Source organism: Bowmanella denitrificans (genome assembly GCF_039522935.1).
GTDB classification, from domain to species: domain Bacteria; phylum Pseudomonadota; class Gammaproteobacteria; order Enterobacterales; family Alteromonadaceae; genus Bowmanella; species Bowmanella denitrificans.
The window spans coordinates 61,575-110,096 of the sequence record NZ_BAAAEI010000003.1; the positions used below are offsets into that span (position 1 = coordinate 61,575).

The 48,522-nt window shown below is 51.7% G+C and carries 50 protein-coding genes; 23 read left to right on the top strand and 27 right to left on the bottom strand.

Going from position 1 to position 48,522, the window contains the following annotated elements; translation table 11 throughout:
- Nucleotides 1-720: FKBP-type peptidyl-prolyl cis-trans isomerase (fkpA, locus tag ABD028_RS02550; protein ID WP_343841369.1), on the bottom strand; the 720-nt coding region annotated here is incomplete at its 3' end.
- Nucleotides 721-975: 255 nt separating this feature from the next.
- Here fkpA and ABD028_RS02555 point away from each other — a divergent pair.
- Genes ABD028_RS02555 through ABD028_RS02565 form a run of 3 tightly spaced genes read left to right on the top strand, consistent with a single transcriptional unit; the run spans nt 976 to nt 3,154 of the window.
- The gene (locus ABD028_RS02555; RefSeq protein ID WP_102798581.1) at nt 976-1,944 is read left to right on the top strand and encodes a WD40 repeat domain-containing protein; all 969 of its coding nucleotides are present in this window, start codon (nt 976-978) and stop codon (nt 1,942-1,944) included.
- Between the two features lie 18 nt (nt 1,945-1,962).
- Nucleotides 1,963-2,178 carry a SlyX family protein gene (locus ABD028_RS02560; RefSeq protein WP_102798582.1) on the top strand — a complete coding sequence of 72 codons (216 nt, stop codon included), beginning with the start codon at nt 1,963-1,965 and terminating at the stop codon, nt 2,176-2,178.
- A 58-nt stretch (nt 2,179-2,236) separates the two neighbouring features.
- Nucleotides 2,237-3,154: a formate/nitrite transporter family protein gene (locus ABD028_RS02565; protein ID WP_102798583.1), complete on the top strand. Its 918-nt coding sequence runs from the start codon at nt 2,237-2,239 to the stop codon at nt 3,152-3,154.
- Between the two features lie 2 nt (nt 3,155-3,156).
- On the opposite strand, the gene ABD028_RS02570 is transcribed toward ABD028_RS02565, so the two are convergent.
- Nucleotides 3,157-3,360, bottom strand: coding sequence for a YheV family putative zinc ribbon protein (locus ABD028_RS02570; RefSeq protein ID WP_343841377.1), 204 nt, complete (start codon nt 3,358-3,360; stop codon nt 3,157-3,159).
- Nucleotides 3,361-3,449: 89 nt separating this feature from the next.
- Between ABD028_RS02570 and ABD028_RS02575 the strand changes: the two genes are divergently transcribed.
- The 5 genes from ABD028_RS02575 to ABD028_RS02595 all read left to right on the top strand — a co-directional run bounded on the left by ABD028_RS02575 (nt 3,450) and on the right by ABD028_RS02595 (nt 7,327).
- Nucleotides 3,450-5,360 carry an ATP-binding cassette domain-containing protein gene (locus tag ABD028_RS02575; RefSeq protein WP_343841380.1) on the top strand — a complete coding sequence of 637 codons (1,911 nt, stop codon included), beginning with the start codon at nt 3,450-3,452 and terminating at the stop codon, nt 5,358-5,360.
- Nucleotides 5,347-5,820 (top strand): TIGR02444 family protein, encoded by a 474-nt coding sequence (locus ABD028_RS02580; protein ID WP_102798586.1) that lies wholly within the window; start codon nt 5,347-5,349, stop codon nt 5,818-5,820. The genes ABD028_RS02575 and ABD028_RS02580 overlap by 14 nt, the downstream gene beginning before the upstream one ends.
- Before the next feature lie 74 nt (nt 5,821-5,894).
- Nucleotides 5,895-6,023: a hypothetical protein gene (locus ABD028_RS02585; protein ID WP_343841382.1), complete on the top strand. Its 129-nt coding sequence runs from the start codon at nt 5,895-5,897 to the stop codon at nt 6,021-6,023.
- A 66-nt stretch (nt 6,024-6,089) separates the two neighbouring features.
- Nucleotides 6,090-7,094, top strand: a complete 1,005-nt coding sequence (locus ABD028_RS02590) for a hydrolase (RefSeq protein WP_343841384.1) — start codon at nt 6,090-6,092, stop codon at nt 7,092-7,094.
- Nucleotides 7,091-7,327 (top strand): YheU family protein, encoded by a 237-nt coding sequence (locus ABD028_RS02595; protein WP_343841387.1) that lies wholly within the window; start codon nt 7,091-7,093, stop codon nt 7,325-7,327. The genes ABD028_RS02590 and ABD028_RS02595 overlap by 4 nt, the downstream gene beginning before the upstream one ends.
- Here ABD028_RS02595 and ABD028_RS02600 read toward each other — a convergent pair.
- The 3 genes from ABD028_RS02600 to nudE are packed head-to-tail and all read right to left on the bottom strand — an operon-like array spanning nt 7,324 to nt 9,286.
- Nucleotides 7,324-7,890, bottom strand: coding sequence for a YceI family protein (locus ABD028_RS02600; protein WP_343841389.1), 567 nt, complete (start codon nt 7,888-7,890; stop codon nt 7,324-7,326). The genes ABD028_RS02595 and ABD028_RS02600 overlap by 4 nt on opposite strands.
- Nucleotides 7,887-8,723 carry a 3'(2'),5'-bisphosphate nucleotidase CysQ gene (gene cysQ / locus ABD028_RS02605; protein WP_343841391.1) on the bottom strand — a complete coding sequence of 279 codons (837 nt, stop codon included), beginning with the start codon at nt 8,721-8,723 and terminating at the stop codon, nt 7,887-7,889. Before cysQ ends, ABD028_RS02600 begins: the two co-directional genes overlap by 4 nt.
- On the bottom strand, nt 8,723-9,286 hold the full coding sequence (gene nudE / locus ABD028_RS02610; RefSeq protein WP_102798591.1) for an ADP compounds hydrolase NudE: 564 nt from the start codon (nt 9,284-9,286) through the stop codon (nt 8,723-8,725). Before nudE ends, cysQ begins: the two co-directional genes overlap by 1 nt.
- Nucleotides 9,287-9,390: 104 nt before the next feature.
- On the opposite strand from nudE, the gene yrfG reads away from it, so the two are divergent.
- The 3 genes from yrfG (at nt 9,391) to ABD028_RS02625 (ending at nt 12,272) form a co-directional block, all read left to right on the top strand.
- The gene (gene yrfG, locus ABD028_RS02615; protein WP_343841496.1) at nt 9,391-10,080 is read left to right on the top strand and encodes a GMP/IMP nucleotidase; all 690 of its coding nucleotides are present in this window, start codon (nt 9,391-9,393) and stop codon (nt 10,078-10,080) included.
- A 201-nt stretch (nt 10,081-10,281) separates the two neighbouring features.
- Nucleotides 10,282-11,892, top strand: coding sequence for a S41 family peptidase (locus tag ABD028_RS02620; protein ID WP_343841394.1), 1,611 nt, complete (start codon nt 10,282-10,284; stop codon nt 11,890-11,892).
- Complete coding sequence (locus ABD028_RS02625) at nt 11,889-12,272, top strand: hypothetical protein (RefSeq protein ID WP_343841396.1); 384 nt, start codon at nt 11,889-11,891, stop codon at nt 12,270-12,272. Before ABD028_RS02620 ends, ABD028_RS02625 begins: the two co-directional genes overlap by 4 nt.
- A 67-nt stretch (nt 12,273-12,339) precedes the next feature.
- Here the strand turns inward: ABD028_RS02625 and ABD028_RS02630 are convergent, their stop codons facing one another.
- From ABD028_RS02630 to gspC, 12 genes are read right to left on the bottom strand one after another with little or no spacing between them, the layout of a single operon-like run.
- Entirely contained in the window at nt 12,340-13,083 is a 744-nt protein-coding gene (locus tag ABD028_RS02630; protein WP_343841398.1) for a type II secretion system protein N, read from the bottom strand.
- A gap of 2 nt (nt 13,084-13,085) precedes the next feature.
- Nucleotides 13,086-13,565, bottom strand: coding sequence for a type II secretion system protein GspM (gene gspM, locus ABD028_RS02635; protein WP_343841400.1), 480 nt, complete (start codon nt 13,563-13,565; stop codon nt 13,086-13,088).
- 1 nt (nt 13,566) lies between these two features.
- Entirely contained in the window at nt 13,567-14,763 is a 1,197-nt protein-coding gene (gspL, locus tag ABD028_RS02640; RefSeq protein ID WP_102798596.1) for a type II secretion system protein GspL, read from the bottom strand.
- Nucleotides 14,760-15,734 carry a type II secretion system minor pseudopilin GspK gene (gene gspK, locus ABD028_RS02645; RefSeq protein ID WP_102798597.1) on the bottom strand — a complete coding sequence of 325 codons (975 nt, stop codon included), beginning with the start codon at nt 15,732-15,734 and terminating at the stop codon, nt 14,760-14,762. Before gspK ends, gspL begins: the two co-directional genes overlap by 4 nt.
- Entirely contained in the window at nt 15,721-16,353 is a 633-nt protein-coding gene (gene gspJ, locus ABD028_RS02650) for a type II secretion system minor pseudopilin GspJ (RefSeq protein ID WP_343841405.1), read from the bottom strand. Before gspJ ends, gspK begins: the two co-directional genes overlap by 14 nt.
- Nucleotides 16,353-16,757 carry a type II secretion system minor pseudopilin GspI gene (gene gspI, locus ABD028_RS02655; RefSeq protein WP_245921840.1) on the bottom strand — a complete coding sequence of 135 codons (405 nt, stop codon included), beginning with the start codon at nt 16,755-16,757 and terminating at the stop codon, nt 16,353-16,355. The genes gspJ and gspI overlap by 1 nt, the downstream gene beginning before the upstream one ends.
- Complete coding sequence (gspH, locus tag ABD028_RS02660; RefSeq protein ID WP_343841410.1) at nt 16,754-17,374, bottom strand: type II secretion system minor pseudopilin GspH; 621 nt, start codon at nt 17,372-17,374, stop codon at nt 16,754-16,756. Before gspH ends, gspI begins: the two co-directional genes overlap by 4 nt.
- Nucleotides 17,375-17,411: 37 nt before the next feature.
- On the bottom strand, nt 17,412-17,852 hold the full coding sequence (gene gspG, locus ABD028_RS02665) for a type II secretion system major pseudopilin GspG (RefSeq protein WP_343841413.1): 441 nt from the start codon (nt 17,850-17,852) through the stop codon (nt 17,412-17,414).
- Nucleotides 17,852-19,072, bottom strand: coding sequence for a type II secretion system inner membrane protein GspF (gene gspF / locus ABD028_RS02670; protein WP_102797730.1), 1,221 nt, complete (start codon nt 19,070-19,072; stop codon nt 17,852-17,854). Before gspF ends, gspG begins: the two co-directional genes overlap by 1 nt.
- Nucleotides 19,073-19,115: 43 nt before the next feature.
- Nucleotides 19,116-20,648 (bottom strand): type II secretion system ATPase GspE, encoded by a 1,533-nt coding sequence (gene gspE / locus ABD028_RS02675; RefSeq protein WP_425427707.1) that lies wholly within the window; start codon nt 20,646-20,648, stop codon nt 19,116-19,118.
- Nucleotides 20,649-20,653: 5 nt separating this feature from the next.
- Nucleotides 20,654-22,723 (bottom strand): type II secretion system secretin GspD, encoded by a 2,070-nt coding sequence (gene gspD / locus ABD028_RS02680; RefSeq protein WP_102797728.1) that lies wholly within the window; start codon nt 22,721-22,723, stop codon nt 20,654-20,656.
- An 11-nt stretch (nt 22,724-22,734) separates the two neighbouring features.
- Nucleotides 22,735-23,649, bottom strand: coding sequence for a type II secretion system protein GspC (gene gspC / locus ABD028_RS02685; protein ID WP_425542050.1), 915 nt, complete (start codon nt 23,647-23,649; stop codon nt 22,735-22,737).
- Between the two features lie 170 nt (nt 23,650-23,819).
- Between gspC and hslR the strand changes: the two genes are divergently transcribed.
- Together hslR and hslO are read left to right on the top strand one after the other, a co-directional pair.
- A complete protein-coding gene (hslR, locus tag ABD028_RS02690; protein WP_102797727.1) occupies nt 23,820-24,227 on the top strand; it encodes a ribosome-associated heat shock protein Hsp15 in 408 nt (135 codons plus the stop codon).
- Nucleotides 24,228-24,277: 50 nt separating this feature from the next.
- Nucleotides 24,278-25,153: an Hsp33 family molecular chaperone HslO gene (gene hslO / locus ABD028_RS02695; RefSeq protein ID WP_343841429.1), complete on the top strand. Its 876-nt coding sequence runs from the start codon at nt 24,278-24,280 to the stop codon at nt 25,151-25,153.
- A gap of 276 nt (nt 25,154-25,429) precedes the next feature.
- Here hslO and ABD028_RS02700 read toward each other — a convergent pair whose 3' ends face one another.
- A complete protein-coding gene (locus ABD028_RS02700; RefSeq protein WP_102797725.1) occupies nt 25,430-26,656 on the bottom strand; it encodes a threonine/serine exporter family protein in 1,227 nt (408 codons plus the stop codon).
- Nucleotides 26,657-26,949: 293 nt separating this feature from the next.
- Between ABD028_RS02700 and ABD028_RS02705 the strand changes: the two genes are divergently transcribed.
- The 3 genes from ABD028_RS02705 to ABD028_RS02715 all read left to right on the top strand — a co-directional run bounded on the left by ABD028_RS02705 (nt 26,950) and on the right by ABD028_RS02715 (nt 30,627).
- Nucleotides 26,950-27,660, top strand: a complete 711-nt coding sequence (locus ABD028_RS02705) for a helix-turn-helix domain-containing protein (RefSeq protein ID WP_343841433.1) — start codon at nt 26,950-26,952, stop codon at nt 27,658-27,660.
- A 296-nt stretch (nt 27,661-27,956) separates the two neighbouring features.
- Nucleotides 27,957-29,129 carry a WD40 repeat domain-containing protein gene (locus ABD028_RS02710; protein ID WP_343841438.1) on the top strand — a complete coding sequence of 391 codons (1,173 nt, stop codon included), beginning with the start codon at nt 27,957-27,959 and terminating at the stop codon, nt 29,127-29,129.
- A 10-nt stretch (nt 29,130-29,139) separates the two neighbouring features.
- Complete coding sequence (locus ABD028_RS02715; protein ID WP_343841443.1) at nt 29,140-30,627, top strand: sensor domain-containing diguanylate cyclase; 1,488 nt, start codon at nt 29,140-29,142, stop codon at nt 30,625-30,627.
- 18 nt (nt 30,628-30,645) lie between these two features.
- Here ABD028_RS02715 and ABD028_RS02720 read toward each other — a convergent pair whose 3' ends face one another.
- Entirely contained in the window at nt 30,646-31,203 is a 558-nt protein-coding gene (locus ABD028_RS02720; protein ID WP_343841446.1) for a lipid-binding SYLF domain-containing protein, read from the bottom strand.
- A 122-nt stretch (nt 31,204-31,325) separates the two neighbouring features.
- Here ABD028_RS02720 and ABD028_RS02725 point away from each other — a divergent pair, with 122 nt between their 5' ends.
- The 3 genes from ABD028_RS02725 to ABD028_RS02735 all read left to right on the top strand — a co-directional run bounded on the left by ABD028_RS02725 (nt 31,326) and on the right by ABD028_RS02735 (nt 32,902).
- Nucleotides 31,326-32,180, top strand: coding sequence for an SPFH domain-containing protein (locus tag ABD028_RS02725; RefSeq protein WP_425542048.1), 855 nt, complete (start codon nt 31,326-31,328; stop codon nt 32,178-32,180).
- Nucleotides 32,181-32,461: 281 nt separating this feature from the next.
- Nucleotides 32,462-32,617: a type II toxin-antitoxin system antitoxin gene (locus ABD028_RS02730; protein WP_483861852.1), complete on the top strand. Its 156-nt coding sequence runs from the start codon at nt 32,462-32,464 to the stop codon at nt 32,615-32,617.
- 93 nt (nt 32,618-32,710) lie between these two features.
- A complete protein-coding gene (locus ABD028_RS02735; protein ID WP_146027201.1) occupies nt 32,711-32,902 on the top strand; it encodes a hypothetical protein in 192 nt (63 codons plus the stop codon).
- Nucleotides 32,903-33,059: 157 nt separating this feature from the next.
- Here ABD028_RS02735 and rraB read toward each other — a convergent pair whose 3' ends face one another.
- On the bottom strand, nt 33,060-33,407 hold the full coding sequence (gene rraB, locus ABD028_RS02740) for a ribonuclease E inhibitor RraB (RefSeq protein WP_343841452.1): 348 nt from the start codon (nt 33,405-33,407) through the stop codon (nt 33,060-33,062).
- A 58-nt stretch (nt 33,408-33,465) separates the two neighbouring features.
- Nucleotides 33,466-34,191 carry a 1-acylglycerol-3-phosphate O-acyltransferase gene (locus ABD028_RS02745; RefSeq protein ID WP_343841454.1) on the bottom strand — a complete coding sequence of 242 codons (726 nt, stop codon included), beginning with the start codon at nt 34,189-34,191 and terminating at the stop codon, nt 33,466-33,468.
- Nucleotides 34,192-34,421: 230 nt separating this feature from the next.
- Between ABD028_RS02745 and ABD028_RS02750 the strand changes: the two genes are divergently transcribed.
- The gene (locus ABD028_RS02750; protein WP_102797717.1) at nt 34,422-35,567 is read left to right on the top strand and encodes an HD domain-containing phosphohydrolase; all 1,146 of its coding nucleotides are present in this window, start codon (nt 34,422-34,424) and stop codon (nt 35,565-35,567) included.
- A gap of 184 nt (nt 35,568-35,751) precedes the next feature.
- Here the strand turns inward: ABD028_RS02750 and ABD028_RS02755 are convergent, their stop codons facing one another.
- The 3 genes from ABD028_RS02755 to ABD028_RS02765 all read right to left on the bottom strand — a co-directional run bounded on the left by ABD028_RS02755 (nt 35,752) and on the right by ABD028_RS02765 (nt 39,608).
- A complete protein-coding gene (locus ABD028_RS02755) occupies nt 35,752-37,212 on the bottom strand; it encodes an amidohydrolase family protein (protein ID WP_343841459.1) in 1,461 nt (486 codons plus the stop codon).
- A 22-nt stretch (nt 37,213-37,234) separates the two neighbouring features.
- Nucleotides 37,235-38,608 (bottom strand): SPFH domain-containing protein, encoded by a 1,374-nt coding sequence (locus ABD028_RS02760; protein ID WP_102797713.1) that lies wholly within the window; start codon nt 38,606-38,608, stop codon nt 37,235-37,237.
- 100 nt (nt 38,609-38,708) lie between these two features.
- Nucleotides 38,709-39,608, bottom strand: coding sequence for a LysR family transcriptional regulator (locus tag ABD028_RS02765; RefSeq protein ID WP_343841463.1), 900 nt, complete (start codon nt 39,606-39,608; stop codon nt 38,709-38,711).
- A gap of 93 nt (nt 39,609-39,701) precedes the next feature.
- On the opposite strand from ABD028_RS02765, the gene ABD028_RS02770 reads away from it, so the two are divergent.
- Nucleotides 39,702-40,709, top strand: coding sequence for a YeiH family protein (locus ABD028_RS02770; RefSeq protein ID WP_343841465.1), 1,008 nt, complete (start codon nt 39,702-39,704; stop codon nt 40,707-40,709).
- Here ABD028_RS02770 and parC read toward each other — a convergent pair.
- Nucleotides 40,682-43,009, bottom strand: coding sequence for a DNA topoisomerase IV subunit A (gene parC / locus ABD028_RS02775; RefSeq protein WP_343841468.1), 2,328 nt, complete (start codon nt 43,007-43,009; stop codon nt 40,682-40,684). The two genes, ABD028_RS02770 and parC, sit on opposite strands and share 28 nt — an antisense overlap.
- 162 nt (nt 43,010-43,171) lie before the next feature.
- Here parC and ABD028_RS02780 point away from each other — a divergent pair, with 162 nt between their 5' ends.
- Entirely contained in the window at nt 43,172-46,324 is a 3,153-nt protein-coding gene (locus tag ABD028_RS02780; protein WP_343841471.1) for a hybrid sensor histidine kinase/response regulator, read from the top strand.
- 5 nt (nt 46,325-46,329) lie between these two features.
- Here the strand turns inward: ABD028_RS02780 and ABD028_RS02785 are convergent, their stop codons facing one another.
- Nucleotides 46,330-47,007: a DUF2982 domain-containing protein gene (locus ABD028_RS02785; protein ID WP_343841474.1), complete on the bottom strand. Its 678-nt coding sequence runs from the start codon at nt 47,005-47,007 to the stop codon at nt 46,330-46,332.
- Nucleotides 47,007-47,135: a hypothetical protein gene (locus tag ABD028_RS02790; protein ID WP_281259800.1), complete on the bottom strand. Its 129-nt coding sequence runs from the start codon at nt 47,133-47,135 to the stop codon at nt 47,007-47,009. The genes ABD028_RS02785 and ABD028_RS02790 overlap by 1 nt, the downstream gene beginning before the upstream one ends.
- Before the next feature lie 131 nt (nt 47,136-47,266).
- Between ABD028_RS02790 and folE the strand changes: the two genes are divergently transcribed.
- Nucleotides 47,267-47,821, top strand: coding sequence for a GTP cyclohydrolase I FolE (gene folE / locus ABD028_RS02795; RefSeq protein WP_343841480.1), 555 nt, complete (start codon nt 47,267-47,269; stop codon nt 47,819-47,821).
- Nucleotides 47,822-48,522: the final 701 nt, after the last annotated feature.

Consider the following 48,522-nt stretch of genomic DNA (forward strand, 5'->3'; position numbering starts at 1 on the left):
AATGCCTAACAACTCAACTTCAAATACCAGAGTTGAGTTGGGGGTAATCGAGCCTGTTGAACGTTTGCCGTAGGCAAGTTCAGAGGGGATAAAGAACTTGAACTTGGAACCGACGTTCATCAGTTGCACGCCTTCAGTCCAGCCGGCAATAACCCGGTTCAGTGGGAATACGGCTGGCTCGCCACGCTTATAAGACGAGTCAAACTCAGTTCCGTCCAACAGGGTGCCCTGATAATGTACCTGCACGGTATCTTCAGCTTTAGGTTTGGCACCTTCGCCCTGCGTGATCACTTCATATTGCAGACCGGATTCTGTTACGACCACGCCTTCGCGTTTAGCATTTTCAGCCAGGAAAGCCTTACCTGCTTCAATATTGGCAGCAGCAGCTTCTTCCTGTTTGGCCTGCTGCTTCTCATTGACCTGTGCGTCCAGTGCCGTCAGTACTGCCTGGATGTCTTCCTGTGTCAGTTTAGACTCAGCGGTCAGGGCATCTTTGAAGCCTTTAATCACTAGCTCGCGATCCAGCTTAATATTGACATCGTCCTGCATGTCCAGTTTTTGGTCAATAAACTGCCCCACCGACACCCCAAGACCATATGCCTGCTTTTGTTCCTGGCTTTCCAGCGCAACGTTTGGTTCATTGGGTTTGGCAGCTTCCTGTTGGCAGGCTGTCAGGGTCAGGGCGGATAGCACCAGGGTAGCTAAAGCGGTCTTTTTCATTAAAGTCTCCAGTGAGTATGTGTTATCTAATTTTGTTTGGCATGCATTGAACTGCACTAATCAGCACGCAGTAAAATGACGCCGCAGCGAATTCCGAACTTTGAGGGGCGACAAGCGAGAAAGTTTCCTGTTTGCCGCAAAGAAGGTAGTTCCGCAGTCAGGATATCCCGGTTTCCCCCCACTGTGCTGGACAGTTAACGGGACATTGGGCTTATACTAAACCCATAAAAGTAAAAGCGAAACCTAAAGGACGTTATGCGCCAAAGCCTGTTGTTCGGATTGTTTGTCTTGCTGTTGACTGGTTGTTCGATTCCAGGCAGCACGCCAGTGGCGTCTTATGAACATGCTCCGGGCGGCGCCATGGCAGCGGCTATTGCGGTTAATGCCAACATGGTAGTGGTGTCTTCGGTGGAAAACGGTATCAGCGTCTGGGATGTTGAAAAGCAGAACTTACGCTATCAATGGCGTCATCAGGGCGAGGGTAACAATCTGGTGGCTACCACAAGGATTGCGTTTGATGGCAGCTATGTGGTGACGTCCGACCGCGAAGCCTTTGCACTTTGGAGTCTCCAGAGCGGTGAGCCTGTGGGGTTCTGGCGAATTGACGAATCCAGCATTCGCGATATTGCGGTATCGGATCAGGGGCGGGCTATTTTGGTTGGCCGCGGTAATGGCAAAGTGATGTTGTTTGAGCCGCAAACTGGCCGACGTCTGGAATTTCTTGGTCATCAGGAAAAGATCAACAGCGTCGATCTGTCACCCAATGGTTTTTACGCTTTGACCGGTGGCAGTGACTTTATGGCCTACCTGTGGGATACCCGCAGTGGCCAGGTGCTCTATAGTTTTACCCACACCAGTCGTGTTACCAAAGTCGCTCTGGATTATCAGGGGCGCTATGCTTTTACGGCGGATAGCAAGAATAATGCAAGAATCTGGGATCTTCGCAGTGGGGACCAGATCAGCAAATTACATTATTTACAAAGGCAGAAAATATTTTCTGCCGCCCGGTTTTCTGCCGACGGCAAGTATCTGCTAACCGGCTCCCCTTCCCGCGGCCTCAGCCTGTGGGATGTTAAAAGTGGTGATGAAGTAAGCAGTTGGATGGTCACACCCAAGCAAGGTAGCCGGCCACAAAGCGCCGTAGTGTATGATGTGGCTTTTATGCCGGACAACAAGGTCATGTCGCATAGCAGCAGCGGCCTGACTGAAGTCTGGTCTTATTAAGCCGGCAAGGGGCAAAGTATGCATAATGAGTTAGTGCAGGATATTGAATTGTTGCAAACCAAGGTGGCCTTTCAGGAAGACACCATTGAAAAACTCAGCCAGGCGCTGGTGGATCAACAAAAACAACTGCATGCATTACAGTTTCAAATGAAGCATGTGATTGACCGGCTGAAGCAACAGCCAGTGTCGAATATTGCCAGTGAATCTGAAGAGACACCACCGCCGCACTACTGAGTTTTTACACAAGCGGCGCAGACCAGATTCAAAAACAACAAGGGGTGGGAAGATTGCGATGCAGGAAAACAAACAACTGGTATCTAGTCGTGGTGAACCACTGGGGCGGGAGCAGGATACCGGCCGTGGCAAAGAGCGCCGGCAGGAAAATAGTGAGTTTGTGTCTGTTATAGTTAAACGCACTGACGAAACCTTTCGCCACCCAGACGATATTCTTGAAAAAGCCATTGGCGAAGGTCTGGAACAGATTTCCCGTCCCACCGTATCCTTGCTGCTTTCAGCGGTGGCGGCTGGCATGATTTTATGTTTTACCGTACTGGCCGTTGCCGTAATGGCTACTCTGGTGGCCGGTGGAGAACATGAATTTCGCCGGGTGATTCTGGCGGCCAGTTATCCTTTAGGTTTTGTACTTTGTATTCTCAGTCGTACGCAATTGTTCACCGAACATACCGCCACGGCCGTCTACCCTGTGCTGGACGGCAAGGCCAGGCTGAATAAACTGTTTCGTCTTTGGGGCATTGTGATTCTTGGCAATATGCTCGGAGGGCTGCTGTCCAGTGGCCTGTTAATTGCTGCGGAGCCGGTTATCCATGCCAGCGAAGGGTATCTGGTGCTGGCCAGGCATCTGCTTGACTATCCGGTGCAAACCTTGTTTGTCAGTGCGGTTTTAGCGGGTTGGCTGATGGCGCTGGGCGCCTGGATAGTGTTGTCTACCTATTCCACCTTAAGCCAGATTGTCAGCATCTATATCGTGACTTTCCTGATTGGGCTGGGAGGTTTTCACCATTCCATTGCCGGGTCTATTGAGCTGTTTGTCGGCTATTTTTCTTCTGACAGTATCGCTTTCTGGCAGCTACCTCCGGTTATTCTCACCGCCCTGGCGGGGAATCTGGTGGGAGGCAGTGTATTTGTTGCTATGCTGAATTACGGTCATATCCGCCATTCTCAGCGGGCTGAGAACAAGCCCAAAAAGTAGCCTCAGGGCTTAAACACACCGATAACCGATTCGCTGCTGCGGGTGGCCGCTTTGACCTGATCCTGCGGCTGGCTTTGTTTGTGTCCGCAACTCACGCATTCCACATGCTCAATATTGTTTTGCATGTACAGCATCAGGGTATCCATGGCCTGACATTTGGGGCAGGTCGCACCGGCGATAAAACGTTTTCGGATTTTTTCTGACATCTGATTACTCTGATCTGTGTGATGGATACCAACACCGCTACTGAACTTGGTATAATATCGCGGTTTTTTACTCAGTTGTAGCCGAGCCCATGATCCAGTTTACCCATCTCAGCCTGATGCGTGGCAGCAAGGAATTGCTGACTGACGCCAATGCCACCATTTATCCAGGCCATAAGGTGGGACTGGTTGGTGCCAACGGCTGTGGTAAATCCAGCCTGTTTGCCATGCTTAAAGGTCAGTTGCAACCTGATCAGGGCGATTGTGAACTGCCCCGCCATTGGCAGATTGCTGCGGTGGCTCAGGAAACCCCCGCATCCGACCGTACCGCCCTGGACTATGTGATTGATGGCGATCACCGATTACGCCGTATTCAAGCTGAGCTGACCGATGCCGAACAGGCTCATGATGGCGAGCGAATCGCAGCATTGCACCTGCAGTTGGAACAGGCCGGTGGCTATCAGGTGGAATCGAGAGCGGCGATTATTCTGGCTGGTCTGGGTTTTTCCCAGCAACAAATTGGCCTGCCGGTACGCACCTTCTCTGGTGGCTGGCGTATGCGTCTGAATCTGGCCCAGGCACTGCTGTGTCATTCAGACTTATTGCTATTGGACGAACCCACTAACCACCTGGATTTGGATGCCGTTATCTGGCTTGAGCGTTTCCTGCAGCGCTACCCCGGCACCTTGATATTGATTTCTCACGACAAGGCCTTCTTAGACGCCGTGGTGGAGGAAATCATCCATGTCGAGCAGCAACAGCTGAATTGCTACCGGGGCAATTACAGCGCCTTCGAGGGGCAGCGTGCGGAAAAACTTCGTCAGCAGGACTTACAATATCAAAAGCAACAGCTTCAGCGCGCGCATTTACAGTCCTTTATCGACAGATTTAAAGCCAAGGCCAGTAAGGCCAAGCAGGCGCAAAGCCGGGTAAAGCAACTGGAGAAAATGGAACAGCTGGCACCGGCCCACTACCAAAGCGGCTTTTCCTTTGAGTTCCTGCCCCCGCCCAAACTTCCAAATCCATTGGTGAGTATGGATCAGGTGCAAGTGGGTTATGGCGACAAGGTGATTTTGCAGAAGCTGCAACTAAATCTGGTACCGGGCAGCAGAATAGGTTTATTGGGGCGCAATGGTGCCGGGAAGTCCACACTGATCAAGTTGCTGGCAGGTGAAAATCCCCCTTTACACGGGGAATACCTCACGTCTGCGGGGCTGCAAATTGGTTACTTTGCCCAGCATCAGTTGGAATACCTGGATGCAAAGGCATCTGCACTGCTGCATTTACAACGCCTGGACAAACTGGCGACCGAGCAATCTCTGCGTGATTTCCTGGGCGGTTTCGGCTTTCGTGGCGATGAAGCGTTAAGCCCGGTCGCTCCCATGTCTGGTGGTGAAAAAGCCCGCCTGGTTTTGGCGTTACTGGTGTACCAGAAACCCAACCTGCTGCTGCTGGACGAACCCACTAACCATTTGGATCTGGATATGCGTCATGCCCTGAATATGGCAATTCAGGGCTTTGAGGGGGCGATGGTCTTGGTGTCCCACGACAGATTCCTGCTGAATTCGGTATGTGACGAATTTTATCTGGTGGACAGTGGTCAGGTGCAACCCTTTGCCGGTGATCTGGATGACTATAAAAACTGGTTGAGCAACACCGAGACGCCAGGCAGCGAAACGGCCAAAGCCCAGGACAATAAACCCGACCGTAAAGCCGTCAAGCGTTTGGAAGCCGAATTCCGCCAGCGTACCCAACCCTTGCGTAAAGCCATAGAAGCACAGGAAAAACGCATGGATAAGCTCAACGCCAGTCTGGCGGATATTGAGCGTCAAATGTTGGATACCAGTCTGTATGAAGAACAACATAAAGCCCGCTTAAAGGAACTGTTGGAACAGCAGGTAAATAACAAGCAAGAGCTGGAAGAACTGGAAATGCAGTGGTTGGATAATCAGGAGCAACTGGAGAATCTGCAGCTGGAATTTACCGGTAATGTGGCAGGCTGAGGCGTTCTGGCAGTTCAGTCTGGCCTGGTACGAAAAGGTAAAGCCCAGTTGTCTGCTACTGCAGGATAAGCATGGTTTTAATATCAACCTGTTGTTGCTTTGCCTTTATCTGCAACAACAGAACGCAGGATTAAGTGACCAGCAGTTGGAGTCGCTATTACACAGCCTGAGTGACACCGAAATACGCCTGCAGCCACTAAGAGCAGTGCGCCGCTCAGTGAAAGCCCTGGATATGCAGGCGTATCGGTATCTTCTTGATGCAGAGTTACGGCTGGAAAAACGTCAGCAACAAGACCTGATTGCCTGTTTAAATCAGCTAGGTCCACTGCAAGCGCCCGCCGATAACCTCATGCATTACGCCCGACTTATCAAACTGGACGACAGACCGGACGTGATGCCATTAATCGCGACGCTTTATCAGAGCGTGGCAGAGTTCGGATTGCCATATTTCGGGAAATAGTTTGACCGGGGTCAAAAACCCATCATGCATAAACTCTTACTCTGAGCTCAATACAAAAGGGCCTGGAGACTATTATGCTAGAGCTTATTTTAAATGACCCTGTTGCCTGGGGCTCCCTGTTAGGGCTGGGCGTGGTGCTGGCCATCTGCTTTTATTATGTCTACCTGTTTATCCGCAACAGCTTAGACGGTAAGCCACACTAACTCATCGGCCTTGTACTTGGCGCCATCCTGTTGTCAAATCTGCCAGTCTGATAACAGGAGTGGGTAGTGAGCAGCGCAGAGTACGGGCAGATCGTGGAAAGTGGCTTTCGGCCACCTTGGTGGGCTAAAAATCGCCATGTACAAACCATCTGGCCAAGATGGTTACAGAAGCGTCGTCGTATCGCACTGAATTGGGAAGCGCTTGAGCTGCCCGATGGTGACTTTGTCGAACTGGCCTGGACACCCGAACAAAAACATCAGCACGGCTTAGTGGTATGCTTTCATGGCCTGGAGGGGTCGGCTCGCTCCCACTATGCCAATGACATGCTGGCGGTTTTGCATGAACAAGGCTGGCGTGCGGTGATGATGCATTTTCGTGGCTGCGGTAACCAGCCCAATCGTACCTTACGTGCTTATCATTCCGGCGATACAGAAGATGCGCGTTTTTTGCTGGACACTCTGCAGCAGCGTTTTCCTTTGCTACCCAAAGTTGGTATGGGTTTTTCGTTAGGTGCGAATATGCTGCTTAAACTACTAGGAGAAAGAGTCAGCCAGTCCTGGTTCAGGGCCGCCATTGCTATCTCTCCGCCGTTTCGTTTGGCAGATTGTGCACACAGCATTAATCAGGGTTTTTCAAGACTGTACCAGCGTTACCTGCTGGGCAGCATGTGTAAACGCCTGCTGGATAAAATGCAGCGTCTGGACTTTTCCCAACTGGGTTTGGACGCTGGCAAGGTGAATAGTTTTAAGAGTTTCCGCGACTTCGACCAACATGTGACCGCTCCCCTGCATGGTTTTGCTTGCGCCGATGATTATTATCAGCAATGCAGTGCTGTCTCTTACATGGACAAAATCAATACTCCCACACTGGTTTTGCATGCTCTTGATGATCCCTTTATGAGCCCGCAAGTCGTGCCTAAGACAAATGAAATATCTCCTTACGTCAGGCTGGAGCTAAGTCGTCAGGGGGGGCATGTGGGGTTTATGCAGGGCACGCCCTGGCGCCCACTAATCTGGACGCACAACAGAGTGGTAGAGTTTATCCGTCCACATTTTCAAGGTAACAAATGATTATCCCTATCGATCAACTGGAAGCCGCCACCTTGCACAATATTATCGAAGCTTTTGTACTTCGTGAAGGCACCGACTATGGCGAACAGGAAGCCAGTCTGGAAGATAAAATCCAGCAGGTACATCAACAGCTTAAACGCGGTGATGTGCTGCTGGTTTATTCAGAATTACATGAGTCAGTGAATATCCTGCCTAAAGATCAGTTTGGCGAAGCGATTCAGCAGCAGCTCTAATTTGCAGCATTAAATACCACATTAAAAGTGACAGGCACGGTCTGATCAATACTGGCAAGCCCCGCTAATTCCTGCAGTTTCTTTATGCCATCGGTCAGGCCAAACTGGACAGAGTTGACCAATACAGGCTGAACGGTAGTGGCCAGTAATTGCTCGTTGGCCAGACGGGTAACCTGAAGCTGCATGGTCAGAATCTGTGTCTTACTGTTTAGCTCCAGTTGACCTTTGACTTCCAATGACATGCTTTCGCCCACATCCAGGCCCATTACCTCATTAGGTAACTGTGCTGTCAGGTTGGCGGTAGGGAAGAGTTTAAACAAATGTTCACGCATGCGCTCATTACGAATGGCAATATTGGTTTCAACCGAGTTCAGCTCAATTTTCACCGCCAGACTGCCGTCTTCCGCCAGTGTGCCGTTAAAATCAGTGAAATGATGAGTTTCTGTTACCAGATTATTTTTGGTCGATAGAAAAGACAGGCTGGATACTTGTTGATCCATCTGCCAATCGGCCAATGCGGCTTGAGAACACAGCAGTAACGCTGCCAAACTAACACGTTTCATGATCTTCCTTTTATTTGATGTTTGACTACATCCTGCCAGTTGACACCGGGGTCGCCCAACACGACAAAGTCGGGGTTCGTCAGACTGTTACGTCTGTTGTAAGTCAGGGGTTCAAAATTGGCCGCCAGCACTTTGCCACCTGCTTCGGTGACAATACATTGGGAGGCGCCGGTGTCCCACTCGCCGGTGTCGCCCACACGTAAAAACACATCGGCCTTACCTTCGGCAATAAAGCAGGCTTTTAACGAACAGCTACCCAAAGGCAAAGGCTGATAGACCCGGCTGCTGTTTAAGCTGGACATCACCTTCTCCCTGGATTGGCGGCGGCTGATGGCAATCACCACCACCCCGTTAGCTGGATCATCCAGCTTGCGCACACTGATACGCTTATCTTCCTTAGGGGTTTCTTTGAATGCCCCCTGATTTTTACTGGCGTAATAAAGTGAATCACCGGCTGGCCAGTAGATTACCCCTACTACCGGTTCATTGTCTTCCACCAGGGCAATATTTACCGCAAAGTCACCGCTACGGGCGACGAATTCCTGTGTGCCGTCGATGGGGTCTATCAGCCAATAACGTTTCCAATGCTGGCGCTGGGCAAGATTACCGTTATTTTGCTCTTCCGACATAATGGGAATGTCCGGAGTCTGTTCCTTAAGCATGGCCTGGATAATGTCATTGGCCTGGTAATCTGCACTGGTGACCGGGGACTCGTCAGCCTTACTGAAGCTCTGATAATCGCCGCTGTCATACACTTTTAGTATTACCCGCCCTGCTTCGCGAGCGGCTTGTTTGGCTATGGCCAAATATCTGCTTAATTCCCCGTTCGACATTATCGGTTCCTTAACCACCTCTCTGTCAGTAACAAGGCGGCAATACTGCGCGCCTCGGTAAAATCCTCGCGATCCAACAGGCCGTCCAAATCCTGAACCGACCATGGCACCACTTCCAATGGCTCGGGCTCATCTCCTTCCAGGCGATGGGGGTAAAGATCTTCTGCAATCAGTACTTCCATACTGGCATTGAAGAACGCCGGCGCCATGCTGACCCTGTGCAGACGATGCAGAGTTTTTGCCCCGTAACCCACTTCTTCCATCAATTCCCTGTTACCTGCCTGCAGGCTGTCTTCACCTGGGTCTATCAAACCTTTGGGAAAGCCCAACTGGTAGGAATGGGTACCAGCAGCATATTCGCGCACCAGTAGCAGCGTGTTGGCATCTAAAAAGGGCACCAGCATCACGGCGCCACGGCCGGAGCCTTTCATGCGCTCAAACTCGCGCCGCGCACCGTTTGAAAACTCCAGATCCAGTTTTTCTATATGAAAGAGGCGACTGCGGGCCACCACTTGTGCATCATGGATAAGAGGAAGGGCTTTGTCTGACGTGACTTTACTCATCTACCTGTCGCGTTAGAATATCTCGCCCTAACTATAACTCAATAAGTGGCGGATAAAACAGCGTATTGCTGTGTGAATGCCAATTAATTGCCTTTATGGAGCGACTGCCGATGCTGTCCTGGAATCAAATTGACACTGTACTGCTGGATATGGACGGCACCCTGCTGGACCTGCACTTTGACAATCATTTTTGGTTGGAACTGATCCCGGCCAAACTGGCGGAGCGGGACGGTATCAGTCTGGAGCAGGCCAAAGCCCGCATGCAGAAGGACTATGATGCGGTAACCGGCACTATTGCCTGGTATTGCCTGGACTACTGGGCCGAGCGTTTGCAAATGGATATTGTCAGCGCCAAACGTGAGGTGCAGCATCTTATAAGTTTACGAGAGGACAGCCTGCCATTTCTGGATGCTCTGCATGCCAGTGGTCGCCAGGTAGTGTTGGTAACCAATGCCCATCCTGGCAGCTTGTCGCTAAAGGTGGAACGGACCCAACTGGACCAGCACATTGACTTGCTGATCTCCACCCATGAATTCGGTGTCACTAAGGAATCCCAGTCCCTATGGCAACAACTTCAGGCCCGATTAGGCTTTGACCCGGCCCGCACGCTGTTTGTGGATGACAGTTTGGTGATTCTGGAAGCAGCCCGTCAGTTTGGCATCGCGCATCTGTTGGCGGTCAGCAACCCTGACTCGAAAAAACCCGCCAGACAGATTGATGACTTTCCGGCCGTGCAGGATTTTCGTTATTTACTTGAGGATATTCGCCGCTACCCCGTTCAACCAGACCGCTAAGTAAAGCGCGCCTTTGTGCATATTTTGTCATCCTGCTGTCTTGCCCTCTGACCGACTATCGCTTTAACTGCCGCTTCCGGCGCTGGGTACTCATCCCATTTGTAGGTGTCCGACGTCAGGAACAGGACGCAGGTGCTGACTTGCTATGGAATGAAGTCAGTATCTGAACATTATAAAAAAGCCTAGAACGGCAGGAAATTTATGCAAATCACAACACAAAAAGTGAAACTCGGCCTTGCGCTTGGTATGGCTTTGACTCTGATTGCCTGTGGAGGCGGTGGCGGGTCTTCTGGAACGACAAAACCCGTTAATAATGGCACATCGCCCACCGCGCAATGGCAGGCCGGCGTGTATGCCAGCTCTGCCAGTCTGAAAGATAAATGTGCAACTCCCCGAACGGGTGTCGACCCTGTCACCAATAACGCCTATCCGGATAAAAAAGGCAGCGAGACCTTGGAAAAGCTGTGGCTACGCTCCTGGAGCCACGAAAGTTATCTTTGGTACGATGAACTGGATGATGTTAATCCAGCTGGTTATGGTGTGCTGGAGTATTTTGAGCGTTTGAAGACGGATTTACGCACTGCATCTGGCAGCTACAAAGATAACTTCCACTACGCGCAAGATACCGCCGAACTCAATAAACGCACCCAGTCGGGAGTGACAAGTGGTTATGGTTTTGAATGGGTTTGGGGCAGTCCCTACCCTCCCCGCAGTTTGCATGTGGTATACATTGAGCCCGGTTCTCCTGCCGACCTGGCGGGCATCGAACGTGGCATGCAACTGGTTAACATAAATGGCCGCGATTTGATCTACGACGAAACTGATGCGGGTGTGGATGCCATTAATAAGGGCCTGTTCCCTGAGTCGGTTGGCCAGCGAACGCCAATGACGTTCAAAACCCTGAGCGGCAACATGCTTGATGTATCGTTAACCTCAACTGACTATGAAATTCATGCAGTAGCGAAAACAACGGTATTAAATACAACTCAGGGACGGGTAGGCTATCTGCTGTTTAACACTTTTAATATCTTTAAATCCCAGCAACCACTGAAAGCGGCAATACAGCAACTCAAGGACGCCAATATCAGCGAGCTGGTGCTGGATCTGCGCTACAACGGCGGTGGGTTGCTGGCCCAGTCATCACAGCTTGGCTATATGATCACCGGCCCGGATATTGTCCCGGCAGATGCATTCTTTGAAAGAATAGTATTCAACGGCAAGTTTGAAGAAGATGATGAATTAGTGTTCATTAACCAATTACTGGATGAAGAATTCTATGGAACAGGCGTGGCGCTACCCACCCTGAATCTGACCCGTGTGTATGTGTTGTCTACCGGCAATACCTGTTCAGCCAGTGAATCGTTGATCAATGCACTCAGGGGCATTGATGTTGAGGTGGTGCTGATGGGCGACACCACCTGTGGTAAACCCTATGGTTTTTATCCTACAGATAACTGCGGTACTACCTATTCCACCATCCAGTTTAAAGGAGAAAACTACGCGGGCTTTGGTGAATATGCCGATGGACTTAAACCCAAACAGCGACCTAACCTGAACTTTCTGGACGAAGTGCCAGGGTGTAGGGTGGACGACGACTTAAACCATGCTTTGGGTGATACTCAGGAAGCCCTGCTCGCCGCTGCACTGCAACATATGCAGGATGCTAGCTGTCCTCCAGAGCCACTCAGAACCAATAAGACTAAAACGCTGCAGAGAAGTGGCCCAGCTGTGCAAACCGCAAGTTCGCATAACCCGCTGTGGAACAACAAGATCTACCCGAATAAGGTGGTACTACAGAGGTTAAGTCAATGAGAGGAAATGCCATCTTATTCTGCTCAGTACTACTAAGTGCCTGTCAGGGCACCGCCATGCAGATGGTGCCAGCGGTGATTACCAACCCATCCGCCGAGGTCAAAGCGGAGTTGCAACAGGTTATTCAACAGGCCATTGGTGTGGCCGCTACCCCCATGCTGGAAACGGCTTTAACCGACAGCCATAAACTGCTGCTGGAACGCCAGGCCCTGCGTGATACACAAGGACGGCTGCTAAATGGCCGACACAACGAGCCGCCACTGGTGTTTGAATTATATCTGTCGTCAGGTATTTGCCAGCTAGTGCAAGTAGGCAGCGAGCAAAGTTTTGCACTTAAGCAGGCCAAATGCCGCCCGTTAGCAACATCTGACAAGTATTAGGAGCCGCGGCAAAAAATCGGCTATCACCAGGAAAACGCGCCCTTGTCGGCGCGTTTTTTTACCTCTGTCAGAACCGAATCTGGTAGTAGCCCTGATTATCAGCCTGGCCAAATAACCTGGCAGCCTGGTGAACCTCCTCCGGCAACTCGGCGGACGGTTTAAATCTGCCTGTCACTTTGACTTTAAAGTCAGCCGGTATCCTGGCCTGAGCATTAAGGCCAAAGCTATTAGGTTCTTTGATGTCCAGCAACAGTTGCTTGTCCTGGCAGCTTAGATCCGCGCTGAAATTCCCAAGCGGAATAAAACCGCGGGTACCAGACACCTGGGCGTTTAACCACTGTCCCCGGCCGACAGCACTGTGGCAGCCGCTCTGATCGTATTCCAGTTCATCCAGATTGACCTTAAATCTGCCCTTGGCATTGACCGGCAAAGGTAATGGTAATTGGGCAATCACCAGATCGGTGGGCAAAAAGATCTCCAACCCCTCAGAGGCAATGCTGTTATTGCCAAGACGGAGATGACCTTGTAGCGAGATTTGTTCGACGTCTCTGCTATTACCGGCGTTCAGTGCCAGTGACAACTTACCAGTTAATAGTGCCCATGGATTGACCTGCCAGTGAAGCTGGCGAACAGGTAAGCCCTGATATTGCACTATGGCGGCACGACCATTCCAGATACTACCCTGCAATCCCTGAATCTGCAGTTGTGGCGGCAACGGCAGTCGTGGCACAACCTGCGCGGCAGGCAGGCTGGCTATTAACAATAGCAGGTAGGCCAATAATGACAGGCCCAGAATCTTGACAAACTTCATGCTTATCCTTTGCTTAACTGCAATCTGCGGATGCGAATCTGACCGGTATTGGCGGTCTCAGCAAAATCGGCATCCATAATCACTATGCCCATTTGTTCCAGGCCCTGTAACCAGGCCACTACCTGGTTGAAGGGGGCTTCGTCCACCCAAACCTGTAATTCTTCACCTTGTGGCTGCATACGGGCGATACTGATATTGACCCGGCTGGCTGACTGATTCACCGCCTGGGTTAGCGAACCGTTAAATTTATTGCTTTTGCTGGCACTGCCTTTTAGTTGCTGGACGCGATTGGCATTTTTTTGTACCCAGGTCAGCAATTCCTGCTGGCTGGCTATCGCCGCCTGATTGCGTGCAATAGACTGGTTCAGCGGTGACCAGACCAGAAAGTAAAACAACAGCACTGCTAATACGGCTGCGGCCGCCAGCACCAAACGCTGTTCACGTTCTGACAGGGCTTTGAATTTTTCCATGATTTGCTTCACATCAGCTCCTTATGGACAGTGAACCGACCACTTTATTATCGGTGTTATTTATCGCGCCCTGATCAACGCTGAACCCCTGACCTTCGGCCAGGCGACGAAACTGTTCCAGCGCTTCGAAACTATCGGCAGCAGCTTGCATACGTAACTCGGCGCGCTTGCTGTCAAATTTCAGGGTCTGCGGACGTACCTGACTTTGGGCAAAGGCCGGGCTGAGTTGCGACAGCATTACCAGCAAGGACGTGCCACCACCGCCCTGCTGAAGTTCACTGAGTTTCTGATTCATTTGCGAGCGAACGTTGACGATTCGGGTCACTTCGGGAAATGCGCGCTTAAACTCGGCCTGAATCTGGGCGTCCAACTCTGCCTTGTGGCTGGCCAACTGGCTGGCCTGCAGGCCTTTATCCACCAGGCTGGTGGTCAGGGCCACCACGGCAAGAACCGCGGCCAGGCGCCATTTCTGCCACTGGCCGTTATGTTGGCGCTTGGGCTTAAATTCCCCCTGCAGCAAATTGAAGCTTTGCGCCAGCGCACCCTGGGCCAACACTTTCATTGGCATTTCCAGCGGTTCGGCCTGTTGCACCAGATTGGGTGAGTCCGGCAAGGCCAGATCGGAATAATTGGCGATCTGCAGTGGCTCGCTCAGCTGTTTGGCAAAATGCAGTAAGGCATCCAGCATCCAGGTGCTTTCCCCTTGCATGCCTTTCCATTGGTCCTGACGAATCAATAACTGCTCACCAAGCTGTAGCATGGACCAGCCAGTGCTGTTTACCGGCAGGGCCAGCACATCGGGCAGTAACTTATGGCAAACAAGACCGGCATCGGCCAGCATCGCCTGCCACAGGCGCAGACGTTGTTTATCTACCACTGCTACAGCCTGGCTGTTGGCCTGGCGTGGTCCGATGGCAAAAAACTGGCTGTCAATGTCGCTGCACAGCTCATCTTCCAACATAAAGGGAATGGCCGCCAGGGCTTTACGCCCGGATTTGGCTGGCATATTCACCCAATGCAATAAGATATCGCTGGCCGGTACCAGAGCGGTGACAGGCCTTGAACCGGCTCTGTCTCGTAAGCTGGCAAGCTGAGCGGCATCCGGCAATTCCCCGGATGCAATAATATCCTGTTCGGTAGCGGACCAAACCAGCCACTGCACCGGGTCCAGTGCATCGCTGCCCAGCCTGACAATCAGCTGTTCTGTCATTGAAATCCTCCAAATTCCCTGCGTATTACGCTGGCCTGATGATCATTGCCCACCTTCAGCAGGGAGGACATGGCGAAGCTGGCATTATTGTAACGACTTCGGGTCTGCAATAAAAAATATCCTGTGGTGACGTCAAACCAGGCTTTCTGGTCATCATCCAGGTTTAAATTAGTGATCTCCGGCATATTCAGAAAATCTTCTTTACTCTCGAATCCTTCCGGACGCCGGGAAGAGAGAATATCTTTAACATTCTGCAGGCTGATACTGCTACCCAAGAGCGCATGTAACAACGGCGCGGCACTTTCGTCCAGGGTATTGATATTGATTTTCAGCTCAGTATGCCCGGGAATCACACAAAGCAGCGGTAATACCTTGCTCAGCCACTTGGGATTGGCACCATTGACCATACGCAGTTCGCTGATACTGCTCATCAGGCCATTGGCTGGCAGATAAGGGGGCTGCATGGCTTCGTAGTCACTGTCTTCGGCACCATAGGGGCTGAGGTTGTCATCTTCATCCAGCCAGTCCAGTACCGAATCTCTGAACACATCCACTTCATAGGAAGGAATCTCAAATTCCTCGCTTTGCAGCAAGCGCTTAAAGGCATCGGCCAGCGGTCTGCTATTACTGCTGGTTTGCAGGGCGTTGACGTTAAAACAGCTTTGCATGTCGGTGAGCTTGGCTTCGATTCCGCCGTTTTCCAATGGAAACTGAATATCACTGGCTGCCCAGGGCTGATTGAGGTTAATCACGCCGTTGGCATTTTTCATCTGTTCGGCCAGGGCTTTTTGCGCATATTGCTCGGCGCTCATGGCGTACCAATACGCCTGGTTACTGTCTTTGAGATTGCCAGCGCGTTTGGCCTGCAATTGCAATCTGGAGCCCATCTGCGTGGCGATGACGCTGACCAGTGCCACTATCATCAACACCAGCACCAGAGCCACACCTCGTTGTCCTTTAGTTGACTGCATTGGGGTCGCCTCCCTCTGAGGCCAGCAGAAACTCGCGGCGTATGCGGCCAAAATCGACACTGTCGAATTCAATGGCAATGGCCCTTGGCAGTACCGCACCGACGTAGTCATCCTGCCATTTCAGTTCCCTTTCAAAGCCAGCGTTGGGTAAAAACTGTACGCGAAAATCTTCAATATCCTGCAACAGCACTTTTACTTTGGGTTCACTACCAATCACGCTGTCCGGATGGTTGCTGTACAGGCGCTGCAGGGTGCCTTCCTGCAGCCGATAGCCAACGGCTTGCAGGGTACTTCTGGGTAACATCAACTGCGGATTCTGCCAGCCGGCACGTACCAGCGCTAGGCCGTCGGCCTCGCTTTGCAGTTGATCCTGGCCGCCACTGATAACCTTGCCGTTGGCATCGCCGTTAATGCGTACGGCACGGGGAACGGCCTGCAGAATATCCCTTTCTAAATACAGCATAGCCCGCTGCAGGGCTTCCAGCTTCGCTACCCGTTGGCTGGATATGGCATCTGAGTCTGTGGTGGTGGTGAGCACAGAATAAGCCGCCAGGCCAATCATGGTGAATATGGCCATGGCAATCAGGATTTCCAGCAAGGTAAAGCCACGGGCGTTCATTATGGGTTCCTGGCTGGTTTGGCAATATAGGTGCTGACCATGGTAATGGCCTGCGGGGCATTTTCTTCCAGCCGTACTTCCACTTCCACCTGGCGCAGTTCCTTATCGGCGGTTTCCTTGACCAATTGCTTCCAGTACCAGGTGCGGTGTGCCATTTCCACACTGCCTTTTTGATTGTTTTGGGGTGGCCAGCGGCCTTCCAGATGGATCTGTGTCAGGCGGTTATCGGCCACCCAGGTGGCCATAGTCACTTCTTCAATCATGCCGACATTATGCAGGTGTTCCCCGGCCGCTTTCATTACCGCCGTACCGGCAATAGCGAAAATCAGCAAGGCGACCATGACTTCCAGCAAGGTCATGCCCCGCTGTTTGGTTGCATTCAGCCTGGTCAGACACAACATCATGGGTTATCCAGTGCCTCGCTGACAGAAAGTGGTGGCATATCCTGCGCATCTACCCTAAAACCCACGGGACGCTGGTTGCCGAAGGAAGGTTCGAACTTGAAGGTCAAACTAAAGGGGGTAATTTCGCCACTGGATAACAGCAAGACTTGTGGTGGTGGCAGTTTTTCCTCGTCCTCACCGATTTCGACGCCTTCTTCACTGACAGACAACTGCTCGTCAAACAGCGCCTGGTCAAACAAACTTTCTTCGTCTTGCCAGGGCAGATCTTCCAGCTCCAGCGCCAGGCTCATGTCTTCGTCCAGGTCGCGCTGATTGAAGAGTTTATCCTGTTCAATCTTTTGCCACTGTTGCTTATCGTCAAGCTGCACAAAGTAGTAGTGGTCCTCTTCGATACGCAGGCCCAATTCCAACTGGTTTAGCACTGCATAATCCGACGCCATATTCATGACCACGGCAAACCGCTGCGCCTGTTCTTTCAATATATCTTCAGGGCTTTTGCCCAGTGCGGTAAAGGTCACAGTGCTGACGATCAGGCCCATCAGCAACAATACCAGCATCACTTCAAGCAACGTGAAGCCGCGGCTGGGTATTGAATGTAACGGGTACTTGGCTGGCATGGCGTGTCCGGATTGTGGCGGGAGCAACCCGCCGGTATCAGTTCAGATAGTCGTTCAGGTTCCAGTTACCAATATCATCATCGGTACCTGGCTGCATATCCGGTCCGGCACTGAACACGTCGAAGCTGCCCATTTCGCCAGGGCTTAACAAGTAGTAATCGTTACCCCAGGGGTCTTGAGGCAGGCGGTTGATAAAGCCTTCGGCCGGGAAATTTCGTGGCACGGGGTCTAGTGTCGGGGCGGTGACCAGGGCCTCGAGTCCCTGTTCTGTGGTGGGCAGCAGGTTAGTGCGCACCTTGTACATCTGAATAGCACTTTCTAACTGTTGAATATCGATGGCGGCTTTTTTCAACTGAGCGGTTTCCTGATTGCCGAGAATAGCAGGTGCCACCAGAGCGGCCATCATGCCGATAATCAGCAATACCACCATCACTTCAATCAAACTGAAGCCGGAATGTCTGCGGGATAGGGTTTTCATTACAAGTTCACCATATTATTTAGGGCCAGAATGGGTTGCAAAATGGCCATGACAATAAACATTACGATACCGGCCATACTGACAATTAGCAGAGGTTCGAAGATTTTCAGAGCCACACTGACCTGAGCTTCAAATTCCCTGTCCTGATTGTCGGCTGCGCGGCCGAGCATTTGTTGTAATTCGCCACTACGTTCCCCAGAGGCAATCATATGCATCATCATAGGCGGGAACATTCGGGTCTTTTCCAACGCCGCGCGCAGGCTGGAGCCTTCCTTGACCCGCTCGGCCGCATCGCTGATGCTGTTGCGGATATGCAGGTTCTCTAATACGCCACCGGCAATCCGCATACTTTCCAGCAGTGGTACGGCGCTGGATGTGAGTATGCTTAAAGTGCGGGCAAAACGCGCGGTATTGAGGCCGCGAGACACTTTGCCCAGTACCGGCAGGCGTAAAATCAATTGATGGTATTTCAGTTTCAGAGCCGGTTTTTGCAGCAAACGCTGTACCAGCACAATCAATAGCATAATCACAATTCCGGCAATCAGAACATAGTCCCTGAGCCAGTCGCTGATAGCGATCATCACTTTGGTGATGGTGGGCAAGTCCTGTCCCATAGTATCGAACTGGCCGACAATTTTAGGTACTACCTGAGTCAGCAGGGCGATTACCACCAGCATGGCAATAGTCAGCATCAGACTGGGGTAAATCATCGCCTGTATTATCTGGCTGCGGGTCTGGTTACGCTTTTCGGTATAGTCAGCCAGGCGGTTAAGCACGGTGTCCAGGTGGCCGGACTTTTCCCCGGCTGCCACCATAGAGCGGTATAACTGGTCAAAAACATGGGGAAACTCAGCCATGGCATCGGCCAGGGTATGACCTTCCACCACTTTACTGCGTACCGCCATCATCATGTTTTTGTGTCTGGGTTTCTCACACTGTTCGGCCACCGCTTGCAGGGCTTCTTCGATGGGCAGCGCGGACTCCACCAGGGTGGCTACCTGGCGGGTCAGCAAGGCCAGGTCTGAGGCGGAAATACCTTTTTTAAACCAGCCAGCAGCGCTGCTTTGTTTCTGATTACGCTCGGAAACCTGTTGAACGTCCAGAGGAATTAGCTGTTGTTCACGCAACTGGGCACGCACCTGGCGGGCGTTATCGGCTTCCATTACCCCGGACTTATTACGACCGCCCTGATCCAGGGCTTTATAGGCAAAAGCGCCCATTAACAGGCTCCGTTTGGCTTAACAGCAAAAATACTTAGCATCGTCAGTCTTCCCTGGTCACGCGCAGTACCTCTTCTAATGAGGTGATACCTTTTAACACTTTACTGCAGCCATCATCCCGGATACTGGGGGTGGTCTGACGAATGTGTTTTTCAATGGCTTGTTCGCCATGGCCGTTGTGGATCATTTCACGAATGGGCTCATCGACAATCAGCATCTCATGAATGCCGGTACGGCCGCGGTAACCCGTCTGGTTACAGGCGGCACAACCCTTAGGAGCGAAAATACGGTACTCAGTGGTTTGTTGGGGGTGGATACCCAGAATTTCACATTCGCGCTCAGACGGATGATGCAACTGTTTGCAATCCGGACACAGAGTTCTGACTAAGCGCTGCGACAACACCGCCAACAAACTGCTGGATAACAGGAAGGGCTCGATCCCCATGTCTTCCAGTCGGGTGATGGCTCCGGCGGCTGTGTTGGTATGCAGGGTGGAGAGCACCAGGTGGCCGGTTAAACTGGCTTGCACGCCAATCTGAGCAGTTTCCAGGTCACGTATTTCCCCGACCATCACCACGTCCGGGTCCTGACGCAAAATGGCGCGCAGGCCGCGGGCAAAGGTCATATCCACACGCGGATTGACCTGGGTTTGCCCTATGCCTTCCAAATCGTATTCGATGGGATCTTCCACCGTCAGAATATTGCGGTCTTTGGTGTTTATTTCCGACAGGCCGGCATATAGCGTAGTACTCTTACCTGAGCCGGTAGGACCGGTGACCAGAATGATACCGTGAGGCTTACGGATCAACTCGGAAAAATGCACGCGAATATGCTCGGTCATGCCCAGGTCCTGCAAATCCAGGTGGGCGGTATTTTTATCCAGTAAACGCAGCACCACCCGCTCACCATGACTGGAGGGCATAGTACTGACCCGCACATCCACGGCTCGCCCGGCAATACGCAGGGTTATCCGACCGTCCTGAGGCACGCGCTTTTCAGCGATGTCCAATTTGGCCATAACCTTAATTCTGGACACCAGCATGGACGCCATCTTACGGTTGGGGCGCAGGATTTCACGTAACACCCCGTCGACCCGAAAGCGCACCACAAGTTGCTTTTCAAAGGTTTCAATATGAATGTCTGAGGCACCTTCCTTAATCGCTTCACCCAGCATGGCGTTAATCAGCTTGATAATCGGTGCGTCGTCTTCAGAGTCCAGCAGGTCTTCGGTTTCCGGCAGTTCTTCGGCCAGGGCAAACAGATCCCCTTCATTACCAATATCTTCCATTAGCTGTTTGGCCTCGGAAGAGTCCCGTTGAAACGCCTTGGTCAGCAAGTTTTCAAACTTCTCAGGCGCAATATCACAGAGCTGGAATTCCCGGCCTAGGAAACGCCTGACTTCGGCAAACACCACAAAGGGGGTCTCTGCTGTGTGGTACAGCAACGGCGGCTGGTGGCTGGTATCCAGCAACACTTTATTGCGTTTGGCAAAGCCAAAGCCCAGTTGCTTATGCTCGGGCTGGGATGGTTGTTCCCCGCCTTGCATGGACTCTGCCTGCATTTCGCTATCGGCCATATGCATCAGTCTTCCTTGCCGCCTTGCTTATCCTGTTCAGCCTGACGCTTGCGCTCCATCGCTTCCTCAAAACTGGGAGGCAGGCTAAGGGCATCATTCCACTCCGGTAATACCGGCGTTTCCGTGTAGGGCATCAGCGGTACTCCTTCAGACTGGCGTTTTAGCTGTTCGGCACGGATGAAATTGTACTTACGGTGGCTGATAGTATTCATGGTGACGCCATCTTTGATAATGGTCGGCCGTAAAAACACCATCAGGTTACGTTTGCGCTTGGACGTGGAAGTAGAGCTGAATAAATGGCCCAGAATCGGAATATCGCCCAGCAGCGGCACCTTGGAAACACTTTCTTGCACGTCTTCATCGATTAAACCGCCCAGTACCACCGTACCGCCGTCTTCCACCAATACGGTGGTTTTCAGCTCGCGTTTGTTTATGGAAATATCCACCCCTGTGGTGCCGCTAACGCTGGAGACTTCCTGTTCTATGGTCATCTGTACCCCGCTACCTTCGTTGATTTGCGGGGTGACTTTGAGTTTGATGCCCACTTCCTTACGATCTACTGTGGTAAAGGGATTGTTATTGTTGGAGCTGGCAGAGGAACCAGTAATAATCGGCACTTCCTGGCCGACAATAAAGAAGGCCTCTTCGTTATCCATGGTGGTGATATGCGGCGTGGCCAGCACATTGGAGTTAGTGTCTGTGCTGACGGCCTGAATTATGGCACCCCAGCCGTCTTTTACCACACCGTACATGGCACCATTCAAGCCGCCTAATAGGTTCGCCAGGCCGGTTAAATCGCCTTCTATCGTTTCCTTAGTCACAATGGGCTCGCCATTGGCACTATAGGTGGTGCGATTGACTTCACGGTCTTCGGCCTGGCGCAGCGCCACACCCAGTGCGCCAATCGGCACTGTACCGTTGGTAAACTGCTGACCGCCCCCGTTTTCACTGATCCACTGCACACCTAGCTGAGTACCGTCACCTTCAAAGACTTCGACAATAATGGCTTCCACCTGCACCTGAGCACGGCGAATGTCCAACTGACGAATCACATCTTCCAGTGAGCGCATCATATCCGGCTCGGCGGTAATCACCAGCGCATTGGAATCCGGGTGGGATTCGATACTGATTTCGCGTTTACCGTTTGAGCGCCTGGCATTAGGCTGTGCAGCACCTTGTTCCTCAGCCTGAATGCTGGCACTGACGCCCTGCAATACCTTAACCAGATCATCAGATTTAGCATACTTCAGATAAATAACCCTGGTGTTGCCGTTAGTTTCCAGCTCCTTATCCAGGCGTTCAATCAGATTGATCAGGCGCTGTCTGGCCTTAATATCGCCGCTGACAATCACACTGTTAGTTCTGTCATCCGCCACCACGCGGGGTTCCAGTACATCCGGGCCACCTTGCTTGGCGCCCTGATTTTTATTGATACTGTCGATAATGCGCACCATCTCAGAAGCGGAAGCGTACTTAAGTTTGACGATATCCACTTCCTGGTCACCAGCCTTATCGACCCGCTCGATAATTTCCACCAGGCGGTTTACTACGGCAGCCCTGCCGGTTAGCAGCATGACGTTGGATTGATCATAACTGACCACATTGCCGCCGCCGGCCTGATCGTTAAGCTGACGTAACAGCGGCGCCAGCTCGCGTACCGAGCCGTTGTACAAAGGCACCACCCGGGTAATCATTTCATCGCCGTCAAATGCAGTGCCTTCAATCACCGGAATATTGGAGGCCTTGGCGTCTTTGTCACGCACCACTTTAAGAATGCCGTTGGGCATCTCCACCACGGCAAAGCCATAAACCTGCAGTACGTTCAGGAAGAACTGGTAATACTGCTCTTCATTCATCAGGTCGTAACTGCGTACGGTTATTTTGCCCCTGACATTGGGGTCGACGATGATAGTTTTCTTAAGGTTTTTGCCGACGATATTGATAAATTCGTCAATTTCTGTGCCCTTGAAGTTGGGCGAATATTCTGCGGCACTGATAGACGATGCGGCGCACAGAAAAGCGGCGGTGGCAGCAACGCTAAGTTGAGAAAGCAGGCGACGGCTCAATAGCCTCATGGTCATTATCCTTATAATTCGCTGTCGTCGGATGGAAGATCCAGATAGAGGGTTAATAGTTCCCCTTCTCTGTCTACTGTCAGTTGCAAAGATTCGGTATCTCGCAACATGGACATCGCTTCCATTGACTGCTGGATATCGGTCAGATCCAGACCGTTGATTTCGGTCACTACGTCATTGGCTTGTAAACCGGCGGCCTGAAACAGAGCGGGCTTCTTGCCTGGGCTGACGCGATAGCCCTTTAATTCACCATCCACCATGTGCTGGCTGATAGAAATATAATCGGTAAAGTTGGCCGGTTGCGACTGCAATGCCTGGGTGGCTTGCGCGGCTTCACGGCTCAGCGCTCGCCTTTCCACTGCCGGAGAGGGCGCTGGGCGGTTGCGGTTGGCCGCTTGTTTGCTACCTTTGAAATCCATACCGTCCAGCATCAGGGTTTCCATACGCGGACCATTGCGAATAATAATACGGTCAGCATAGACTTCGCGTACCAGGGCATTGGTGCCGTCTATTTTCTCGCCTACGCCATAAGTGTTTTGTTTACCCTGATGTTCAATAATGGCTGCACCGCGCTCTATGTTAGTGCTGGCGACGACACCGGTCAGAGTAAGATTCAGATTGGTTTCGGGTGCATCTTCCACCACTTCCACCGGTTTTGGTGTATCGGCCTGAGGCTTGCCGAACAGGTGTAATTGTTGGATCTTGCTGATATCGGCACTAACCCGGCCAGGATTTTGTATGCTGGTTGCCGTGGTTTGGCTGAGCTGTTGGTTGCCAGCCGGGGATGGCAGCAAACGCCAGGTCAGCTCAGCAGCAAAGGCTAATAAATACAGGCTGAGTAGAATTACCACCAGTTGAATCAGGCGCTGCTGGTGTTGCATCAGGACCAGCCAGGCATGTTGCAGATTGTCAGTTTTAAGTGTTATCACATTGCTGCCATATTTTCGGGTCAAGTTATGGTGGCTCTGGGCCGGAAAACGGCACGCTGAAAGGGGAGCTCGACCTGTGCTAAACTATCCAGCCCATCATAGCCAGTCGCTAAAAGGGCCACAACTTTAATCCGGTAAAGTTACTAAAAAATTACATTCCTATACAGATGAACACAGTTGCAAAATTACAGACCGACCAACAGGCCGTACGCCTTGATAAGTGGCTTTGGGCCGCACGATTTTTTAAAACTCGCGCCCTTGCCCGGGAGATGGTCCAGGGAGGCAAGGTACAATATAACGGCCAGCGTAGCAAACCCAGCAAGACAGTGGAGCTTGGCGCCTGCATAAAAGTTCCCCAAGGGCATGATATAAAAGAGGTCATTGTGCTGGAAGTGCATGATAAACGTCGTGCTGCGCCGTTGGCGCAGGCCATGTACGAAGAAACGCAAGCCAGCCTTACAGCCCGGGAGGCCAATGCCCAGGCGCGTCAGGCTGGCGCTCTGTATAATCCCAAACCAGAACATAAACCTGACAAGAAGCAGCGCCGTGATATCATCAGGTTTAAACAACAATAACGCTTTTCATCCCAATGGGCACCGCAGTGCCAGTACAGAAGAAGCCGAGCATGTCTGAAAATAATGATTTCTTATATCGCTATCTGTTCGAAAAAGCCCATGTCAGGGGCGAACTGGTACGCTTGCAAAAGAGCTATGCTGCCGTGCTGGAAGCGCAGGACTATCCTGCCCCGGTGCGCCACTTAATGGGCGAACTGATGGCCGCTACCTCGTTGCTCACGGCCACCCTTAAGTTTGAGGGGGATATCGCGGTACAGTTGCAAAGCGAGGGGCCGGTTAAGTATGCGGTGATTAATGGCACTGATAAGCAAGAGTTGCGCGGTGTGGCACGCTGGGACGGCGATGTACCTGAGGACTTTGCCGCGATGTTCAAAAAAGGTCTGATGGCTATTACCATCACGCCCAAAGACGGTGAACGCTACCAAGGCATGGTATCGTTGGACAAAGGCAGTCTGGCTGAGTGTCTGGAAGGCTATTTTGCCCAGTCAGAACAATTGGCCACCAGGGTTATTCTGAAAACCCGTACTGAGGGGGCAATCCCGCTGGCCGCTGGCATGCTTTTACAGGTAATGCCTGTGGCAGAATCTGCCCACGAAGAGTTTGAGCACCTGGCCCAGATTACCGATACCATCACCAGCGAAGAACTGCTGGACTTGCCGGTGCAGGATATTCTCTATCGCTTGTATCATCAGGAAGATGTGGAGTTGTATCAGCCCCAGCCGGTGATGTTTAAATGCAGTTGCAGTCGTCAACGCAGTGCTATGGCCCTGGCGTCTGTGGATAAGCAGGATTTACTGGAGATTGCTGCCAAAGATGGTGAAGTTGCCATTAATTGCCAGTACTGCCATGCCGAATATCGCTTTGATGCCATAGACATTGAAGCCATTCACGCCGGGCAGTTTAACCAGCCTTCTTCGCTTAGTTGATACTAAAGTAATGCGGCGGTCAGACGCCGGATGATGTTGTCGGCAATAAAGCAAACAGGCGTTGTACACTATAGTGGTTGGGCTTAAAGCCCAACCCACAGTAAGCCGGAACTTATGTCGACAATAAGGACTCAGTTAAGCACAGTGGGCCGGAACTTATGTCGACAGTAAGGACTCAGTTAAGCACAGTGGGCCGGAGCTTATATCGACAATAAGAACTCAGTTAAGCACTGTGGGTCGGAATTTATTCCGACAGCCCCTTGTTTCGCCAACAACTCACAAAGCCTTCTTAGTCGGCATTACCACATTGGCAAAAATCAACCCTGCCACCAAAGACATAAAGATCAGAAAGGTTTCCTGGCCCACATGTTCGGCATGCACAAAATCCTGGCCCGATACAAAGGAATTCAGGCCTATATAGGTTTTTGAACCCGGCACCAACACAATCAAACCCTGCATCACCACAATACTGGCTGGGGCGTTGGCCAAGCGGGTAAACAGATTGGAATACACACCCACGGCAAATGCGCCAACAAAGGTTGCCAGACCATGCTCAAGATAAGGCGCACTGTAGATGCTGGCACCATAGGCAATAAAACCAGACAATAACGCCCAGGGTGCATGTTTAATCCGGATACGGAAAATCACAATCAGCGCACTGCATAGCAGCAAAATGGCAAACCAGGCCATCCAGCGCGGCAAGGGGGCGGTGGGCACAAATTCGGCCTGGCCGAATAGGCCAAAACCCAATGCCACACCCAGAAATGCGCCAAAATACAATTTAAACAGCAACATAATGGCATCCATGACCCTGGCGGTACCTGACACTAAATGCCTGGACGACAACTCTGCTAATCCCAGCGCCAGCGCCAGGCCGGGAATAAACACAATAATGGACGACAACACCACTAAGCGAATATTGATACTGGGATCCAGATGGCTGCTGATGGCGCAGGCCAACAGCCCTGCTACCATCGCCACCACAGGCTCAAGCATATGAGTAACACGGCGCGAATGGGCGGCCCAAAGCACCCAGCCATATACCACCAAACCAATTAAACTCGACCACAGCACATCGTGCCAACTGGAGCCCAGCAGCATCGCAAACGCGCCACTGGACAAACAGAATGCACTACCCGTCGCCAATTTGCCGTATGGATTGGGCAGGGCATTGATATCATCCAGTAATTTGTCTGCTTCGCTTAAGGTCAGCTTGCCGTCTAATAACTGGGTTACCAGTTCATCGGTACGGGACAATGAACCCAGATCCAACTCACCTGGCTGCACTCTGGCGGCATGAGTGTATTCGTCCTCATGTTTATCGCTCCATATTACAAAGGTCAGTGAGGTGGGGGTGGAAATAAAGGAAGCGTGTACACCAAGGTAGGTTGCTACCTCTGTCAGGTGCGCTTCCTGGCGAAACGCAGGCGTGCCGTACTTGTGCAACATTTTGCCAAGCTTGACGATAAATTTTCTTATCTGGATAAAGTCGGCCTTGTGCACCTTGCCTGTTCCTTAAAACTGCCTGCGCCAGCCTGATAACGTTTGCATAAGATGGCTGAACGTCAATCGGGCCCGGATGGATTCGGGCGCGGATTGTAATGTCAGTGCCTGGTACATACAACGCATATTTTTTAACCAATTCGCATTAGCCGGACTAATGATCTCAAAAAACACCTAGTATTCGCGTATATTCCTGTGTATTCCACTTCCTATTTCCGCATGCATTGCCAAGAATACCCAGTGCAATCAAAGCTTTGGCTGCTAACTACAACAGTTTAGCAAAAGGATAACCTATGACCTTCGGTGAAAAAATAAAACAACTTCGCAATGAAACCGGCCTGAGCCAGCCACAACTGGCCACTGCGGCAGAAATAGAACAGTCCTACCTGTCAAAGCTGGAAAACGACCGGTCACTGCCTTCGACAGACGTTTTCCGGCGATTACTGCAGGCTCTGAATATAGAGCTGTCAGAGTTTCTGGGGCAGTTAGACAAGCACTATGTTAAGTCACAACTCAGCCATATCAGCGATGTGGAAAACTGGCTGCTGAAGCGCCAGGCAGCCTCTGGGGTGAATAGTCGCCGCTGGTTGTTTGGCAGCAGTCTAATGATGGTGCTGGCCGTTACCCTGTTTTTCAGCGGTTACAGTAAAGTGCTGTTCAGTGAAGATCAGTATCGCTACCTGTCCAAAGGCATTGTCTTGCCAGGGGAGCCGATGGATCTGTTTGATGGCGGTCTGCGGCGCTCTGTGCCACATGAAGAATTTGAAGAACATTTTAATAAACTAATCCTTCGTTATGCTCCGCACGAGCTGACCCTTGCAGAGTCTCGTGGTGCGGGTTTCCATATCCAGGTGGAAGGTGGCAGTCGTTACTACAATATAACCGGCAGCTATAACCGGCAGCGGTTGGAAAATGCGGTACTGCAAATTATTGGTGTGGGCTTACTGGTGGCAGGGCTGATGGGCTTTATACTGGAGTACAAGCTTCAGCGGCGTCAGAGTTAGTTTGTTGTTCGGCCCCTGATGTTAAGGCTCAGGGGCTGATTTCTTGCACCGCTAAACCCGTTTTCGTTGCTGCTTGTCTGAGTCCCCTAACCGTCATACCCACTTCCTGTCAGGTTTGCGTCAGTACTGAATATCTCGCCGGTTATAAGTTAACCAAATTGGCAAATTGACCCGATAAAGAATTGCTGATTCAATCACCATCGGATAGATCACCTATCAGACAGAAATTAACGCTGTTGCCTGGCGTAGAGCGCCCAATAGGGTAACACTGATAATAATGGAACAGGAGTAAGCGTATGGAAATTTCAGCACAACCTCAATGGACGGCAGAGCCGCAATCCGGATACCAAATCAACTCTACAGCGATCAGCGCAAACGGCAAGGTCTGTGTGCTGGGGACGTCACAGGAATATGGAAACGGTGACTTTTCGGTGTTTTGCTATAACAGCAATGGCGTTATGCAATGGCAGGACAAAATAGGTGAGGATATTTATCAGGGCGTGTATTGGGTAGCTGTCAGTGGCAATGGTAACTATGCTGCGGCTGGCGGTACACTCAGCCATGAAGGCACTGATACTGGCTTCTTATATGCCTATGACAGTGTAACCGGCAAGCGTTTGTTGGAATTACAAACCCAAAGCCGGGTCAATCAGGTGGCCTTGTCTGACAGTGGCGAGACACTGGTGGCTGTTGCAGGTAATCAATTGCTACTGTGTGTGCTGCAAAATGGCCAGTATCAGATGGTGGACCAATACAGCTATGCGGACCAATACTGTCAAAGCTGTCAACTGAGCGCGGATGGCAGTGTGGCGGTCGTCGCCACTACCCGTAACTATGATGTTACTCAGGGGCCGGCTGGCACAGTGGCGCAGTTCAGTATTATTGGCAGCAAGTTACAGACACCTGCACTTTATCAGGCCCAAGCCAGTCTGCAGAGAGTGGCCATTAGTTATGATGGGACTTGGTGGGCCGCTGCCAGCCATAACGGCCAGGCGCTGGCATTTTCTATCGAACAACCTGATACCCCCGCCTGGCAATATCAGCCAGACGGACTAGACCTCTCTGTGGCCTACGCTATTGCGATACAAAAAGGTGTCGACGGCCAGGTTTATCTGGTGTGTGGTGCTAACCTGCATGAGCAGAGTCATGGTTGCCTGTATGCGGTAACGTCGTCAGCCACCTTGCCTGCGACTCCCACACCCATGTGGCAGAAAAACACCCAATATGATCCTAACCCTGGCGTAAATATGGATCGTCAGGCAATCTATGTTACAGCAACGGACGGCCAGCCAGAGCAATCAGGGCAGGAAACGCCGGGCAACTTTTACCTCATCGATGTGCAAAGCGGCATCACATGTTGGCAGGTGCCGACCTCTCTGATGAACTGGCCAATGGCCATCAGTACCGACGCTAGCGCCATATTTGGTGCCAGCGACAACGGTTTGGCCTACTATTGGTCGGCAAGTTAAGGGTAAACATTTGCGAGAATCACCAGCTTCGGGCAAGTATCATCTGAAATCAGTTGTCAGCAACCAGTTATTGGACAGCCGGGAAATGTTGCGCAGCCTGATGCTGGCTGGTTCCTGGTTGCTGCTATGGCGGTTGGCTGTATTGATGGAATATGCCCCGCACGCCAGTATCTGGTTTCCTTCAGCGGGTTTGAGTTTTGCGGCCTTTCTGATTTTGGGTCTGCGCGCCGTACCCATTGTGATGTTGTGTAGCCTGATTGCCACTTTCTGGGTGGATGATTTGTACGCGATGCACCAGACATGGACGCAACTGGCCTACACCGGTGTATTGTTTGGGGCAGCCCATTGTTTTTCCTACTATTGTGGCGCTAAGTTGTTAAAGCAACTGGTGCGTCGTTCGTTCAGTGATGCGCTGCCCAAAATTATCCTTAGTTTTTTGATCCTTGGCTCGCTGTCAGCGTTACTTGCCGCGCTACTGGGCACTCAGGTGCTGGCAGGGAGTGGTTTGATTGAGCAACAGGAAGCGGCCAGTATCTGGCTGCCCTGGTGGATTGGCGATATGGCTGGCACTATTGTTCTGACGCCACTGTTTATTGGCTTGCTCAGTTGGCGCTACCCCTTAATTGAAGGCTGGCTGGGTGGCTTGGACTTTCAGCAAAGTGGCCAGGGGTTGTATGGTTTTCTGGTCAAGCTGCTGATTAGTAGCTCCTTACTGACCTTGACTATGCTGCTGGCAGCGCAGTTTCGTTACTCCGAAGTGTCTTTTGCGGTGTTCTTCCTGATTATTCCGCAGATGTGGATTGTTTATACCGAGTCCGCCTTCAGAGCCTCGCTAAGTCTGGCTGTGTTTAGTACCTTAACTGCTGTTTGGGTGGCATCGCTGTCCCTGATGGATTACGCCCTGGTGTACCAGTTTGCCATCTGCGTGATTTCAGCCAGCGCATATTTTGGTTTGGCGGTGCCGGTGCTGGCAGCACACAACGCGCAACTGCGGGAACTGGCGCTAAGCGATGGCCTGACCAAAGTGGCCAGCCGCCAATATTTCTTTGAACGGGCCGAACAGGAGTTGCTCAGAGCCAGACGATATCAACAACCCATTTCTTTATTGGTGTTTGACATAGACCACTTTAAACAAATAAATGATCAGTTTGGTCATACAGCGGGGGACAGCGCCCTGGTGCTGGTGGCCGAAGCGATAGGCAAGGGGCTGCGTCAATCTGATCTGCTTGGACGTTTCGGCGGTGACGAATTTTTGTTGTTGTTACCTGGTATTGACCTGGATAAAGCCAGTGAAACCGCCGAAAGACTGCGCCAGGCCCTACGCGGAGTGAAAGTGGCAGACACCCGGCATTTTCTTTCCGGCAGTTTTGGTGTGGTGCAGATAGAACGCCATGAAGATTTTCAGGACGCCTTTGAGCGTGCCGATGAATGTCTGCTGAAAGCCAAAAAGGCCGGCCGTGATCAGGTGTTCAGTAGCCGGCCCGCTGAGCAGAGATAAACTGTCGTAGGGCAATACCTAGTTCAATGAATCATCCTGCCAGTATTTTGTGCCTTTGATGGTGGCTTGCAGGGCAAGGCCAGCCTCAGTGACCTGATAGATTTCCACCTCATCTGCCATCACTTCACCACCGGCAGCGCCGCCTTTGTCACTGGCTTTGGCGGCGGCATCCGCATGGGCACCTACCATCCAGCCGCTTTCCACGAAGCGATCGAAGGCATGGCGGGTTTTAAATACAAACACGGCGCGAAAATCTTTTACCCCTAGTCCAAGACCAATACCGGCTTCACCCATTTTCATATAAGTATCTTTGCCGCTGGCATTGTCGTGGGCCAGGCCATAGCCACCAGAGAAGCTGGCAAAAATCAGATTCACATTGGCATTGCTGAATACCGCATAGCCTGGTGCCTCACGCATCTTCTGACGAATATTGGACTGGTGCTTTTGCACAGATTGTACGGTTTCCTGCACCATTTTTTGTACGTCTGAGCGGCGCTGTTCAACAGTTTTTTGCTGATTTGCCGCGCAGGAAATCAGCGTTAATGCCATCACCCCAGCCAGAATCTGTTTCAACATAGCCATGTCCTTTTATAGGTTGGTAGGTATCCGTTTATCCAGCATAAACAGAAGAAAAAAACTTGCAACTTATCTGTGGTCGATCTATTTTGATATCAAATTGATATCATTCAGAGTTGGTTATGATTAGAGAAAAAGTCGGATTTTCCTTAAATGGTTATGCGGTGGTCGCTACCTTGGTTGTGGTGCTGGCGATTTTTGTGCCGCAGATAAGTGAATTGATGAATGCCACTACCATAATCAGTCTGGCGGTAGTGGCCTTGGATGTCGCGGCGCTGGCGGGTTTTATGATGGTGCAACCTAATCAGGCAAAGGTCATGACCTTATTCGGTGCCTATGTGGGCACTGTGAAAGAGACGGGCTTACGCTGGACCATCCCGCTATTTAACCGCCGCACGGTGTCATTGCGCATCCGCAATTTTGAAAGTGGCAAAATTAAGGTAAATGACAACCAGGGCAACCCAATTGAGATTGCAACTATCGTGGTCTGGTCAGTATCCGACAGCGCAGAAGCGGTGTTTGAAGTGGATGATTATGAAAGCTTCGTTAATATTCAGAGCGAGTCGGCACTGCGTAATATGGCCAGCTCTTATCCTTATGATCCCCAGGAAGAAGACGCGGTAGCCCTGCGCAGTCATCCACAAACCATCTCAGACATTCTCAAACAGGAAATTCAGGATCGTTTGGATAAGGCGGGTGTGATGGTGCATGAGGCCCGTATCAGTCACCTGGCCTATGCCCCTGAAATTGCCAGCGCCATGCTGCAACGTCAGCAGGCTAGCGCGATAGTGGCAGCCCGTACCCGTATCGTCGAAGGGGCAGTGGGCATGGTGGAAATGGCGCTGGAAAAGCTGCGTGAAAAAGACGTGGTGGAGCTTGACGAAGAACGCAAAGCCGTGATGGTCAGTAATCTGTTGGTGGTGCTGTGTGGTGACAAACACACGCAACCGGTGATTAATGCTGGCAGTTTGTACTAGCCTGATGACCCTGGTCACTGTGTGGCTGACGGTGATGCCATCAGAATGTGCATTGGCATCCCGTTACCCGGCACTAATGGCTACCAAGGTGGAATCGAGGGCGGAAATCCGCGGCGCAATCTGGCAGCAATCAATACCGGTGATTGATACAATGCCGTGCACCCGGCCAGGAGCCGCTCATATAGCGGCAATCTCCATCCCATTGATAGCAAGATTGAAAAGGTAACCTCTTGTCAAAAAAAGCCTACCCGCTTCGAATTAATGCCGATGTGCTGGCTGCTATGCAGCGCTGGGCGGATGATGAACTGCGCAGCCTGAACGCCCAAATTGAATATGTGCTGCGCGATGCGCTGGTAAAACAGGGGCGGGTTAAACTGGTGCAGAAGGTCATCACCGAAGTGGAAGACAACAAACGCGGGCCAAACCAACAGGATTAGTCTGTTTCAGCGTCGAATCCGTCTTTACTGGCACAGCTCTTGAATAATCAGGTTCTGATAATGCGCAATAACAGAATATTGACGGAGTTCCTGATGACCACCCAAGCCCTGATCAAGGATATAGAAAGCCTGTCTGCTACCTTAAATGAACAGCAACTAAGCCAGTTTCTAGACATTATGGATGCCATGGCCGTGTTGCTGGCCGAAGCGCAAAGCAAAGCCGAGGCCGTGCCGCTAAAAAATCAGACGGTATCACGCGCACTGGATGCGGTCGGAGTGCATTGATTACTTGCCGTGAGGTGTCGGAATAAATTCCGACCCACTGTGGGTTGGGCTGCAGCCCAACAAAACTTGCATAGCATTGCGCTGATGTTATTGCGCTCCAAACCTGCGCCCGTCAGGCAACTGACAGCTGAGCCGGTGACGCCTGCGAGCAGCGCCGCTATTCTACAAAATACGTGCCCCAGCCATCGTAATGCACTTTGTGCTTGTCGGCGATGGCCAGCAGGGTATCGGTATCCTTGTTGATCACATCCAATTCCAGTGGCCTTTCAATCACGGCATCGAAACAAAACAAGGTTCCGCCGTCATCCAGCACCAGTTCTTCGGCATCGCCGACTTCAAAACCGGCTTTAAAGGCATCCACGGCGGCCTTCTCTAACTGGTCAAAATTGTCGCTGGCAAAGTGATATTCGATGGAGTGAGGCAGTTCGGCATTGCTGCCGTCATTTAACAGCGCTTCGATGGTTTCCTGATTAAACTCGTACCATTCATTTATTTCAGCACTCATAGCATTTTCCGCGAAAAGAAATTTGCCAGCAGTCTAGCCTGCTTTTGTTTTGCATGCATCAAGGCTTCGCTTCCAGCGCTGCAACTTCTTCATTTAACTGCTGGATTTTAGCTTGCATTTGCTGATGAAAATACTGCGTCCAGCCTTTTAAGTCACGGCTGTCATCCAGAGCCACTGGGGCGGTGACATCTACCAGAACTATGCCGTTATTCCAGCGATTTAAGCTGACTTTGCCATGCAGTTCGCTGGCGCAAATCATGCACACAGGTTCGTTGGTTTCGCGGGCAATGCGAAAAGCACCGGTTTTGAAAGGCAGCAGTCCCCGGCCATTGCTGCGGGTACCCTCGGGGAACAACCAAACGGATAAGCGTCGTTCGCGAATTTTGCGAATGGTTTGCTTTAGGGTGTCACTGGCTTTGCTGCTGTTGAGCCTGTCGATCAGAATATTGCCAGATAACCAGTACATCTGGCCCATTAGTGGGATCCACACCAGGCTTTTCTTGCCCACGGTAACCGTGCCGGGTTGGGTGGCAGCACAAATTGTCACCAAGTCGTAGCTGTTCTGGTGATTACCAATAAACACGTAAGGGCCACCCTGTTTTACTTCGTCAGCTACTCTCACTATCACTTTCAGGCCGAATATTCGCGACACGCCGCTATACATACGTGCGCCATAATGCACATTGTCACGGTGAAAGGGCCTGACCAGGCAAATAAATAGCAAGGCAATATTAACGGCGACAAAATACAACAGCGCCAGCGGGATACGAATCAGAGCAAGCACAGCTACCCCCACAACAGAAACAGGTGGCAGAGTATACCCGTTTTGCCATGCGAGGATATCTGATCAGTCTGCATTGCCGATTTTCTCTCCGGTTATTTATTAATATCTATGATTCCAGACAAGATCTCATACGTTTCATTGATATATTGTGATGAAAGTATCGAGCAGGCAGATTACACTCAATGGCTGACAGTTTATTTGCCAGCGAAGTAGAATAGCAAGGCAGCCGTATGCAGACATTCCGACACGACGATCTGGACAACGACATCCTTAATGACCTGCTCGAAGAAATTAACGAGCTGTACGAGGCCAGCGAGCAAACCCTGATTGAACTGGAGCTTCAGCCCCAGGACAATGAATTACAGCGCGCGCTGTTTCGCTCTATTCATACCATTAAAGGGGATTTGGGACTGGTCAATTTTTCCCCGATGATCCCCTTGCTGCAGCACGTGGAAGACTTGCTGGACTATTTGCGCAAAGGCCAGATTCGTTACACCAGCACCATGAGTGATTTGGTGCTGCTGACTATGGACAGGGTGAAACTCTTTGTTCAGAGTTGCATTAAATCCGGCGAAGCCCAGTACGATGGCGACCTTTACCAGTTGCTGGTGAAACAAATTGCCAGAATCAAGCCGGACAACCCAGCCGAGCATGAAAAGCTGCTGGCCGAGTCGGTGCTGCTGCTTGACCCGACTCTGGATGCCCCGTCTGCCGCCAAGCCAGAACAGGTTTCGGTGGAACCCAGAACCAGTCAGGCGCTGGACGATATCGGCCTGACCGGTGACCACGACGACGACGAGCACCGTGACATTATGTTCTTTCGGGAGCTGATGGAGCCGGTTGAGCGTCGCTCCCAGTATTGGGAAGGCCGTGGTGATCGTATTGCCCGTCTGGCCTTGTACCTGAACAAGTTAAACGGCACGCCGGTCGACCCTAATCAACTGGCCGTGGCCTGCTATGTGCATGACTTTGGCATGGCATTTATGCCCCTTAAGGTCCTGCATAAAACCGAACCCCTGGATCAGAATGAGTTTAACCTGATGCGCTCCCATGTGTATAAGAGTGCCAGGTTGCTTGAGCATTTGGACCAGTGGAACGAAGCGCGCAAAATCGTGATTCAGCATCATGAAAGAATGGATGGTTCCGGCTACCCACTGGGGTTAAAGGAAGCAGACATCTGTGAAGGTGCCAAACTGTTGGCTATTGTTGATACCTTTGATGCATTGACCCATTCCCGTGCCCATGGCACCCACAGAAAACGCCCGAAAAAACGCGCTGTGATGGAAATCAATCGGGTAGCCGCCGGACAGTTCTGCCCGAAATGGTTAAGAGTGTTTAACCAGGCCATGGCCAGTTTGCTGTTGCGCCAGGAATAGTATCGCCAACGCTCTGCCTTAAGGCACTTTTTAATCAAAGTGCCTGTTCACTTGCTCTTGGTAGTAAGCCAATGCGGGTGCATCAAATTGCGAAGTGCATAAAGCGGGAAAGAAATTCTGTTGCAACTGGTGTGTTAGTTTTTCCCTGATTGAGGCAGCCCGCCCGGGTAGTCTGTTGGGTACTTCAATCCTGCAGTAGTTGCGGCCCAAACCGTCCCTGCAACCCCTCTAACAGCTTGGCTGGGTCGTAGACCTGGCCCTGCTTAATCACCAGTTCCACATTGCGGATAACTCTGGCGTCGGCAGCGAGCTTGCCTTTTAAAACCACTAAATCGGCATTGAAGCCGATGGCGACTTGTCCAAACTGTGCGGCCTGTCCTAAGGTTTTTGCAGCATTAGCGGTGGCTATTTTTAAGGCCTGAGGCGGGCTGAATCCCGCTTCCACCAAAAGTTCAAAGCCTCGCTGATTACCATGCCCGGGCAGAACGTGGCGGCCAGGGTCGGGTCCCATTACCAGATGGCCCCCTGCTTGTACAAAACGACGTTCAAAAGCCATCAGCTTGGCGAGTACTTCGTCCGGCATAGACGATGCATTGTTCTTTAATTGCCGCTGACGGCGCTGATAAGCTTGCTGCCAGGCCTCAGACATCAGTGCCAGGCTTCGCGCTTCACCTTGTGGTCGATGGGCAAAATGGGATTCGATAATGGCCAGGGTGGACGTCAGGGTAACCTGTTTTTCCACCAGCAGGACAATCAGCTTGGCGACCTCTTCTCCTTCAATATCCAGCGCAGCCAAGCCCTGGCGTGATGAAACACATTGCCCGTCGGATTTTTGCGGATGAAAATCGGTGGCGGAAATCAAGCCATGTTCAATGCTGTCGATACCCATTTGGGCAGCTTCACTAAAGGTCAGTGAACATAAGTGACCGGTTACCTTACGCCCCTGTTTATGGGCTTCGTCTATTACCGCGGCGGCAATGGCGGGTTGAATGTGCCGGTACAGTTTAAACCAGGTGGCACCTTTGGCTGACCAGTCTTTGACGAGTTGACGAGCCTGGGCTGGCGTCTCAGGTTTATGCATAGGGCCGTTGCCATCAGGACCGGTGAGATAAGGGGCCGTGGGGAAAATTGTCGGGCCCGGCATATCACCACGTTGGATTGCCGCGGTTAGACTCAGCTCGGCTTGAAAGTCCGCACTGCCTGCTGTCTGTATCGTGGTAACCCCACTGGCCAACCATAACCGTGCAGCAACTTCTCCCAGAAAGGTCTGGCCCGGCATATGGGTATGATCATGCATGCCGACAAGACCAGGAATAACCGTATGGCCAGGCAGGTACAACTGCTTGGCATGTTCCGGCACTATGGTTGTCGCAACCGGCCCTATCTGGCTGATACGACCATTGGACAGCACAACGGTCTGTCTCGTTAAGGCGGGACCTCCACTGCCATCCAATACATCCACATCAAGCAGGGCAATACTTTGGCTGGGGAATGCCAGGTAATCCTGGATATTGGGATTGTGTGATGAATCTAACTGGGTTGGAGCGGCAGCAAACAAAGAAAAGCAGGCCAGACCCGTTATCAGCAACAGGCCTGCAATACCTGTTGCTGACTTGGCCCTGCCTGGCTTAAAGAATGGCCGCATGCAGGTATCTCGCCGCTACCACTTAATCACCCTTCTTCTTGGTCAGTTCGCGGTCGTAGCTAAGGCGCTTGGCGGCATCCAGGGTCAACATCTGCATAAACACCTTGGCTTCGGCATCGCTGCCGGTGGGGGTGCCAGAATCGCCGCCGCCAAATACATAAGTGGGCACCTGACGGCGGGCAAAGGCGTCGGCCCAGAGTTGCTGAATTTTTACTTCGGCGTCCAGTTTTTGTGCCAGGGCGTTATCTGCCTGCAGGATGACTTTCTTCTGATAGGCTTCGGCTTCTGCCAGGGTACGTACCGTTTCCGCTTCAATCATGGCTTTTTCCAGCTCGATTTGCGCAGTTTCTTTGCTGATAGCCGCCTGGTCACGCAATTTTTGTGCAGAGGTAATGGCCAGTTGTTTATCGGTTTCGGCATCGGTGGTTTTTTCAATTTGCTCCACTTTGGCCTTGGCCTGACGCTCCGCCACTTCCCGTTCACCGCGGGCGATGGCCAGCAGTCGTTGCTCTTCTTCCTGTACCCGTTGCTCGCGGGCAATGGCGCGATCGGCTGAGGCCTTCTGCTTGAGTTGCATACGTTCAACAAACTTGTTGTTGGGGCGCATATCGGTAACCAGGGCAGAAACCACGGTAATACCAAAATGCTGGAAACGCTGCTCTTTGCGCTGTGGCTGGCCGTCCTGACCGAGGATCTTCTTCACCGTAAAGACGGTCTTGCTGTCTTCACCATATTCTTCCTGCTGCGTGCCCAGTGCCACATTAGCGCTGCCAGCAGCGCGCTTCATGGAACTAACGGTTTCTTCCTGACGCTTGACCAGGAAAATGCCACGGCTCATCTGGTTTTCAAATTCCGAGTTAAACTGAGTACGGCCGCCAGAGTAGTATTCTTCTGCGGTCATTAATGAGGCATTGGCTTGCAGAGTTTCCTTAAAGGCCGGCATTAGCGCAGTACGCAGCAGGTTTTCGGGTGAGCGGTACTCATGGGCCAGTTTCAAAAAGGACTGCTGATCGGTGGGCATGGAAAAACGTACCGTGGCTTCGGCGTGGGCGTCGACCTGATCAAGAAACATAATGCTCATGGGCGGTAAGGTTGCCGATGCATTGTCTGAATCTTTTTCCGGGTGAATATCATCAGCATCGGCGCCACGTACAGACTGCACTGTCATGGCGCGTTTCCAGGAGTTATAACGGCCAAAAGGGAAAAACTGATAACCCACATCGGTCACCACTTCCTCATTCCCCGTTACTGTGCGCACATGGTAGATATAACCAGGCTCGGCATAAAACACCGAGTTAGAAATAAAGGCAAAAATCAGGATGACCGCAACGATTAAGCCCCCGATTTTGGCGGCCACAGACTTTTGTGCAACGACTTTGCTGGCAAGTTCAGACATTTGACTTTCCCTGTTTTGGTGTTGTTAGTATGCCACCGCAATCCGGCGGCTTTAGGCATGGAAAGATAGCAGTACCTATCGCTTTGATTCAATCTTTGTTTCACAAAGGTGGTTTCACAGCCTGAATCTTGACCATAAAAGCTTTGCCCAGCGGCGATAACGGCCGGTGTTGCAAGTTCATTAAGTACAGCGGACGTGTCAGGTTTTGACTCCAGGGGGTATCAATGATCTGTAGCTTACCCAATGCCAGCAGTTCCTGGCATACCCGCAAAGGCAAGATGGATACGCCAACGCCCGCCGCTACTGCCCGGGCGATACCCTCGTTGCTGCCAATCTCCATACTGTATTTGGGCTGAATAGCGGCGCTGCGCAAGTGCTGCTCCATCCAGGCTCTGGTGCCGGAGCCAGGCTCGCGCCACAACCAGCGTACTTCTGACAGAGCTATGTCAGATACAGCCCAACTGGCCGGACACACCAGCTTCAGCGGCTCGTCATGCCAATGCTGTATGGTGAATTTTGCGTTCTCGGTCTGGCCCTCCACTAATGCCAGTTCTATCTGGCCGTCCTGCAGGGCTGCGCAGATATCGTCGGTATTGGCTGACATCAGGCTTAGCTGCGCCTGCGGAAATTCCCGGCTGAAGGTCATGCAGGCGTCGGCCAGCCAATACCCGGCGATGGTGGAACTGGCACCTATATGTAAATGGCCTCGCTGACAGTCGAGCCTGGCTTGCAGGTCTTCCACGGCCACGCGTTCCAGGGCAAAGATACCCTTGGCGTGTTCAAATAATGCCTGGCCATGTTCGGTCAGGTGCCATTGCCTGCGCCCACGCAACGACGCCCCGACACGCTCGAGTAAATCCAGTCCCAACTGTGTTTCCAGTTCACTGATGCCTTTGGATACAGCAGGCTGGGTGATGGAAAGCTGCTCAGCAGCGCGGCTGAAGCTGCCTTGCTGTGCCACATGCAGGAAAATACGCAGTAAGTGAAGATTTAAATACATAAACCAGGCTCATATTTTTATGAGTTTAATGCATTATTTTTATATAAAAGAAACTTATAAGCTATACCTATCTCCACTCTGCGACGCGTTACTATGCCCACTTATGCCACCCACCCCCGTGCCTCTGTTTGCTATGGCATGCTGATGCTGGCGTCAATTAGCCTGTTGTGTCTGCTGTTCAATCAGCAAGTTCCGGCAATTTCACCTTTGATGTTGGCGATGCTTGTGGGACTGGTACTGGGCCATAGCCGATTTGCAGCTGGGCTTGTGCATGTTGACGCATCATTGCAATGGGCGAAGGGGCCCTTGCTTCGTATCGCCATTGGCTTATACGGATTCAGAATCGGCTTTGAGCAGATCCAGCAAGTGGGTATGCAAGGCGTGCTAATGGCGGTGTTGGTGATTTTCTCGGTGATTAGCTGTGCCTTGTGGCTGGGCAAAAAGCTCGGGCTGGACCGCCATACCAGTCTGCTGGTGGGGGCCGGCAGCGCCATCTGTGGCGCGGCGGCGGTGCTGGCCAGTCAATCTGTACTCAAAGCTTCAGAAGAAAAAGTCTCGGTGGCCATTGCTACTGTGGTGCTGTTCGGTACCTTGAGCATGTTGTTGTATCCCCTTGGTTATTCCTTGCTGGCCTTGCCGGCACAGCAATATGGTGTACTGATCGGGGCCACAGTGCACGAAGTGGCCCAGGTGGCCGCTGCTTCTGCCGCCGTCAGTGAACAGGTTCAGCAAGCCGCCATCATTGAAAAAATGCTGCGGGTGATGCTGTTGGCCCCTTTTCTTGTTTGGTTGGGCTGGCAGCAATCCAACACGCCAGGGCGCAGCGAGAAATCGCTGCACTTACCCTGGTTTGCCCTGGGATTTTTGTGTTGCAGTGGTATCAGAACTCTGGATTGGTTGCCCATCTCAGGCCTGCATATGCTGCAAGTACTGGATGATCTGATGTTGACTATGGCCATGCTGGCGTTGGGGTTGAACACCCGCGCCGCTCAGGTGGTCAGGGCAGGGCGCCGTCCGCTGTTGCTGGCGGCTGCGCTGTTTTTATTGCTACTGATTGGTGGTTATTTGCTCAGTCAGCTGTTGGCACTGTTATCTGCCTGAGATTCTGTGGCGGACTCACTTTCTGTCAGGCTGGCGGCTTTTACTTCCGGCGCTATGACCTCAATGCCATCCACCCGCTGCAAACCGCGGGGCAGTTTATGTCCGCGGCGGCCCCGTTCACCCTGGAAGTGACTTAAGTCCTCGGCACTCAGGGTCATACCGCGTTTACCGGCCAGAATTTTAACCTGTGCCCCTTGTGGCACCACTGCCAATACCTTTACGTATTCTTCCCGGGCCTGGGCCTTGGCGGAAGGAATACTGATGATCTTGTTACCCTTACCTTTGCCCAGCTCCGGCAAATCCTTAAGCGGGAACATCAGCATTCGTCCTTCGGTGGAAATGGCCAGGCACCAGTCGCTTTGTACATCGCGCACCCGTTGTGGGGTTAATACTTTGGCGGCCATCGGCAGGCTAAGGTAGGCCTTGCCAGCCTTGTTTTTACTGACCATATCGGCAAACTTACCAATAAAGCCATAACCTGCGTCGGATGCCAGCAGGTATTGGTCGTCATCGTTGCTCATCACGACATGTTCGACGTTTTCGCCGCCGACAATATTAAAACGACCGGTTAATGGTTCGCCCTGACTTCTGGCCGACGGCAGGGTGTGAGCATCGCAGGCAAAAGTACGTCCGGAGGAATCCAGGAACACGGCCTGCTGATTGCTGCGGCCTCTGGCCGACGCCAGGTACTGATCACCTGCTTTATAGCTCAGACCTTGTGCGTCTACATCGTGGCCCTTGGCACAACGTGCCCAGCCTTTTTCCGACAACACCACGGTAACGGCTTCGGATGGCACCAGCTCTTTTTCTGACAAGGCTTTGGCTTCCTGGCGCTGAATAATCGGGGAACGGCGCGCGTCACCGTATTTTTCCGCATCGGCCTGAATTTCCTTTTTGATCAGATTTTTCAGCTTAGTACTGGAACCCAGAATACCCTCAAGCTTGTCACGCTCGGCAGCCAGTTCGTCCTGTTCGCCGCGGATCTTCATTTCTTCCAGCTTGGCCAAATGGCGTAACTTCAGCTCCAGAATGGCTTCGGCCTGCTTGTCTGAAATACCGAATCTGGCCATCAGCACGGGCTTGGGTTCATCCTCTGTACGGATGATATGGATCACCTCATCGATATTCAAAAAGGCGATCAGTAAGCCTTCCAGAATATGTAATCTGGCTAACACCTTTTCCAGACGATATTGCAAACGACGGGTTACCGTATCGCGCCGGAATTCCAGCCACTCGCTGAGAATACTGCTTAAATCCTTGACCTTGGGCCTGTTGTCCAGACCAATCATATTGAGGTTGACCCGGTAGCTTTTTTCCAGGTCGGTGATGGCAAACAGGTGCTGCATCAACTGGTCCATATCCACCCGGTTGGAACGCGGGGTGATCACCAGGCGGGTAGGGTTTTCATGGTCTGATTCATCACGCAGATCGCTGACCATAGGTAATTTTTTGGCCTGCATCTGCGCGGCGATCTGTTCCAGAATTTTGCCGCCGGAGGCCTGGTGTGGCAGGGCAGTAATCACCACTTCGCCATTTTCTTCGCCATACACGGCGCGGGCCTTAATGGAGCCGCGGCCGCTTTCGTAAATTTTCTGAATTTCATCGCGTGACGTGATGATTTCCGCTTCGGTGGGGTAATCCGGGCCTTGCACAAACTGCATCAGTTCGGCCACGTCCGCTTTATTGTTGTCCAGTAAATGTACGCAGGCCTGCGCCAGTTCACGCAGGTTATGCGGTGGAATATCCGTCGCCATACCTACCGCAATGCCCGTCACACCATTCATCAGAATATGCGGCATACGGGCCGGTAACACTTTGGGCTCTTTCAGTGTGCCGTCAAAGTTAGGCACCCAATCCACTGTGCCCTGCCCCAACTCGTTTAGCAGCAATTCGCTGTAGCGGGACAAACGCGCTTCGGTGTAACGCATAGCGGCAAAGGACTTTGGATCATCCGGCGCCCCCCAGTTGCCCTGGCCGTCAACCAATGGATAGCGGTAAGAAAACGGCTGGGCCATTAACACCATGGCTTCGTAACAGGCCGAATCGCCGTGCGGATGGAATTTACCCAGCACATCGCCCACGGTACGGGCTGACTTTTTGTATTTAGCCGTGGCGCTCAGGCCCAGGTCGGACATGGCATAAACTATGCGCCGTTGCACGGGTTTCAGGCCATCGCCGATATGCGGCAGAGCCCTGTCCATAATCACGTACATGGAATAATTCAGATAGGCTTCTTCGGTGAAACGCCGCAGGGGCAACTGTTCTATGCCATCGGCACTGATACTGATTTCTTGGCTCATAGTGGTTTTACGTGATTCTTATCGGAATTGGCAACTGGCCTGGCACCCGTTGTATTGTCATTTGCCGATTTACGGTTCAAGACAAGATTTAGAGTGATGGCACCGCTAAAATGGCAACTTAACATTGGTATCCCCCTGTGGACAATGCTTAAATAGACCACTTTGATTTTGGAACCGCGTTTAGCCGATACAACCATGGTGTTTGCCAAGTATTTTCTGCTCTGTTGGACCTTGCTGTTCAGCCTGTCGGCTGCTGGCCAGGCCAGTCTGCAGTTAATTGACGCAGAGAAAACCCACAGTCTGACCGATCAGATGCGCATGCTGGTGGATGAACAGGGCAACCTGGGTATTGACCAGGTGATGACCAGGCAGGGCGAATTCCAGTGGCCAGCTCAGCATAACCCCAATTACGGTTTTGCCGACGACGTGCTGTGGTTTACCACCAGCTTCAGTAATGTCAGTCAGCAACCCATCTGGCTGGTGGATATAGGATATGCGCAGAACGACAATGTGGATATCTATCTGGTTGCACAGGGTAAAGTGCTGGCACATAGCAAGCAGGGTAAGAATAATGCCGGACAAGCCTTTCGCTATCCGTCCCTGGAAGCGACACTGCCTTACGCTACCCGACTGGACCTGTATATCCGGGTGCATAGTGAAGGTGAAGCCAGGGTAGTACCTGTTACGCTGTCGGCCGAACCCCTGCACGTCAAAAAGCAGGCCCTGGAAAATCTTCTGTGGGGGATGTTTTATGGTGGCTTACTGGTTTTACTGTTATACAACCTGACACTGTTTGCCAGCTTACGTGATGCTAACTTACTGATTTATTGCGCCTATATTGCCACTGTCTTGGTATGGCAGTTTGTCTGGGGCGGACACATCCAGGTCTATTGGCATTCCCCCGTTTCTGACTGGCTAAATCAACATACAGACTTGCTGTTCGTGGTGGTGGCACTGGCGGCCGGCATTTTTACCTTCACTTTTCTGGATGTCAGGCAAAACGCCCCCAAAGCCGCGCGTCTGATCATAGGCATTTTGCTGATTAATGTGCTGCTGGGATTGGCGTCACTGGGTAATTTTCTGGATCCGGCCTGGCAGAATAATGCCGTTTATCTGGTCAGTATGCTGGCTATCAGCAGTTACCTGTATGCCGGCTATGAAAGCTACGCCAACCAGTTTAAGCCGGCCCGGTATTTTGTGTTTGCCTGGAGTATCCTGCTCACTGCCGCGCTGGCTGGTATGCTGGGGCTGCTTGGCTGGCTGCCAACCAATTTCCTCACTACCTATTGCTTCCAGATGGGTGTGTTTGTGGAAGCGGGATTATTTTCCCTGGCGTTAATGGAGAAAAGCCAGACCCAGTTGAGCCATTCAGTGGACCTGGTGACCAATGATCTGCGCAACAATATGGAAATTATTGAAGAGCAGAATGCCAGGCTGGACATCGCCCGCAAACAGGCAATACAGGCCAGTAAGATTAAATCCCAGTTTCTGGCCAATATGAGCCATGAAATCCGCACCCCGCTCAATGCGATTCTGGGTTTCAGCCAGGAATTGGCCAACACGCCACTGCCCACCGAGAAACAAGAGCATGTACGTATTATCAATGCATCAGCCAATAACCTGCTGAATATCATTAACGACGTGCTGGACTTCTCCAAAATAGAAGCCGGCAAGCTGCAAATCAATAATGAGCCTTTTTGCCCCACCGAGTTGCTGGAAGAACTCACCGGGCTGATGGCCCGTTCGGCCCATGCCAAAGGCCTGGAACTGATATGTGACTTAAGCCCTCTGCCGAAAAAACTCATCGGTGATGCTGCACGTATTCGCCAGGTACTGACCAATCTGATTGGCAACGCGATCAAATTTACCCGTTATGGCCATGTGCGGCTGGCGGTGAGTGGTGAAGATCAGGCTAATGGCTTGTATGAGCTGGTGTTTCGCATTGAAGACACCGGCATAGGTATCAGCCGTGAAGACCGGCATAAGCTATTTTCCGCCTTTTCACAATTAGACGGTGCCACCAACAGGGAGTATCAGGGCACCGGTCTGGGGCTGGCCATCTGTCAGGAACTGGTCAAATTGATGCGCGGTAGTATCGACCTGCACAGCGAGCAGGGCATCGGCACCGAGTTTGTGGTGAAATTGCGGGTCAATAAGCTTAGTCAGAAGATGTCGTTGGCCGCCAATGGTCGATGGCAGGGCAAGCAAGTACTGTTATTTGATGCTTATCCACCGGCCAGGCAGGCCATGGCCAAAATGTTTAAGGCCCTGGGCGCAGTGGTTACCAGTACCGACAGCTTTAACTATCTTGCACAACAGCAAGGACCGTTTGATTATCTGTTTCTGGCTTGTGCCGATGAGTATTGTCAGGGATATCAGCAACAATTAGCAAACCTGGAATCCTTGCCAGCCAGACATAAGATTCTGCTGGATTGCGGCCCCAGGCCCAGTCAGCAGGATATCATTTCTGCCATGTTTGAACGGCGTATTGAAAGGCCACTCACACCGAGCAAGCTGGAAAATCTGCTGCAGCCGCCTGCGCCGATTCAAAACGACAATTTCAGCCGCCAACTTAAGAGCCTACCCAAGGCGAGCGTGTTGGCCGTGGATGATATGGAAATCAACCTGCGTCTGCTGGCCACCTGGCTGCGAGACTCGCCGGTGGAACTGGCCTTAAGCTTCAATGGTCAGGATGCGGCCGATCGCTGCGAAAAAGAGGCTTTTGATCTGATTCTAATGGATGTGCAAATGCCCGGCATTGATGGCCTGGCGGCCAGTCGTATGATCCGCAAGACCCACCTCAACCGAGGCACCCCCATTATTGCCGTGACGGCTCACGCATTCCGGGAAGAAAAGGAAAAGCTGTTGAGTTCTGGTATGGACGATTATCTGCCTAAGCCTATCAACTTTGATGATCTGATTAAGTTGATTAAGCGTTGGTGTCAGCCAGTGTCGGAAGAAAGTCTGGACTGGAATCAGGCCCTGCAGCAGGCCAATGACAATCCTCACCATGCCAGACAAATGCTGGATGCCTTTATTCAGCAACTACCCGATATGCACAGCCTGATCAAGCAAGCCGCTCAGGCCGAGGATCATGGTCAACTCGAGTACCTGGTACATAAGCTACATGGTGCCTGCTGTTATACCGGTGTACCTAAATTACGGGCTTTGTGTCAGGAACTGGAAGAGCATCTGAAAACCGGCCATATTGTCCAGGCTCAGGCACTGATGGACAGCTTTAACCAAGAATGTTTGCAGGTGGAAGAACAAGGGCTGGCGTTTCTGCAAGGGCACAATTCGGAGTCCGCTCGATAGCAATGCTACTCAGACTGTGATTGCGCTTCCTGGCAGGCTTTCAGCAGTGCGACAAAGTCTGATTCGGATCTGTCCAGCTCAGAACCGTAAACAAACAAGTCGTAGCCCAGTACCTCACGGATGCGCGTCATCCGATGGGCGAACATGGCTAAAATCCCAGTGTACTCCCTGCCACCAGGGGCGCGGTAGCGATCATTTTCCAGTAGGGTTTCGCTGTAACACTGGCCGCTTGGACAGTCCTCGCCTTGCAGCAGTAGCGGGCGTTGTTGCATTAGTATATTGCTGGCCAGGCGCGGTGAAAGGTTGTTCAGCAGTGGCTCATAATCCTTAATCCGAATACCGACCAGTTCCATATTCTGGTGTTCCAGCCCGCGCCTGACTCTGGGGACGCCCACCCGTTGGATGTTGTGCCATTCAATCTGCCAACTGCCGAAGCGGTGCAGGTATTTGAGACTGGTACGGCTGAGCTCGAAACTGTGCACGGGTTCTCTTACTTTCAACCAACCCACCAGAATCGTCACCAACGACGCGCTGGTCAGGAAAATGCCGGCCAGTTTCAACCAATCCGGCAAAAAGCTCAGCCATAAGGCCGACAACAATAAACCCAGCAATCCAAACAAGCACAAACTGAAGCCGTTGCGCTTGGCTCCGGCGCGAATATGGATAACTTCTTCTTGCATCATTACATCCACCAGAATACCACCAGTAAATACATCAGTACCCCCCAAAGCAGTGCCATGCGAATTTGCCGGCAACGCACACAATCGGTATGCCATAGCGATCGCCACCAGCCGGATTGTTTTTTTACCATCGCACAAACTCCTGACCCAGGGCTATGATTACGTTATACTCCGGCAATTTTCCCAGTTGGCGCAATGCAAAGCCAGATCCAAAGTGAGTCCCTTTGCGTATTAATGCCATCACTAGCGACGAGATGAATTGATGTCAGACGAATTAAAAGGCCATTACGAGCAGATCATCACACTCCTTGGCGAAGATGTCACCCGGGAAGGCCTGTTGGATACGCCAAAGCGCGCGGCCAAAGCCATGCAGTTTCTGACCGATGGCTACCATAAAACCCTGGATGAGGTGGTGAATGGTGCCATCTTCGAATCCAATACCGATGAGATGGTCGTGGTGCAGGATATCGAGTTTTACTCCCTGTGCGAACATCATATGTTGCCCTTTATTGGTCGCTGTCATATTGCTTACCTGCCGGATGGCAAGGTACTGGGGCTGTCCAAGTTTGCTCGTATTGTGGATATGTTTGCCCGCCGCCTGCAAATTCAGGAAGGTCTGACCAAGCAGATTGCCGAAGCCGTGCAGGAAGTTACCGGGGCTAAAGGCGTTGGCGTCATTATGGAAGGCAAGCATATGTGTATGATGATGCGCGGCGTACAAAAGCAAAATTCATCCATGGTCACGTCGGTGATGCTGGGCGGGCTACGTAAGTCACAGGCCACCCGTGACGAATTCCTGCGCCTGATTGGCAAATAACCCGGTTTTCTGTAGCAAAAGCATAGAACCCACAGAGGCACAGAGAACACGGAGTTTTTGAGGGCATTGTATCTGAGAGCTTTTCTCGGCGTACTCAACATCTTTGCGAGAGACATTAGTCCACCCACCGCTGAGATGAGAAAATGCCTATTTTTCAAAAATATAGAGAAATTATTCTCCTGCTCTTCTCCGTGACCTCTGTGTCTCTGTGGTGAAATCTTATCTTTCCAGAATATAAAAACCACAGAGGCACAGAGAACACAGAGTGGTTGGGGGCTTTACTGCGAAAAATTTTTCTACTGTCACCGCTGAAGCTTAGAGAGCGCTTATATTTCAAAGACATAACTCGAAAAGTCTCCGGCTTTCCTCCGTGACCTCTGTGTCTCTGTGGTGAAATCTTATCTTTCCAGAATACAAAAACCACAGAGGCACAGAGAGCACGGAGTGGTTGAAGGTGTTGTCACACTTCGGTCTTTTACTATGCACTTAACGTTTTTACGGTAAGCTTACTGTTGATCACCGCTAGGGGCAGAAAACGGCTGGTTGACAAGAGCATAGATTAAAAAGTCTCCGGCTTTTCTCCGTGACCTCTGTGTCTCTGTGGTGAAATCTTATCTTTCCAAAATACAAAAGCCTGTAGTGGTCAAGTCATATTGGCCACAGGTTTATAGTTACGCCAGTATCTTCGTTCTGACTCGTTT

Excerpts from the sequence above, each read along its gene's own strand:
- ABD028_RS02555 (WP_102798581.1), top strand. The coding sequence starts at position 976 with ATGCGCCAAAGCCTGTTGTTCGGATTGTTTGTCTTGCTGTTGACTGGT.
- ABD028_RS02560 (WP_102798582.1), top strand. The coding sequence starts at position 1,963 with ATGCATAATGAGTTAGTGCAGGATATTGAATTGTTGCAAACCAAGGTG.
- ABD028_RS02565 (WP_102798583.1), top strand. The coding sequence starts at position 2,237 with ATGCAGGAAAACAAACAACTGGTATCTAGTCGTGGTGAACCACTGGGG.
- ABD028_RS02570 (WP_343841377.1), bottom strand. The coding sequence starts at position 3,360 with ATGTCAGAAAAAATCCGAAAACGTTTTATCGCCGGTGCGACCTGCCCC.
- ABD028_RS02575 (WP_343841380.1), top strand. The coding sequence starts at position 3,450 with ATGATCCAGTTTACCCATCTCAGCCTGATGCGTGGCAGCAAGGAATTG.
- ABD028_RS02580 (WP_102798586.1), top strand. The coding sequence starts at position 5,347 with ATGTGGCAGGCTGAGGCGTTCTGGCAGTTCAGTCTGGCCTGGTACGAA.
- ABD028_RS02585 (WP_343841382.1), top strand. The coding sequence starts at position 5,895 with ATGCTAGAGCTTATTTTAAATGACCCTGTTGCCTGGGGCTCCCTGTTA.
- ABD028_RS02595 (WP_343841387.1), top strand. The coding sequence starts at position 7,091 with ATGATTATCCCTATCGATCAACTGGAAGCCGCCACCTTGCACAATATT.
- ABD028_RS02600 (WP_343841389.1), bottom strand. The coding sequence starts at position 7,890 with ATGAAACGTGTTAGTTTGGCAGCGTTACTGCTGTGTTCTCAAGCCGCA.
- cysQ (WP_343841391.1), bottom strand. The coding sequence starts at position 8,723 with ATGTCGAACGGGGAATTAAGCAGATATTTGGCCATAGCCAAACAAGCC.
- nudE (WP_102798591.1), bottom strand. The coding sequence starts at position 9,286 with ATGAGTAAAGTCACGTCAGACAAAGCCCTTCCTCTTATCCATGATGCA.
- ABD028_RS02620 (WP_343841394.1), top strand. The coding sequence starts at position 10,282 with ATGCAAATCACAACACAAAAAGTGAAACTCGGCCTTGCGCTTGGTATG.
- ABD028_RS02625 (WP_343841396.1), top strand. The coding sequence starts at position 11,889 with ATGAGAGGAAATGCCATCTTATTCTGCTCAGTACTACTAAGTGCCTGT.
- ABD028_RS02630 (WP_343841398.1), bottom strand. The coding sequence starts at position 13,083 with ATGAAGTTTGTCAAGATTCTGGGCCTGTCATTATTGGCCTACCTGCTA.
- gspL (WP_102798596.1), bottom strand. The coding sequence starts at position 14,763 with ATGACAGAACAGCTGATTGTCAGGCTGGGCAGCGATGCACTGGACCCG.
- gspK (WP_102798597.1), bottom strand. The coding sequence starts at position 15,734 with ATGCAGTCAACTAAAGGACAACGAGGTGTGGCTCTGGTGCTGGTGTTG.
- gspJ (WP_343841405.1), bottom strand. The coding sequence starts at position 16,353 with ATGAACGCCCGTGGCTTTACCTTGCTGGAAATCCTGATTGCCATGGCC.
- gspI (WP_245921840.1), bottom strand. The coding sequence starts at position 16,757 with ATGATGTTGTGTCTGACCAGGCTGAATGCAACCAAACAGCGGGGCATG.
- gspH (WP_343841410.1), bottom strand. The coding sequence starts at position 17,374 with ATGCCAGCCAAGTACCCGTTACATTCAATACCCAGCCGCGGCTTCACG.
- gspG (WP_343841413.1), bottom strand. The coding sequence starts at position 17,852 with ATGAAAACCCTATCCCGCAGACATTCCGGCTTCAGTTTGATTGAAGTG.
- gspF (WP_102797730.1), bottom strand. The coding sequence starts at position 19,072 with ATGGGCGCTTTTGCCTATAAAGCCCTGGATCAGGGCGGTCGTAATAAG.
- gspE (WP_425427707.1), bottom strand. The coding sequence starts at position 20,648 with ATGGCCGATAGCGAAATGCAGGCAGAGTCCATGCAAGGCGGGGAACAA.
- gspD (WP_102797728.1), bottom strand. The coding sequence starts at position 22,723 with ATGAGGCTATTGAGCCGTCGCCTGCTTTCTCAACTTAGCGTTGCTGCC.
- hslR (WP_102797727.1), top strand. The coding sequence starts at position 23,820 with ATGAACACAGTTGCAAAATTACAGACCGACCAACAGGCCGTACGCCTT.
- hslO (WP_343841429.1), top strand. The coding sequence starts at position 24,278 with ATGTCTGAAAATAATGATTTCTTATATCGCTATCTGTTCGAAAAAGCC.
- ABD028_RS02705 (WP_343841433.1), top strand. The coding sequence starts at position 26,950 with ATGACCTTCGGTGAAAAAATAAAACAACTTCGCAATGAAACCGGCCTG.
- ABD028_RS02710 (WP_343841438.1), top strand. The coding sequence starts at position 27,957 with ATGGAAATTTCAGCACAACCTCAATGGACGGCAGAGCCGCAATCCGGA.
- ABD028_RS02720 (WP_343841446.1), bottom strand. The coding sequence starts at position 31,203 with ATGTTGAAACAGATTCTGGCTGGGGTGATGGCATTAACGCTGATTTCC.
- ABD028_RS02725 (WP_425542048.1), top strand. The coding sequence starts at position 31,326 with ATGATTAGAGAAAAAGTCGGATTTTCCTTAAATGGTTATGCGGTGGTC.
- ABD028_RS02730 (WP_483861852.1), top strand. The coding sequence starts at position 32,462 with ATGCAGCGCTGGGCGGATGATGAACTGCGCAGCCTGAACGCCCAAATT.
- ABD028_RS02735 (WP_146027201.1), top strand. The coding sequence starts at position 32,711 with ATGACCACCCAAGCCCTGATCAAGGATATAGAAAGCCTGTCTGCTACC.
- rraB (WP_343841452.1), bottom strand. The coding sequence starts at position 33,407 with ATGAGTGCTGAAATAAATGAATGGTACGAGTTTAATCAGGAAACCATC.
- ABD028_RS02750 (WP_102797717.1), top strand. The coding sequence starts at position 34,422 with ATGCAGACATTCCGACACGACGATCTGGACAACGACATCCTTAATGAC.
- ABD028_RS02755 (WP_343841459.1), bottom strand. The coding sequence starts at position 37,212 with ATGCGGCCATTCTTTAAGCCAGGCAGGGCCAAGTCAGCAACAGGTATT.
- ABD028_RS02760 (WP_102797713.1), bottom strand. The coding sequence starts at position 38,608 with ATGTCTGAACTTGCCAGCAAAGTCGTTGCACAAAAGTCTGTGGCCGCC.
- ABD028_RS02765 (WP_343841463.1), bottom strand. The coding sequence starts at position 39,608 with ATGTATTTAAATCTTCACTTACTGCGTATTTTCCTGCATGTGGCACAG.
- ABD028_RS02770 (WP_343841465.1), top strand. The coding sequence starts at position 39,702 with ATGCCCACTTATGCCACCCACCCCCGTGCCTCTGTTTGCTATGGCATG.
- parC (WP_343841468.1), bottom strand. The coding sequence starts at position 43,009 with ATGAGCCAAGAAATCAGTATCAGTGCCGATGGCATAGAACAGTTGCCC.
- ABD028_RS02785 (WP_343841474.1), bottom strand. The coding sequence starts at position 47,007 with ATGATGCAAGAAGAAGTTATCCATATTCGCGCCGGAGCCAAGCGCAAC.
- ABD028_RS02790 (WP_281259800.1), bottom strand. The coding sequence starts at position 47,135 with ATGGTAAAAAAACAATCCGGCTGGTGGCGATCGCTATGGCATACCGAT.
- folE (WP_343841480.1), top strand. The coding sequence starts at position 47,267 with ATGTCAGACGAATTAAAAGGCCATTACGAGCAGATCATCACACTCCTT.